At 63.2% G+C, this 55,469-nt stretch carries 50 protein-coding genes and 1 tRNA gene (1 of these 51 only partly in view); 9 read left to right on the plus strand and 42 right to left on the minus strand.

Going from position 1 to position 55,469, the window contains the following annotated elements; all coding sequences use genetic code 11:
* From BAUR9175_RS13220 to BAUR9175_RS13240, 5 genes are all read right to left on the minus strand, one after another.
* Positions 1-166 carry the 5' end (the start) of a hypothetical protein gene (locus BAUR9175_RS13220; RefSeq protein WP_101584008.1) on the minus strand. The gene continues 458 nt to the left of window position 1, outside the view, so the window shows 166 of its 624 coding nt (coding positions 1-166); it begins with the start codon at positions 164-166; its stop codon lies off the left edge, out of view.
* A gap of 110 nt (positions 167-276) precedes the next feature.
* Positions 277-1,839 (minus strand): sensor histidine kinase, encoded by a 1,563-nt coding sequence (locus tag BAUR9175_RS13225; protein ID WP_101584009.1) that lies wholly within the window; start codon positions 1,837-1,839, stop codon positions 277-279.
* Positions 1,836-2,564: a response regulator transcription factor gene (locus BAUR9175_RS13230; protein ID WP_009883578.1), complete on the minus strand. Its 729-nt coding sequence runs from the start codon at positions 2,562-2,564 to the stop codon at positions 1,836-1,838. Before BAUR9175_RS13230 ends, BAUR9175_RS13225 begins: the two co-directional genes overlap by 4 nt.
* A gap of 7 nt (positions 2,565-2,571) precedes the next feature.
* A complete protein-coding gene (locus tag BAUR9175_RS13235; RefSeq protein ID WP_009883579.1) occupies positions 2,572-4,677 on the minus strand; it encodes an ArnT family glycosyltransferase in 2,106 nt (701 codons plus the stop codon).
* Positions 4,670-5,914 (minus strand): glycosyltransferase, encoded by a 1,245-nt coding sequence (locus BAUR9175_RS13240; RefSeq protein ID WP_101584011.1) that lies wholly within the window; start codon positions 5,912-5,914, stop codon positions 4,670-4,672. Before BAUR9175_RS13240 ends, BAUR9175_RS13235 begins: the two co-directional genes overlap by 8 nt.
* Positions 5,915-6,053: 139 nt before the next feature.
* On the opposite strand from BAUR9175_RS13240, the gene BAUR9175_RS13245 reads away from it, so the two are divergent.
* Both BAUR9175_RS13245 and BAUR9175_RS13250 read left to right on the plus strand, forming a co-directional pair.
* Entirely contained in the window at positions 6,054-6,740 is a 687-nt protein-coding gene (locus BAUR9175_RS13245) for a DUF1707 SHOCT-like domain-containing protein (protein WP_009883581.1), read from the plus strand.
* A complete protein-coding gene (locus BAUR9175_RS13250) occupies positions 6,737-7,762 on the plus strand; it encodes a 6-phosphofructokinase (protein WP_009883582.1) in 1,026 nt (341 codons plus the stop codon). The genes BAUR9175_RS13245 and BAUR9175_RS13250 overlap by 4 nt, the downstream gene beginning before the upstream one ends.
* Before the next feature lie 124 nt (positions 7,763-7,886).
* Here the strand turns inward: BAUR9175_RS13250 and BAUR9175_RS13255 are convergent, their stop codons facing one another.
* The 3 genes from BAUR9175_RS13255 to BAUR9175_RS13265 form a co-directional block, all read right to left on the minus strand.
* Entirely contained in the window at positions 7,887-11,759 is a 3,873-nt protein-coding gene (locus BAUR9175_RS13255) for a DNA-directed RNA polymerase subunit beta' (protein WP_009883583.1), read from the minus strand.
* Positions 11,760-11,827: 68 nt separating this feature from the next.
* A complete protein-coding gene (rpoB, locus tag BAUR9175_RS13260; protein WP_009883584.1) occupies positions 11,828-15,307 on the minus strand; it encodes a DNA-directed RNA polymerase subunit beta in 3,480 nt (1,159 codons plus the stop codon).
* A gap of 196 nt (positions 15,308-15,503) precedes the next feature.
* Positions 15,504-16,562, minus strand: a complete 1,059-nt coding sequence (locus BAUR9175_RS13265) for a GNAT family N-acetyltransferase (RefSeq protein ID WP_096146790.1) — start codon at positions 16,560-16,562, stop codon at positions 15,504-15,506.
* Positions 16,563-16,586: 24 nt separating this feature from the next.
* Between BAUR9175_RS13265 and BAUR9175_RS13270 the strand changes: the two genes are divergently transcribed.
* A complete protein-coding gene (locus tag BAUR9175_RS13270; RefSeq protein WP_009883586.1) occupies positions 16,587-17,399 on the plus strand; it encodes an MBL fold metallo-hydrolase in 813 nt (270 codons plus the stop codon).
* On the opposite strand, the gene BAUR9175_RS13275 is transcribed toward BAUR9175_RS13270, so the two are convergent.
* From BAUR9175_RS13275 to BAUR9175_RS13355, 17 genes are all read right to left on the minus strand, one after another.
* Entirely contained in the window at positions 17,371-18,528 is a 1,158-nt protein-coding gene (locus tag BAUR9175_RS13275) for a hypothetical protein (RefSeq protein WP_009883587.1), read from the minus strand. The genes BAUR9175_RS13270 and BAUR9175_RS13275 overlap by 29 nt on opposite strands.
* A complete protein-coding gene (locus BAUR9175_RS13280) occupies positions 18,525-19,313 on the minus strand; it encodes a hypothetical protein (RefSeq protein WP_125178032.1) in 789 nt (262 codons plus the stop codon). Before BAUR9175_RS13280 ends, BAUR9175_RS13275 begins: the two co-directional genes overlap by 4 nt.
* Positions 19,310-20,521, minus strand: a complete 1,212-nt coding sequence (locus BAUR9175_RS13285) for a hypothetical protein (RefSeq protein WP_009883589.1) — start codon at positions 20,519-20,521, stop codon at positions 19,310-19,312. The genes BAUR9175_RS13280 and BAUR9175_RS13285 overlap by 4 nt, the downstream gene beginning before the upstream one ends.
* A 190-nt stretch (positions 20,522-20,711) precedes the next feature.
* Positions 20,712-21,092, minus strand: a complete 381-nt coding sequence (rplL, locus tag BAUR9175_RS13290; protein ID WP_009883590.1) for a 50S ribosomal protein L7/L12 — start codon at positions 21,090-21,092, stop codon at positions 20,712-20,714.
* A 57-nt stretch (positions 21,093-21,149) separates the two neighbouring features.
* Positions 21,150-21,683, minus strand: coding sequence for a 50S ribosomal protein L10 (gene rplJ, locus BAUR9175_RS13295; protein ID WP_009883591.1), 534 nt, complete (start codon positions 21,681-21,683; stop codon positions 21,150-21,152).
* Positions 21,684-22,088: 405 nt separating this feature from the next.
* Complete coding sequence (gene adhP, locus BAUR9175_RS13300) at positions 22,089-23,108, minus strand: alcohol dehydrogenase AdhP (protein ID WP_009883592.1); 1,020 nt, start codon at positions 23,106-23,108, stop codon at positions 22,089-22,091.
* Positions 23,109-23,193: 85 nt separating this feature from the next.
* Complete coding sequence (exaC, locus tag BAUR9175_RS13305; protein ID WP_096158447.1) at positions 23,194-24,717, minus strand: acetaldehyde dehydrogenase ExaC; 1,524 nt, start codon at positions 24,715-24,717, stop codon at positions 23,194-23,196.
* Positions 24,718-24,889: 172 nt separating this feature from the next.
* Entirely contained in the window at positions 24,890-26,155 is a 1,266-nt protein-coding gene (locus tag BAUR9175_RS13310; protein WP_101557440.1) for a helix-turn-helix domain-containing protein, read from the minus strand.
* Positions 26,156-26,333: 178 nt separating this feature from the next.
* Entirely contained in the window at positions 26,334-27,032 is a 699-nt protein-coding gene (gene rplA, locus BAUR9175_RS13315; RefSeq protein ID WP_009883595.1) for a 50S ribosomal protein L1, read from the minus strand.
* A 64-nt stretch (positions 27,033-27,096) separates the two neighbouring features.
* On the minus strand, positions 27,097-27,534 hold the full coding sequence (gene rplK / locus BAUR9175_RS13320) for a 50S ribosomal protein L11 (protein ID WP_009883596.1): 438 nt from the start codon (positions 27,532-27,534) through the stop codon (positions 27,097-27,099).
* 205 nt (positions 27,535-27,739) lie between these two features.
* Positions 27,740-28,648, minus strand: coding sequence for a transcription termination/antitermination protein NusG (gene nusG, locus BAUR9175_RS13325; RefSeq protein WP_096158446.1), 909 nt, complete (start codon positions 28,646-28,648; stop codon positions 27,740-27,742).
* A gap of 94 nt (positions 28,649-28,742) precedes the next feature.
* On the minus strand, positions 28,743-29,018 hold the full coding sequence (gene secE, locus BAUR9175_RS13330; RefSeq protein WP_009883598.1) for a preprotein translocase subunit SecE: 276 nt from the start codon (positions 29,016-29,018) through the stop codon (positions 28,743-28,745).
* Between the two features lie 98 nt (positions 29,019-29,116).
* A tRNA-Trp gene (locus BAUR9175_RS13335) sits at positions 29,117-29,189 on the minus strand.
* A 126-nt stretch (positions 29,190-29,315) separates the two neighbouring features.
* A complete protein-coding gene (locus tag BAUR9175_RS13340; protein ID WP_257944334.1) occupies positions 29,316-31,010 on the minus strand; it encodes a metallophosphoesterase family protein in 1,695 nt (564 codons plus the stop codon).
* Positions 31,007-32,086, minus strand: coding sequence for a UDP-N-acetylmuramate dehydrogenase (locus BAUR9175_RS13345; protein WP_069599768.1), 1,080 nt, complete (start codon positions 32,084-32,086; stop codon positions 31,007-31,009). Before BAUR9175_RS13345 ends, BAUR9175_RS13340 begins: the two co-directional genes overlap by 4 nt.
* Positions 32,083-32,526 carry a MaoC family dehydratase gene (locus BAUR9175_RS13350; RefSeq protein ID WP_009883601.1) on the minus strand — a complete coding sequence of 148 codons (444 nt, stop codon included), beginning with the start codon at positions 32,524-32,526 and terminating at the stop codon, positions 32,083-32,085. Before BAUR9175_RS13350 ends, BAUR9175_RS13345 begins: the two co-directional genes overlap by 4 nt.
* Complete coding sequence (locus tag BAUR9175_RS13355; RefSeq protein WP_009883602.1) at positions 32,523-32,972, minus strand: FAS1-like dehydratase domain-containing protein; 450 nt, start codon at positions 32,970-32,972, stop codon at positions 32,523-32,525. Before BAUR9175_RS13355 ends, BAUR9175_RS13350 begins: the two co-directional genes overlap by 4 nt.
* A gap of 282 nt (positions 32,973-33,254) precedes the next feature.
* Between BAUR9175_RS13355 and BAUR9175_RS13360 the strand changes: the two genes are divergently transcribed.
* Both BAUR9175_RS13360 and BAUR9175_RS13365 read left to right on the plus strand, forming a co-directional pair.
* Positions 33,255-35,006, plus strand: a complete 1,752-nt coding sequence (locus tag BAUR9175_RS13360) for a biotin carboxylase (RefSeq protein ID WP_101584015.1) — start codon at positions 33,255-33,257, stop codon at positions 35,004-35,006.
* Positions 35,007-35,067: 61 nt separating this feature from the next.
* Positions 35,068-36,279, plus strand: coding sequence for a serine hydrolase domain-containing protein (locus tag BAUR9175_RS13365; protein ID WP_009883604.1), 1,212 nt, complete (start codon positions 35,068-35,070; stop codon positions 36,277-36,279).
* 60 nt (positions 36,280-36,339) lie between these two features.
* On the opposite strand, the gene BAUR9175_RS13370 is transcribed toward BAUR9175_RS13365, so the two are convergent.
* The 11 genes from BAUR9175_RS13370 to BAUR9175_RS13420 all read right to left on the minus strand — a co-directional run bounded on the left by BAUR9175_RS13370 (position 36,340) and on the right by BAUR9175_RS13420 (position 48,056).
* Positions 36,340-37,587, minus strand: a complete 1,248-nt coding sequence (locus BAUR9175_RS13370) for an MFS transporter (protein ID WP_069599763.1) — start codon at positions 37,585-37,587, stop codon at positions 36,340-36,342.
* Positions 37,588-37,608: 21 nt separating this feature from the next.
* The gene (locus tag BAUR9175_RS13375) at positions 37,609-38,745 is read right to left on the minus strand and encodes an NAD(P)/FAD-dependent oxidoreductase (protein WP_180959245.1); all 1,137 of its coding nucleotides are present in this window, start codon (positions 38,743-38,745) and stop codon (positions 37,609-37,611) included.
* 274 nt (positions 38,746-39,019) lie between these two features.
* Complete coding sequence (locus tag BAUR9175_RS13380; RefSeq protein WP_069599762.1) at positions 39,020-40,429, minus strand: FAD-dependent oxidoreductase; 1,410 nt, start codon at positions 40,427-40,429, stop codon at positions 39,020-39,022.
* Positions 40,430-40,446: 17 nt separating this feature from the next.
* Positions 40,447-40,773, minus strand: a complete 327-nt coding sequence (fdxA, locus tag BAUR9175_RS13385; RefSeq protein ID WP_069599761.1) for a ferredoxin — start codon at positions 40,771-40,773, stop codon at positions 40,447-40,449.
* Positions 40,770-41,570 (minus strand): uroporphyrinogen-III C-methyltransferase, encoded by an 801-nt coding sequence (cobA, locus tag BAUR9175_RS13390; RefSeq protein ID WP_069599760.1) that lies wholly within the window; start codon positions 41,568-41,570, stop codon positions 40,770-40,772. Before cobA ends, fdxA begins: the two co-directional genes overlap by 4 nt.
* Positions 41,567-42,913 carry a sulfate adenylyltransferase subunit 1 gene (locus BAUR9175_RS13395; protein ID WP_096163002.1) on the minus strand — a complete coding sequence of 449 codons (1,347 nt, stop codon included), beginning with the start codon at positions 42,911-42,913 and terminating at the stop codon, positions 41,567-41,569. Before BAUR9175_RS13395 ends, cobA begins: the two co-directional genes overlap by 4 nt.
* Positions 42,913-43,839, minus strand: coding sequence for a sulfate adenylyltransferase subunit CysD (cysD, locus tag BAUR9175_RS13400; RefSeq protein ID WP_180959246.1), 927 nt, complete (start codon positions 43,837-43,839; stop codon positions 42,913-42,915). The genes BAUR9175_RS13395 and cysD overlap by 1 nt, the downstream gene beginning before the upstream one ends.
* The gene (locus tag BAUR9175_RS13405; protein WP_009883612.1) at positions 43,836-44,609 is read right to left on the minus strand and encodes a phosphoadenylyl-sulfate reductase; all 774 of its coding nucleotides are present in this window, start codon (positions 44,607-44,609) and stop codon (positions 43,836-43,838) included. Before BAUR9175_RS13405 ends, cysD begins: the two co-directional genes overlap by 4 nt.
* A complete protein-coding gene (locus BAUR9175_RS13410) occupies positions 44,606-46,330 on the minus strand; it encodes a nitrite/sulfite reductase (protein ID WP_371860665.1) in 1,725 nt (574 codons plus the stop codon). Before BAUR9175_RS13410 ends, BAUR9175_RS13405 begins: the two co-directional genes overlap by 4 nt.
* A gap of 154 nt (positions 46,331-46,484) precedes the next feature.
* Positions 46,485-47,228: a sirohydrochlorin chelatase gene (locus BAUR9175_RS13415; protein WP_096160987.1), complete on the minus strand. Its 744-nt coding sequence runs from the start codon at positions 47,226-47,228 to the stop codon at positions 46,485-46,487.
* Positions 47,229-48,056: an aldo/keto reductase gene (locus BAUR9175_RS13420; protein ID WP_096179101.1), complete on the minus strand. Its 828-nt coding sequence runs from the start codon at positions 48,054-48,056 to the stop codon at positions 47,229-47,231.
* A 186-nt stretch (positions 48,057-48,242) separates the two neighbouring features.
* Between BAUR9175_RS13420 and BAUR9175_RS13425 the strand changes: the two genes are divergently transcribed.
* Positions 48,243-48,821, plus strand: coding sequence for a hypothetical protein (locus BAUR9175_RS13425; RefSeq protein WP_009883616.1), 579 nt, complete (start codon positions 48,243-48,245; stop codon positions 48,819-48,821).
* Here BAUR9175_RS13425 and BAUR9175_RS13430 read toward each other — a convergent pair.
* From BAUR9175_RS13430 to BAUR9175_RS13455, 6 genes are all read right to left on the minus strand, one after another.
* Positions 48,818-49,150, minus strand: coding sequence for a Sec-independent protein translocase subunit TatA/TatB (locus BAUR9175_RS13430; protein WP_009883617.1), 333 nt, complete (start codon positions 49,148-49,150; stop codon positions 48,818-48,820). The genes BAUR9175_RS13425 and BAUR9175_RS13430 overlap by 4 nt on opposite strands.
* Positions 49,131-49,910, minus strand: a complete 780-nt coding sequence (gene tatC / locus BAUR9175_RS13435; RefSeq protein WP_180959247.1) for a twin-arginine translocase subunit TatC — start codon at positions 49,908-49,910, stop codon at positions 49,131-49,133. Before tatC ends, BAUR9175_RS13430 begins: the two co-directional genes overlap by 20 nt.
* A complete protein-coding gene (locus BAUR9175_RS13440; RefSeq protein ID WP_009883619.1) occupies positions 49,907-50,158 on the minus strand; it encodes a twin-arginine translocase TatA/TatE family subunit in 252 nt (83 codons plus the stop codon). The genes tatC and BAUR9175_RS13440 overlap by 4 nt, the downstream gene beginning before the upstream one ends.
* 26 nt (positions 50,159-50,184) lie before the next feature.
* Complete coding sequence (locus BAUR9175_RS13445) at positions 50,185-51,159, minus strand: intradiol ring-cleavage dioxygenase (RefSeq protein WP_096160985.1); 975 nt, start codon at positions 51,157-51,159, stop codon at positions 50,185-50,187.
* A 112-nt stretch (positions 51,160-51,271) separates the two neighbouring features.
* A complete protein-coding gene (locus tag BAUR9175_RS13450; RefSeq protein ID WP_096160984.1) occupies positions 51,272-52,234 on the minus strand; it encodes a squalene cyclase in 963 nt (320 codons plus the stop codon).
* A gap of 116 nt (positions 52,235-52,350) precedes the next feature.
* On the minus strand, positions 52,351-53,136 hold the full coding sequence (locus BAUR9175_RS13455; protein ID WP_240518069.1) for an SGNH/GDSL hydrolase family protein: 786 nt from the start codon (positions 53,134-53,136) through the stop codon (positions 52,351-52,353).
* Between the two features lie 201 nt (positions 53,137-53,337).
* Here BAUR9175_RS13455 and BAUR9175_RS13460 point away from each other — a divergent pair, with 201 nt between their 5' ends.
* From BAUR9175_RS13460 to BAUR9175_RS13475, 3 genes are all read left to right on the plus strand, one after another.
* On the plus strand, positions 53,338-53,583 hold the full coding sequence (locus BAUR9175_RS13460; protein WP_096163009.1) for a hypothetical protein: 246 nt from the start codon (positions 53,338-53,340) through the stop codon (positions 53,581-53,583).
* Between the two features lie 607 nt (positions 53,584-54,190).
* On the plus strand, positions 54,191-54,412 hold the full coding sequence (locus BAUR9175_RS13470; RefSeq protein WP_069599753.1) for a hypothetical protein: 222 nt from the start codon (positions 54,191-54,193) through the stop codon (positions 54,410-54,412).
* Positions 54,413-54,474: 62 nt separating this feature from the next.
* Complete coding sequence (locus BAUR9175_RS13475; RefSeq protein WP_101584020.1) at positions 54,475-55,395, plus strand: tyrosine-type recombinase/integrase; 921 nt, start codon at positions 54,475-54,477, stop codon at positions 55,393-55,395.
* Positions 55,396-55,469: the final 74 nt, after the last annotated feature.

Raw genomic sequence — 55,469 nt, forward strand, 5'->3', positions numbered from 1 at the left:
CGTTCGAATCCATGGTGCCGGCAGTGCTGTTCGAAATCATCGTGCCGCTCGTGCCGTTCGAAATCATCGGACCCGTTGTGCTGTTCTGGCCGGCAGGCCTGGGCTGGGCGGCAGCGTCGGATCGGGCGGCAGAGTCGGCAGGGTTCTGATTCTGGTTCTCAGTCATGAAATCTCCTTGGTTGTCAGTGATTCCACTGTCGTGTGCCGTGCTGTCGCCAATCTCAGTCGAGGCTGTGTCCAGCCTGTGCAGTTGAGCGCGGGTGCGACCAGAGACCTTCAGGCAGCTCGGAAGCGGAGTTCGAACACGGTGCCGCCCTCCGAGGTCGTCATCGACACCTCGCCGTGCATAAGTTCGATGAGTCCGGCTGCGATGGAAAGTCCCAGGCCGGATGAGCCTCCGCGCACTCCCTCAGTTCTGGTTCGTGCCGCGTCACCGCGGACGAACCTGTCGAAGACTGTGTCGCGAATGTCTTCGGGGATGCCCGGCCCGTCATCGCTGATGCGAACGGCCACCATCTGCTGAGCCCCAGCCTCCTCAATGTGTTCGGCCTCAACGTGGACTCGCGTGCCCGTTGGCGTGTGCACGCACGCATTGGTGAGTATGACTGCGACCGCCTGGCGCACCTGATCGGCGGCGCCGCGGATCTCCAAGGCATCCGGGGGCAGATCCAGGTGGATCTCATGGTCCGGGCTGAGCACGTGCGCATCTTCGACGAGTTCCAAAAGCAGTGCAGACACATCCACGGTGTCTTTCTTGGTCGGCTGTCGGCCGGCTTCCAATCTGGCGAGGAGGAGCAGGTCATCGACGAGCGAGGACATCCTCATCGCCCCCGAGTCGATCCTGCCCAGCGATGTCTGCACCTGGACAGGAAGCTCGTCCCGATACGGCCGGGTGAGGTCTGCCCATCCTCTGATCGTGGCGATCGGGGTCCGCAGCTCGTGTGAGGCGTCAGCGACGAATCGTCTCATCTGCTCTGTCCCGCGATATCGTTCGTCAAGAGCGGAGCCGACGTGGTCGAGCATCCGATTCACCGACGCGCCGACGTCACCGACCTCGGTGCCGGGCACCGCGAGTTCTGAGGGCACTCGCAGCGCCAGCTCGAGGTCGGTCACTTCTCTGGCTGTGCGTGCAACATCTCTGAGATCGCGCAGCTGCCTGTGGATGATGACGGCCATGAGCAGTGCCGTGGCGAGCACGCCGATGAGCACCGCGAGTGCCGTCGTGTAAGCCGTTCTTTCAAGCGCCGAATCGACGCTGTTCTGCGGCACCCCGTAGACAGTCGTCGTTCCTTCGTTGTCAAAGGCCGCGACACGATAGGTGCCGAAGCCGGGAACGTCGACAGAACGATGCCCCGTGGATGCGCCGCCCTCCCCCGGACCAGCCGCTTCACCGCTGCGATCCCCGTCCGGCTCCTCACCACCGGTGGCTGCGTCGACGTTGAGGAGAGCATCCACCGCATCTGTGGGAAGCGTCTGCGGCTGCTCGCGCCCCGCCTCGGCGATCAGGCCTTCGGCAGAGTCATCGGTGCCGACGACCACGAGAGCACCGTCGCCGACTCCCGGTTGGAAGAGGTAGCGCAATGCCTGGTCAACAGAGGTGGAGGAATCAGTCTCATCCGAGGCTGGAGGGTTCCCCGGTTTCTGTCCGGGCCCGGGATCGACTCGGGCATGATGGGTCATCCCGGCCAACTGACTGTCGAGATCAGACATCAGGGAGGTCCGCACGCTCCACCATGAGGCGGCCCCGATCCCGGCTCCCACCAGGATCAGGACGAGGCTGGCGAGGACGATCAGCCGTGTCTGCAGCCGCCACCGGCGCACAGGAGGAATGGCCTTCACTGATCGGCCCGAAGGATGTAGCCCGCTCCGCGCTTGGTGTGGAAGAGGTTCGGCAGATCCTCGAACGGTGCGTCGATCTTCTTCCGCAGATACGACACGTACAACTCCACGATGTTGCCGTTGCCGCCGAAGTCGTAGTCCCACACGCGGTCGAGGATCTGCGCCTTCGACAGCACGGCCCGTGGGTTGCGCATGAACAGCAGCAGCACCTCGAACTCCCGTGCCGTGAGATCGATCGGGTGACCGGCTCTGCTCACCTCGTGTGAGCGGACATCGAGCTCCAGGTCGCCCACCCGCAGCAGATCTTCATCACCGCTGGGGATGACCGGTGCGCTGCGCCGGAGCCTGGCTTCGACCCGGGCGATGACCTCGTCGAGGTTGAATGGCTTCGTCACGTAGTCATCCCCGCCCAGGCGCAGCCCGGTGAGCCGGTCATCGACCTCGTCGCGAGCTGAGAGGAACACCACGGGAGTGTCGATGCCCTCGCCGCGCACCTTCTCGATGACGGCGAATCCGTCGAGATCGGGCAGCATGACGTCAAGGACGATCGCATCGAAATGCTCATTCCTGGCCCGCGCCACCGCATCCCTGCCGGTGCCCACGCTCGCCGCCTCCCAGCCTTTGACCTGGCAGGCCATGACCAGGAGCTCGGCCAGGTTGGCTTCGTCATCGACGATGAGCACACGTGCCGGTACTGTGTCGGCGCCTGTGAGAGTCGCGTTCATGATTCGATTATCCCCCTCGTCCGGCGCTCAGATCGTAGAGCGAAACGGAATCGACGGTCGTTGCCTCGAAATTCGCCTCAACCCATGCGGAGATCTCCGCCGAGGTGGATGACCCGCCTCCGCCTCCGCCGGGTCCTCCGCCCTGGCCATCCGATCCGGAGCCGATGTACCAATGGATCTGCCCCTCGGCGACAAGCTGCTTGAATTCTGCGAGAGTTGGGGAGGGATCGATGCCGTTGAATCCTCCGATGGCCATCACGGGTTCCTCCACAGCCAGCTGGAAGCCGGCGGCCTGGTTGGCGCCGGTCGCTGCCGCTGCCCACGTGAAGTCGGACGCGTCCTCGCCGAGGAGCTCGGTGAGTTCGGCTGAGGGGGTGGCTCCGCTGAGCAGACCGCCCATCCCGCCGCCTCCGGCGCCACCGTCCTCGCCGTCACGGCCACCGTCGTCGCCTGCGGGTCCGCCCCCACCTGCGGGGCCACCGCCTCCACCCGCAGGGCCTCCGCCTCCGCCACCCGGGCCGCCCATGCCCGAGTTCGTTCCGGCGATCGTAACGATCGACCCTTCGGTCGAGGCTGCGATCGTGCGCACGCTCAGCTGTGCCGGGATAACCAGGCTGGCGATGACAGCTACCGATGCCACTGCCGACATAAAAGCGCGGTTGCGCCTGAGGCCGTCTTGGCCCGCTCGGAACCTGAGGCCGGTGCCGATCAGTAACAGTGCGCCCAGGATGGAGACCATGAGCACGCCCCAGCGCAGCCAGCCGGGGATTCCACTCATCGAGGCCGTGAGGATGAACTGCCACGCCCCCGTCAGCGCCCAGGCCAGGGCCAGCAGGAGCACGGCGCCGTAGCTTGCCCGGGTGAGAAGCAGCGCGACTCCGAGGGCGAGGATCACAGCGATCGCCGGCACCAGAGCCACCGTGTAGTACTCGTGGACGATGCCGTTCATGTTGCTGAGCACCAGCCATGTCACCACCAGCCATGCGCCCCACATCATCACGGCAGCCTCCAGACTGCCCGATGTCCGCGCAACCGGCAGGTTTGTGCTGCGGTCACGGCGACGTCGGGCCACCTCGGCGCGGATGAGAAGAACGACGATCACGGCGAGCAGGAGCAGAGCGGTCGGCAGGAGCCAGGCGATCTGGGCACCGAAGCTGCCGGTGAGCAGTCGGGCGATGCCGGTCTCTCCCCAACCGCCACCGCCCTGGCCGCCTCCACCACCTCCGACGGAACCGGCCTCGTTGCCCGTCAGCCTTCCGAAGCCGTTGTAGCCGAAGGTCAGTTCGAGGAAGGAATTGTTCTGTGATCCACCCACATAGGGTCGATCGGCTGCGGGAGTGAGCTCGACGAGGGCGATCCACCAGCCGGCGCTGATGACCATTGATGCGATCGGAACCAGCAGCAGAAGGCACCGGTGCAGCCATGAACGGCGGGCGAAGAGCACCCAGGCCACGGCCAGTCCCGGCACGATGAGCAGCACTTGGAACTGTTTGGTGAGGAAGCCGAAGCCGAGGCAGATGCCGGCGAGGCCAAGCCACAGAATGGCATCACGCATCGCAGTCCTAGGTGTGCTGCCCACGGCTTTCAGCGCATGCTGCGTCGCCACGACAGCTGCCGCCATGAGGGTGACCAGCAGAGCGTCCGGGTTGTTGAACCGAAACATCAGCGCCACGATCGGTGAGAGCGCGAGCACGAGGCCTGCGCCCAGCGCGGCGAGCCGCTCGAGTGTGGCACTCGTGTGTCCGTGCAGGGCCAACCTCGTCGAATGGGCCACCAGCAGCACACTCGCTCCGGCCAGCAGCACCTGCGGCAGGAGCATCGAGAACGAGGAGAACCCGAAGACGCGCGCACTCAGCGCCATCACCCACAGGGACGCCGGAGGCTTGTCGACGGTGATGGCGTTCGCGGAGTCCAGGGAGCCGAAGAGGAAGGCCTCCCAGTTCTGTGATCCTGCCTGCACGGCAGCCGCATAGAAGGAATTCGCCCACCCGTTGGCGCTGAGATTAGTGAGGAACCCCGCAATCGTGACCAAGGTCAGCAGGGTCAGGGCCGCCGGGTACCAGAACCGGCGCAGCTGCCTGTCCCCGGTGTTCGCAGAAGGGTTCTCATCCATGGTGTGCACTCCTCGAGTTATGGTGTGCGCCGATGGCGAACACCCAGGTCCGCAGCAGCACGAAGCGCACGATCGTGGCCAACAGATTCGCCGACGTCAGCACCGCCAGAGTCCCGACCGACGCCAAGGGCCCGGTGAAGTTCGCAGAAATGGCCAGCCCCGCCGAGGTGAACCCGAGACACAGCGCGAACGACGCCAAACCCTTGATCTGAGCCGCGAGACCATGGTGGGGCGACCGGACTCCGAAGGTATGTCGCCGGTTGAGGCCGGTATTGGCCACAGTTGAGATGAGAAGCGCGCCGAGGTTGGCCACAGTGGGTGAGAACATCTGCACGCCGAAGAGGAAGAGGACCGCATACAACAGGGTGCTGACGATGCCGACATCGATGAAGTGCAGGATCTGGGCACCGGTGTTCGGAGCGGGAACGTCGTCGATGCCCAGCGTTTGTCCCCCGGAACGGAGGATCGTTCTCCGCAGTCGGTGGATGCCCTTCACATCGGCCCATGCGGTGGCGAGGACGTCGACTGAGGAATCGGGGTCATCGACCCAGTCTGTGCCGAATTCGTGGATGCGCAGCCCGGCCCATTCGGCTCGGGTGAGCAGTTCGGTGTCGAAGAACCATGCCGTGTCTTCGACCAGCGGCAGCAGCTTCTTCGCGGCCTCCGCGGACATCGCTTTGAACCCACACTGAGCGTCGCTGTAGCCGACTCCCAGGCTGAGTCTCAGGAGGCGGTTATAGCAGCGTGAGATGACCTCTCGCTTCACCCCGCGGCTGATGTCGAGGCCCGGCAGCAGCCGACTGGCGATGGCGACATCGGCGATACCGGACCGGATGACCTCGACCATCGGATCCAGCGCGCGGATGTCGGTGGCCAGATCCACATCGGTGTATGCGACGACGTCGGCGTCAGAGGCCGACCACACCTTCGACAGGGCGCGGCCGCGGCCCTTCTGCTCCAGGCGCACATACCGCACGTCGGGATGCTTCTCAGCGAGCGCCTCGGCGATGGTGGGGGTGGCGTCGGTGCTGGCATTGTCAGCGATGATGATCGTGACGTGGCTGTCCCCTTCGCTCGTGGCCCTCAGAAGCGTTGCGACGGATGTCGCCAGGCTGGCCTCCTCGTTGTAGACGGGAACGACGAGATCGACGTTCGTGGACGTTGGGGCGTCGTGAGTCGCGGTGAACGGGTGGGCGAGGGGACCTGCCTGGTCCCAAGGGATGCTGTGCTGTCTCATGAGGACAACAGTTCCGCTCGGTCTTAGGCCCAGCATTGGTCGAAGCTGTGGCCAGCCTGTGGGAGTCGGAGAGTCCCTATCGCTGTCGCATAGCCTTTATCGCTCCTGCCGAAGTGTGGTCCCCGCTACACTGGGCGTCATGGCCAAAGAAGATCCCCCGCACTCGCCCGCGCCCCGCATTCGAGCTTCTGACAAGGACCGCGACGCCGTTCTCGGAGTCATCACCGACGCTGTCAGCAACGGTCGGCTCGACCCGGAGGAGACCGCCGAACGTCAGGATGAGGCGATTTCTGCGAAGTACCTAGACGAGCTGCTGCCGCTCATCGTCGATCTGCCCGAAGGACACGAGCTCTACCGCACCCTGCAGCGCCAGACCGGTGGTGGAACGACAGCGGGGACATCACTGGCCCGCAGCGCCGGACCCGCCTCACTGGCTCCTATGGCCGAACCGGGCTCAGCGAAGCCGATGAACTCGGTGGCCATCATGTCGGGGCGCGAACTCGATGTGCCCGCCGGCACGGCCGAGGTGACGACCTACTCGCTCATGGGCGGCGACAACATCGACCTGTGCGACGTGATGGGACCGGGAGTCACAGTGTCACTGACCTCGTATTCGATGATGGCCGGCCACGACATCTACGTTCCCCCGGGTGTGCGTGTCCGCGACGACACGATCAACATCATGGCCGGCAATGAGATCCGCGGCTCCGCCAAAGGAGACGGTTCGAACGGGACCCTCGTCCTCAAGGGCGTGTCCTTCATGGCTGGTCATGACGTGCATTTGGCCAAAGGTTACCGAGCAAAGGATCAGGGGCAATTGGAATGAAGATAGGTGTACTGACCTCCGGCGGTGACTGCCCCGGACTCAACGCGGTCATCCGCGGAATCGTCCGCAAGGGCATTCGCTCCCACGAGGATACGTTCGTCGGAATCCGCGACGGGTGGCGCGGCCTGCTCGAAGACGATGTGTTCGACATGTCGATGCTCGACGTTCGTGGACTCTCCGGCCGCGGCGGCACCATCCTCGGCACTTCGCGCACCCACCCCTATGAGGGCGGCGGGCCGGAGCGGATGCGTGAGGTGATGAGCGCCCACGGCATCGACGCGATCGTTGCGATCGGCGGCGAGGGAACTCTGGCCGGTGCCGCCCGACTCGTGCACGAAGAGGGTCTGAACATCATCGGCGTCCCGAAGACCATCGACAACGATCTCAGCGGCACCGACTACACCTTCGGCTTCGACTCGGCCCATGCCATCGCGACCGAGTCCATCGACCGGCTCCGCACAACGGCGGAGTCCCACCACCGGTGCATGGTCATCGAGGTCATGGGCCGCAACGTCGGGTGGATCGCACTGCATGCGGGAATGGCCGGTGGCGCCCACGCGATCCTCATGCCCGAGTTTCCCGTCTCCTTCGACCAGATCGAAGAGTGGGTGACCTCGGCCAGGGACCGTGGTCGTGCCCCGATTGTCGTCGTGGCCGAAGGCTTCATTCCCGAGGGTCTCGACGAACAGGTCGCCGACCGCGGTGTCGACAACAAGGGCCGGACCCGCCTCGGCGGTATTGCGGACTTCCTGGCGCCAAAGATCGAGGAGATCACGGGAATCGAATCCCGTGCCACCATCCTCGGACACCTGCAGCGAGGCGGCTCCCCCACGGCCTATGACCGGGTCCTGTCCACGCGCCTGGGGATGGCTGCGGCAGATCTCGCGCACAACGGCGACTGGGGCAAGATGGCCAGTCTCAAGGGCACCGACATCGTCTCGGTCGACATGGCCTCGGCCGTCGATCGCCTCAAATCAGTTCCGCTCCAGCGCTGGGAAGAGGCTCAGGTCCTCTTCGGCTAGCGGACGCAGGCTCCGTGTGAATAAGCGAAGAGGGGCACCCACCAGTTGGTGGGTGCCCCTCTTGCTGTGCCTGTCGGCTCAGTCCGGAGACTCAGCGACAGGAACGCGACTCAGATGAGGCGCTTCAGCTGAAGGCGCCGTAGTCGTAGTCTTCCAGCGGGATGGCGGATCCGGAATCGGAGCCGATGCCTGCGTAGAAGTCGCCGTAGCTGTTCGTGAACATCTCGGCCTTCGCCTCTTCGGTCGGCTCCACCACGATGTCGCGGTGAGTCTGCAGGCCGGTGCCGGCAGGGATGAGCTTACCGAGGATGACGTTCTCCTTGAGACCCAGCAGCGTGTCCGACTTGCCTTCCATGGCGGCCTCGGTGAGGACGCGTGTCGTCTCCTGGAAGGACGCGGCGGACAGCCACGAATCGGTGGCCAAGGAGGCCTTCGTGATGCCCATGAGCTCGTCACGAGCCGATGCCGGCTGGCCGCCTTCGGCGACCACACGGCGGTTCTCGGCCTGGTAACGGCCACGGTCGACCAGCTCGCCGGGCAGCAGGTTCGTGTCGCCCGACTCGATCACGGTCACGCGACGCAGCATCTGCCGCACGATGACCTCGATGTGCTTGTCGTGGATGCCCACGCCCTGCGAGCGGTACACCTTCTGCACCTGCTCGACGAGGAAGCGCTCGGCCTCACGGCGACCGCGGATGCGCAGCACCTGCTTCGGATCGACAGCGCCGATGACCAGCTGCTCGCCGGCCTTGACGTTCTGTCCGTCCTCGACGAGGAGGCGGGCACGCTTGGAGACTGCGTGCTCGATCTCTTCGCCACCGTCATCGGGGGTGATGACGACGAAGCGAGTCTTGCGGCTGTCGTCGATCTTGGCACGTCCGGTCGCCTCGGCGATGGGAGCGAAGCCCTTCGGTGTGCGAGCTTCGAAGAGCTCGGTCACACGCGGCAGACCCTGGGTGATGTCACCCGTGGACGCCGCCGCACCACCCGTGTGAAAGGTACGCATGGTGAGCTGGGTTCCCGGCTCACCGATCGACTGGGCAGCGACGGTGCCGATTGCTTCGCCGATGTCGACGAGCTTTCCGGTGGCCATCGAACGACCGTAGTGCATGGCCGAGATCTGAGTGTCGGAATCGGCGGTGAGCACGGAGTGAACCTTGAGCTCTTCGATCCCGGCAGCGACCAGCGTATCGATCGTCTCTGCGGTCACGTCGGTCTTCGCCGGCACGATGACATTGCCATCGGCGTCGGAGACGTCTGAGACCGTGAGGCGGCCGTAGAGGCTCGTCTCTGCATACTCGTGCGGCACGAGGTTGCCCTCGTGGTCGCGCTCGGCTGCAGGCAGCGTGATGCCCTTGTTGGTATCGGCTTCAGCGGTGCGGATGATGACGTCCTGCGACACGTCGACGAGTCGACGGGTCAGGTAACCGGAGTCAGCGGTACGCAGAGCGGTATCGGCCAGACCCTTACGAGCACCGTGCGAGGCGATGAAGTACTCGAGGACCGACAGTCCCTCACGGTAGTTCGAGACGATCGGGCGAGGGATGATCTCACCCTTCGGGTTCGTCACCAGTCCACGCATACCGGCCAGCTGACGGACCTGCATCCAGTTACCGGATGCACCGGACTCCACCAGACGCAGAACCGAGTTCTCCTCCGGGAAGTTCGTCCGCATGACCTGGTCGACCTTCTCGGTCGTCTCGGTCCACAGCTTGACCAGTTCGTTGCGGCGTTCGTCGTCGGTGAGTGCACCGAGTTCGTACTGCTGCTGAACCTTCGTGTCGAACGCCTCGGCGTCGTCGATGATCTCGGTCTTGGCCTCGGGTGAGACCACATCGGACATCGAAATCGTGATTCCCGAACGAGTCGCCCAGTAGAAGCCGCCGGCCTTGAAGTTGTCCAGGGTCTGCGCGACCTCGACCTTGGGGTATTCCTCAGCCAGGTAGTTGATGATGCGGCTGAGTGCCTTCTTGTCGATCGTGGAGTTCATGAACGAGTAGTCGGCAGGCAGGTAATCGTTGAACTGTGCGCGGCCCAGTGTGGTCTGCACGTCCAGCGGATCGCCGGCTTCCCAACCTTCGGGAACCTCAAGATCGTCGCCGGGGACGACATTCTCAAGACGGATCGTGATGACCGAACCGAGGTCCAGTTCGCCACGATCGAAGGCCATGATGGCTTCGCCGAGACCGGTGAAGGAGCGTCCCTCGCCGGCCAGGCCCTTGCGCTCGGAGGTCAGGTGGTACAGACCGATGATCATGTCCTGCGAGGGCATGGTCACGGGCTTGCCGTCCGAAGGCTTGAGGATGTTGTTGGCCGAGAGCATCAGCACGCGTGCCTCTGCCTGAGCTTCGGGGCTCAGCGGCAGGTGGACTGCCATCTGGTCACCGTCGAAGTCAGCGTTGAAGGCCGAGCAGACGAGGGGGTGCAGCTGGATGGCCTTACCCTCGATGAGCTGCGGTTCGAACGCCTGGATGCCCAGACGGTGCAGGGTCGGTGCACGGTTGAGCAGCACCGGGTGTTCGGTGATGACCTCTTCGAGGACGTCCCACACCTGAGGGTGCTGACGCTCGACCATGCGCTTGGCCGACTTGATGTTCTGTGCATGGTTGAGATCGACCAGGCGCTTCATCACGAAGGGCTTGAACAACTCCAGAGCCATGGTCTTGGGCAGACCACACTGGTGCAGGTGCAGCTGCGGACCGACCACGATGACCGAACGGCCCGAGTAGTCCACACGCTTGCCCAGGAGGTTCTGACGGAAACGTCCCTGCTTGCCCTTGAGCATGTCCGACAGCGACTTGAGCGGGCGGTTGCCCGGTCCGGTCACCGGACGGCCGCGACGGCCGTTGTCGAACAGTGAGTCGACGGCTTCCTGCAGCATCCGCTTCTCGTTGTTGACGATGATCTCGGGAGCACCGAGGTCCAACAGACGCTTGAGACGGTTGTTGCGGTTGATCACGCGACGGTAGAGGTCGTTGAGGTCAGACGTGGCGAAACGTCCACCGTCGAGCTGCACCATCGGGCGCAGTTCCGGCGGCACCACGGGAACAACGTCGAGGACCATGCCCTCGGGGTTGTTATCAGTGGTCAGGAACGCGTTGACGACCTTGAGACGCTTCAGGGCGCGGGTCTTGCGCTGGCCCTTGCCGGTGGCGATGAGTTCGCGCAGCTTCTCGGATTCGGCTTCGAGGTCGAAGTCGAGCAGACGCTTCTGGATCGCCTCGGCGCCCATGGCACCCGTGAAGTAGAGACCGAAACGGTGGAACATCTCGCGGTACAGGCTCTCGTCGCCTTCGAGGTCGTTGACCTTGAGGCTCTTGAACCGGTCCCACACCTGCTCAAGGCGGTCGACCTCACGGTCGGCGTTCTTGCGCAGCTTCTCCATTTCCTTCTCGGCGACATCGCGCAGCTTCTTCTTGGCCGGGGCGGAGCCGCCGTCGGCCTCGAGAGCTGCGAGATCCTCTTCGAGCTTCTTGGCACGACGATCGATGTCAGCGTCACGGCGAGTGCCGATCTGCTGCTTTTCGACGTCGATCTTGTTCTGCAGGCTGGGCAGATCGCGGTGGCGAGAATCCTCGTCCACCGAGGTGATCATGTAGGCGGCGAAGTAGATGACCTTCTCGAGGTCCTTCGGTGCCAGGTCCAGCAGGTAGCCCAAGCGCGAGGGGACGCCCTTGAAGTACCAGATGTGAGTGACCGGTGCGGCCAGCTCGATGTGTCCCATGCGCTCACGGCGAACCTTGGCGCGGGTGACCTCGACGCCGCAGCGCTCACAGATGATGCCCTTGAAGCGGACACGCTTGTATTTGCCGCAGGCGCACTCCCAGTCGCGGGTCGGACCGAAGATCTTCTCGCAGAAGAGTCCGTCCTTTTCGGGCTTGAGTGTGCGGTAGTTGATGGTCTCAGGCTTTTTCACCTCACCGTGTGACCAGCCGCGGATGGATTCCGCAGTGGCAAGACCGATACGTAGCTCATCAAAGAAATTGACGTCAGGCACGTAAATCCTCTTTCCTGGCGATGAACATCCCGTTCATCGCGAAGTTGTGTCGGTTGAAGTGGAAGTCCTCAGACTTCTTCTACGGTCTGGGCTTCGCGGCGTGACAGGTCGATGCCGAGCTCTTCAGCTGCTCGGTAGACCTCGTCCTCGCCGTCACGCATCTCAACCTCGGCTCCGTCCGAAGACAGAACTTCGACGTTGAGGCACAGGGACTGCATCTCCTTGATGAGGACCTTGAACGACTCCGGGATTCCCGGGTCAGGCAGGTTCTCGCCCTTGACGATGGCTTCGTAGACCTTCACACGGCCTGGGATGTCATCGGACTTGATCGTCAGCAGTTCCTGCAGCGTGTAAGCCGCACCGTAGGCCTCGAGGGCCCACACTTCCATCTCACCGAAGCGCTGGCCGCCGAACTGTGCCTTACCGCCCAGCGGCTGCTGGGTGATCATCGAGTACGGACCGGTCGAACGCGCGTGGATCTTGTCGTCGACGAGGTGGTGGAGCTTGAGCATGTACATGTAGCCGACAGCGATCGGGTACGGGAATGGTTCACCGGAGCGACCGTCGAACAGCTGGGCCTTGCCCGAAGAGTCGATGAGGCGGTCCCCATCGCGGTTCGGGGTCGTTGAGTCCAGCAGTCCACGCAGTTCCTGCTCGTGAGCACCGTCGAAGACCGGGGTGGCCAGGTTCGTGCCGGCCTCGGCTTCGCGAGCGGCTTCCGGCAGCTCTGCAGCCCACTCGGGGTTGCCCTCGATCTTCCAACCCTGCTTCGAGATCCATCCGAGATGGACTTCGAATACCTGGCCGATGTTCATACGACGTGGAACACCGTGCGGGTTGAGGATGATGTCGACGGGGGTTCCGTCGGCCAGGAACGGCATGTCCTCAACAGGCAGGATGGTCGAGATGACACCCTTGTTGCCGTGACGACCGGCCATCTTGTCACCGATGGTGATCTTACGGCGCTGGGCGACGTAGACGCGGACCATCTGGTTGACGCCCGGCGAGAGCTCGTCGTCTTCCTCGCGGTCGAAGACGCGGACACCGATGACGGTGCCGATCTCGCCGTGAGGAACACGCAGAGAGGTGTCGCGGACTTCGCGGGACTTCTCACCGAAGATCGCGCGCAGCAGGCGCTCTTCCGGAGTCAGCTCGGTCTCACCCTTCGGGGTGACCTTGCCGACGAGGATGTCGCCGTCGGTGACCTCGGCGCCGATGCGGATGATTCCGCGATCGTCGAGGTCTGCCAGGGCGTCGGGCGAGATGTTCGGGATGTCGCGGGTGATCTCTTCGGCACCGAGCTTGGTGTCGCGAGCATCGACCTCGTGCTCCTCGATGTGGATCGAGGACAGGACGTCGTCCTGGACGAGACGCTGGGAGAGGATGATCGCATCCTCGAAGTTGTAGCCTTCCCAGGACATGAATGCCACGAGGAGGTTCTTGCCCAGTGCCATCTCACCGTTCTGAGTCGACGGTCCGTCAGCCAGGACGGTGCCTGCCTCGACGCGATCGCCTTCGTCGACGATGATGCGCTGGTTGTACGAGGTTCCGTGGTTGGAACGCTTGAACTTCGCGGCGCGGTAAGTCTGCATCGTGCCGTCGTCAGCCAGCACGGTGACGAAGTCAGCCGACACCTCGGTGATGACACCTGGGCGATCGGCGGTGATGACGTCACCGGCGTCGACAGCGGCACGGTATTCCATGCCGGTTCCGACGACTGGTGATTCCGACATCACCAGCGGCACAGCCTGACGCTGCATGTTCGCACCCATGAGGGCGCGGTTCGCATCGTCGTGCTCGAGGAACGGAATCAGCGCAGATGCGACCGACACCATCTGACGTGCGGAGACGTCCATGAAGTCAATCGTGTCGTACTGCACCAGCTCGGCTTCGCCGCCGCCGCCCTTAGGACGTGCGAGAACCTCGACCTCGGCGAAACGCTGCTCTTCGGTCAGCGGCGCGTTGGCCTGTGCGATGTTGAACTCAAGCTCATCATCGGCAGTCAGGTACTCGGTGTCATCCGTGACGACACCGTCGACGACCTTGCGGTACGGCGTTTCGATGAAGCCGAACGGGTTGATGCGGGCGTAGGAGGCCAGCGAACCGATCAGACCGATGTTCGGGCCTTCAGGGGTCTCGATGGGGCACATACGTCCGTAGTGCGAGGGGTGGACGTCACGGACTTCCATGGCGGCACGGTCACGCGAGAGACCACCAGGTCCCAGAGCCGAGAGGCGACGCTTGTGGGTCAGACCCGCGAGCGGGTTGTTCTGGTCCATGAACTGCGAGAGCTGCGAGGTGCCGAAGAACTCCTTGATCGCAGCCACCACAGGGCGGATGTTGATCAGGGTCTGAGGCGTGATCGCTTCGACGTCCTGGGTCGTCATGCGCTCACGAACGACGCGCTCCATGCGAGACAGACCCGTGCGGACCTGGTTCTCGATGAGCTCGCCGACCGCGCGGATGCGACGGTTGCCGAAGTGGTCGATGTCATCGAGCTTGACGCTGAGTTCGATGTCCTCGCCGTCACGCACACCCTTGGAGGTGTCCACGCCTGCGTGCAGAGACACCAGGTAGCGGATGGTGGCGACAACGTCGTCGGTCGAGAGGACCGAGTCGCTCAGCGGCGCATCGACACCCAGCTTGCGGTTGACCTTGTAGCGGCCGACCTTGGCCAGGTCATAGCGCTTGGGGTTGAAGTACAGGTTGTTGAGCAGGTTGCGTGCCGCTTCAGCGGTCGCGGGCTCTGCCGGGCGCAGCTTCTTGTAGATGTCGAGCAGCGCTTCGTCCTGCGTGTTGACCGTGTCCTTGGCCATGGTCTCGCGGATCGATTCGAACTCGCCGAACTCCTCGAGGATCTTCGCTTCGGACCAGCCGAGGGCCTTGAGCAGAACGGTCACCGACTGCTTGCGCTTGCGGTCGAGGCGAACGCCGACCTGGTCGCGCTTGTCGACCTCGAACTCCAGCCAAGCACCACGGGAAGGGATGATCTTCGCGGTGAAGATGTCCTTGTCAGTGGTCTTGTCGACGCTGGACTCGAAGTAGGCACCGGGCGAACGCACGAGCTGCGAGACGACGACACGCTCGGTGCCGTTGACGATGAACGTGCCCTTGTCGGTCATGAGGGGGAAGTCACCCATGAAGACGGTCTGGCTCTTGATCTCGCCGGTGTTGTTGTTCATGAATTCGGCGGTCACATACAGTGGCGCCGAGTAGGTCATGTCGCGTTCTTTGCACTCATCGATGGAGTACTTAGCGGCTTCGAACCTGTGCTCCCGGAACGACAGTGACATCGATCCACCGAAGTCCTCGATCGGTGAGATCTCTTCGAAGATGTCTTCGAGTCCCGAGGTGGTTGCTACGGAATCGTCTCCGATTTCAATGGCTTCGGCGACGCGGTCCTGCCACGCTTCCGAGCCGATGAGCCAATCGAAGCTGTCTGTCTGCAGACCGAGCAGATCGGGAACCTCGAGCGGTTCGCGAATCTTCGCGAAGGAGATTCTCTTGGGGGCGTTAGCGGTCCTGGTGTTATCGTTGGCGGCGGCCAATGGGATCCTTCCGAGTGCTTCACCAATTGATAGGTTGACCCTCCACCCGAAGTCACGCAGACGACCGCTGGTGTGTCAGATTTCGACACCGGGCGACAACGTGGTTCACTTGAGTGGAAATGAGGTGCCCCCCGCTATATGAAGGCACGCCACAGGCAGATCAACGCAAATATCAAGCTTATAGCAATCGGTCAAGTCATGCAAGACGCTTCTTCCACAGACCGACCCAGGCCCAGGTTTCGAATCCACCTCGATCGTTGATGGCCAGCATCCAGGAGTTCTCCACCGCATTCCACGTGTAGATTCGCTCCACTCTGCTCGACTCCCCCAGCGCCACATGATTGGCGATCTTCAGGGCTGCGCCGAGTCCGTGCCCTCGATGTTCACGCGCGACCAGCGTCGACCCCTGCCATCCCACTGCGGGGCGTTCGTCGAAGTGGGCGACCTCGGTGAATCCGGCGGCGCTGTCCCCTTTGAGTGCCAGCGCTGTGCCCAGCAGCTCCCGATTCTTCCTGCGCTTCTCATCGAGGGCGCGGACCCGCTCAGCATCCCAGCTCTCCTCTTCGCCGAATTCCTCGGCTCCCGGAGTGTCCGTGGACATCTTCTGGTGCAGCCAGGCGATCTGTTCGAGGCGATGTTCAGGAGTCGGACCGCTCCAGGTCTCGATCGTATAGCCGGGATCGAGTTCGACATGAGGCAAGCTCGCTGCGACTGCGGTCTTCGCCACCGAGCACCTCTCCAGCTGCTTGAAGGCGAATCCATGATGGCTCAGGAACGCGACATCCGGCTGCCCGGCGGGCAGGCTTCCCGCACCGGTTTCCGCTGCCAGGTGGGCACTGCGCACTTCGGACGCACGGACCGACTCGGGATTTTCGCAGTAGCTGGTCAGTTGGGTGCGCCCCTGTGCGACGAGGCTCGTCTCCATCGCAGTCAGCATTTCGGCGCCGAAGCCCTGTCGTCGTTTGTCCGGGTGAACCGCGCACCACACATCGGCGACATCGAGGTTGTCCTGCAAGGTCAGGTAGGCGATGCCTTTGGCCACAATCGCTCCGCCGAGGCGACCGATCCAGGTCTGATGACTCGTGTACTCGTTCGGAGAGAGCAGCTCCTGGCGCACCTCGTCCGCGCGCGGATCGAAATCATCGCCGAGACCCGATGCCCGGTTGATGAGCGCATCGAAGGCGACCACCTCGGCGAGGATCTCCTCGATCTCGTTCGCAGGGCGAGATCCGGCGGGGATGTGAGTGATCTCCATGAACGGACATTCTAGACTTCGAACATGGTCAATGTCAGTGTTCTCTCCCAGAATCCGGCCGCAGTCAACTGCGGAATCATCACCGGCTCGAACGCCAGCCTCATCGTCGACTCGGGCCCCGGGCCCAGCGCCGCGAAGCAGCTGGCGGCCAGGGCACAGCAGCTGAGCCTCGAGGCCACCGGCCGTGTCAATCCTCTTGCGGCCGTCATCACTCACGACCATTGGGATCATTTCTTCGGCAACGCCACCCTGGCCGCAGCAGGGGTTGAGACCTTCCACGGTTCTCAGTCCTTCGCAGGAGATCAGGAGGCGAGCGCGTGGATCGCCCTCGACGCCGTCCGCAATGCACCCGAGACCGCGGAGTTCGCCGCCGAGCTGCCCGAGGATCCCGGCGACCTCCTCGTCGACGTCTCCCCCGTCGATGCGCCCGGAGCAGATTCGGGGATCGATCTCGGTGAATGTCGGGTCGAGTTCCATGTGCTGGGCGGGCATTCCACAGCGGATCTCGTCGTGCGCCTGATCGATCAGGGGATCGTGTTCGCCGGTGACCTGATCGAGGAGGGCGATCCCCCGCAGGCTGGCAATGATGCCTCACTGAGTGAGTGGGTGACCAGCTTGCACACGCTGCTGTCGTTTTCCGAGGCCACCGTCTTCGTGCCCGGTCACGGGGTGCCTGTTGACCGGGAATTCGTCGAACGTCAGCTCGCGGACCTCGAGGGGCTGCGGGTGAATCAGGCCGACGCCGAGGTGGCTCTGCCTGCCCGTGTCATGCCCGGTGACCATGACCGCACACTCCCCCGCGAACGGGTCATCTTCCCTGTCGGTGCAGAGCGGTGACGAGGTCTGAGCCGATGGCACCGAACAGCGTCTGAGCCCACACGCTGTCGCCTTCGACATAGGGACGGTCACCGTCGAAGATCCACTGCAGCTGGTTGGCGGCCTGCCGATCGTTCTGACAGCTGCGGCACACGGGAACCCGGACCCCTGTGCCATCGGCATCGAGGCGGGTCGTCGACTGTGCCTCTCCGTGCAGCGGATTGATCGTGCACAGACTCTGCGGGAGCTTGCTGCGTCCCCGTGTCCCAGCCTTCTTCGTCCTGCCCGCTCCCACCTCGGCGATCTCTCGTCCTGCCTGCCGGAGCAGAACCATCGCTCCGGCCAGGTCGATGCGTTCGGAGTCCTCGTCGTCGACGATCCGGCGTGCGATCTGATAGGCGTCGAGGGATCTCTCCACCTTCTCGGAATCGGGTGCATCGAGGTTCTGCGTCTGCAGACGATCGATCTCGTCGGCGATCTGAGTGGTGTCGGCATTGATCGTCTCGCGCAGGGACCGACGCTGCAGAGAATCAACCCGTTCGAGCAGCCGGTCCGGCAGTTGGTACTTCTTCTGCAAACGCTTCTTCGTCGACCTCTGCCGCCATGATCGTGTGAACCAGATTCCTGCGATCACGATCGCCAACACCAGCACGGCGATTCCGAGGAACATCGGAGCGAACGATCCCGAATCGTCGACAGTCTGGACTTCGCTGCCCGAAGCCTCCTGTGCGGTGCCGGCTTCCTCCTCGGTCTTCGTCTGCGGATCCGCATAGAGGTCGAGGAGGGTGTTGAGCTTGGTCGTCGACGGCGTGCCCACATTCCATTCGTCGCGGGCAATCGAGAGCTGTTCCATGACCTGCATCTGCAGCTCGTGCTGGTCCTCGAAATGCTGATCGACGGTGAGAGCGCTGCCCCCGTTGATCATGACGTAGACGCCTTCACCGCCGTTGAAGACCTTGATCTGCTCAAGGAGGTCACTGTCGAGAAAATCCTGGTCGACGGCGATGACGTAGACGTCGTAGTCGACATTGCCCATCGTGGCCTCGGCTTTGTCCATGAGGGCGGGATTGAGGGACCCCGCCAAGGACTCCTCGATGTAGACGGGATCGGTCTGCAGCGCCTTCGCGACCTGCTCTGCGTCGACTGTCACTGTCCTAGTAGCCTCTTTCCGATAGATCGCCAGATCAGAACTCCGATGATGCCGACTCCGCCTCCGACGATGAGTCCCAGGACCATGCCTGCCACGGCTCCTCCGCCCGTGGGGTAGGTCAGGTCGCGCGGATCGCTTGAGTTGTCCACGTCCACGACGATGGGATCGCCGTTGTCATCGATCATCCTTGCATAGGAACCCTCGGCATCCTCTGCTTCGGTGGACTTCAGCGCCCGAACATAGTCGAGGGCTCGCCGTGAGACCGTGGCATCATGGTCGAGCTCCAGAGGATCGTCGAGCTGGCGGACGATTCCTTTGTGGCCGAGGTCCTCGTGGACCTCATTGGCGACGAGCACCGTGGCACGATCATCGGAGAGCTCTGTCGCGATCCGGGCGGCGGTGAGCTCGCCATCACCGTCTGCGGCGTCGAGCTGCGAGGTGGTCAGAATCGCCACGTAAATCGGCTCTGTGAGATCACCGACCTCCTTGCGAATTGCTGCCAGCTCGGAGTCCTCGACACCGACCACCTGGTATTCGTCGATGAAGACCGGGTCCGTCTCGAGTGCCTTCGCAATCTGCTGGTAGCGGCTTCTGTCGTAGTCGGGATCGTATCGGCTCGCGACGCGATCCGAGTAGATCGAGTCGACGGAGATCTGATCGCCACTCTCCGCCTCGATCCGCGCAGACTTCGCTTCGTCGAACTTCGCTGAGCTGTACATCGTCGTTCCGACGACCACTGCGGCGAAGACCAGCAGCGCCAGCGTCCATCTCATCCACGTTCTCATCGCTGCCGTCCTCTCGCAGAGACAGCTCCGTGTGCGTCGAGCACGGCATCCTCGAGAGGTTGAAAGCTGCCGAAGCCGGCGACTGCGTACACGTCACTGCGCTGAAAGTACGGCACGGGCTTCGACCGCTTGGCTCCGGGCCGCTGAGGAACCATGAGACATTCGGGATCATGTCCGTCGTTGATCTCGCTGCGGCACTTCGCACACAGATCGACCGTGACCGCGGTTCCGCGCTGCCGCAGGGCGAATCTCTCGATCCCGTGCCGATGGTGGGGAAAGAGGAAGCAGAACCGCGGTGCCTCGGACTTTTTCGAGGCGGTCCCCCGCAGCCGCTTACGCACCCATTCGAGGGTCGTCAGCAGGTTCTGCACACCGAAGCGGTGGGAGAAATCACTGTCGTCCGCCCAGTCCGGATGCTCATCCATGATTGCTGTCAACGCGTCCTGGACTCGTCTGCCGCGGTCGTAGATCCGCCACAGCTCGTCGTCGGACTCAGACGGCTCGGGCAGCGGTTCGAGTGCGCCGTCCACACGTTGGGGCAATCGCTCGTCCTTCACCGGATCGGGGCTCGTAGTCAGGCTCGTCCGCCACGAATATTTGGCGCGGCGCCTCATCAGCCACACACTCAGGCCGAGTGCCGTTACGGCAGCCGCCCCGAATACGAGCGCATCAGGGTTGCCGTTGTCCAGGCCCGTGGCTTCGATGTAGTCCTCATCGCGTTCGCCGACGTCTCGAGTGTCGAAGTCCGGCGGAGGCGGCAGCTCCTCCCCCTGCGCTGTCGCAACGAGGGTACGGAGATGATGGGGAACGGACAGTTCGAGGGGCAGGAAGTCGTCGCTGGCCGATCGAGCAAACATCGCTGAGTCGGGAGGCATCGCGGGTCCGTTGTCGTCAACGACGTAGGCGAACGTCTTCGCTGAGGACTCCGCCATGGTGAACAGGACGATGCTCTGCTCGGCACGACCGGCTTCGTGGACGCGGAAGGCGAGGTCGGCCGTGAATCTGTCCCAGACATCACGACTACGGACGGTATCGCGCATCTTCGGCACGATGGCGATGAAATAGGGAATGCCGGACTTCTCGGTTTCGTCTGCGGCACGTCGCAGTGCGCTCAGCTGGTTCGCTGTCAGTCCCGGTTCGACGATCGGGTCGATGAACAGCGGATCGTCATCCCAAGCTGAGCGGATGCGCGATCGCAGCTTTTCCAACAGTCGACTTTCGGTCACCTGACAAGACCAATATGAGCCACTTGCCGAACCCGCCCTCATTGGTTCCGAGTCTGCAACATTGTCGGCCCAGCACCCATGCCTCGGGCACTGCAGCACAGATAGAAAGAACCCCACAGCATCAGCTGTGGGGTTCTTTCAAGCGGCAGCAGTCAGACTGCTGCCAGCGAAATCACTTGACGGTGACGGTTGCGCCCGCGCCCTCGAGTGTTTCCTTGGCTTTCTCGGCTGCGTCCTTGGACACGCCTTCGAGGACAGCCTTAGGAGCGCCGTCGACGAGGTCCTTGGCTTCCTTCAGTCCGAGGGAGGTGAGCCCACGAACTTCCTTGATGACAGGAACCTTCTTCTCGCCGGCCGATTCGAGGATGACGTCGAATTCGGTCTGCTCTTCGGCAGCCTCAGCAGCGGCAGCAGGTGCAGCGGCAACAGCAGCGGCAGGTGCAGCAGCTTCAACTTCGAAGACCTCTTCGAACTTCTTGACGAAGTCGGAGAGTTCGATCAGTGTGAGCTCTTTGAAGCCTTCGATGAGCTCTTCGGGGGTGAGCTTAGCCATGGTGGCCAGTCCTTCCTTTGGTGGTCACGGTGAGTGACCGGGTTTATGGGGTGTTGCTCAGGCGTCTGAGGCAGGAGCGTTGTCCTGCTTCTCGCGCAGAGCGTCGACAGTGCGCACGGCCTTGACCATCGGAGCGGTGAAGAGGTAAGCCGCCTGGTGGAGGCTTGCCTTCATTGCGCCAGCTGCCTTTGCAAGCAGCACTTCGCGTGGTTCGAGGTCGGCGAGTTTGTTGACATTCTCAGCACTGAGGACGGCACCATCCCAGTAGCCGCCCTTCAATACGAGCTGAGAATTCGCCTTGGCAAAGTTACGCAATGCCTTTGCAGCCTCTGGTGGTTCACCGTTGACGAATGCGATCGCGGTGGGTCCGTTGAGGAACTCATCGAGGTCGTTGATTCCGGCTTCTTTGGCTGCAATAGCAGTGAGCGTATTCTTTACCACGGCGTAGCTGACGTTCTCACCGAGTGAAACGCGCAGATCTTTCATCTGCGCAACGGTGAGACCGCGGTACTCGGTCAGCAACACAGCATCGGAGTTCTCAAACTGCTGTTTGAGCTCCTCTACTGCGGCTGCCTTGTCTGGCCTCGCCATGGTAGTTCCTTTCGTACAGTCGCCGATCGTGTCCCGACAACAAAAAAGCGCTCCACGCAGGTATGCGTGAAACGCTTCAGATGATGAGTTCATAGGAACTCACCGGAAGAATCTCGTGCTCACCTGCGCGGGTCACTCCATTGGAGTCTTCGTTTCCGGGCAACAGGATCCGATTGCGAATTCTGCAGATTCCGGAAAGACCGACGGTCTTGGGTAGTTGAAGTCTATCGAAGGTGCTCGCGCCAAGTCCAATCGACCGCAGAGATGCTGAACACATCGCTCGCTCAGCCGATCTCGACCTCTACCGATCTCGACCTCTACGACAAGCCTGGCAACATTCCGGGCGCTGAGCAACCTGCAGACAGGTTGCGCAGCGCCCGGAAGGTGGCTGAGCCGGCGAGCGGGTCAGTATTCGATGACGACTCGGCCGTCGATCTTGCCGTGGATCATCTCATCGAGGATCGCGTTGATGTCCTCGAGCGGACGCTTGCTGTAGGTCGGATGGATCTTGCCGGCTGCGTAGAATTCCAAGGCCTCCACCATGTCCTGACGGGTGCCGACGATCGAACCGCGGATCGTCAGTCCTTTGAGGACGATGTCGAAGATGGGAGCCGGGAACTCACCTGGAGGCAACCCGTTGAAGACGATCGTGCCGCCTCGGCGGGTCATCGAGATCGCCTGCCCGAATGCCTTCGGATGCACCGCTGTGACAAGCACTCCGTGTGAGCCTCCGACCTTCTCCTGGATGATGTCGGCCGGCTCCTCAGCAAAGGCATTGACCGTGATCTCCGCTCCGTGCTTCTTCGCCAGCGCCAGCTTGTCATCGGCGACGTCGACGGCGATGACGCGCATCCCCATCGCCACCGCATACTGCACGGCGATGTGGCCGAGCCCGCCGATGCCGGAGATGACGACCCATTGCCCAGGCTTCACCTCGGTGCGCTTGAGTCCCTTGTAGACGGTGACGCCGGCACACAGCACGGGTGCGATCTCGTATGGGTCGGACCCCTCCGGGATGATGGCGGCGAACTTCGTGTCGACGAGCATGTACTCACCGAACGATCCGTCGATTCCGTAACCGCCGTTGACCTGCTGCTCGCAGAGCGTCTCCCACCCTTGACGGCAGTGCTCGCATGTTCCGCAGGCGCTCCACAGCCAGGCGTTTCCGATCATCTGCCCGACCTTGACATCTGTGACGTCGGGCCCCACCTTCTCGACGGTTCCGACACCTTCGTGGCCGGGGATGAGAGGAACCTTCGGTTTGACCGGCCAGTCGCCGTGTGCCGCGTGCAGGTCGGTATGGCAGACCCCCGAGGCGATGAGTTTGACCAATGCCTGGCCGGGTCCGGGCTCGGGGATCTCGTTGTCTCCGACGACGAGATCCTGTCCGAATCCCTCAACTACTGCTGCTTTCATTTCTGACATCATTCGCTCCTTTGTGACGATGTTCTCTATCTCTGTGGTGGTCTCTCTTATCGCAGCACTTCTGGTGCGGTGCAGCGGTTTCTGCTCAGAAGAAGCCCTGGGCGTTCTCCGAGTAGCTGACCAACAGGTTCTTAGTCTGCTGGTAGTGGTCGAGCATCATCAGGTGGTTCTCACGTCCGATGCCAGATGCCTTGTACCCGCCGAAGGCCGCATGCGCCGGGTAGGCGTGGTAGTTGTTGACCCACACACGACCTGCCTGGATGTCGCGGCCCGCGCGGTAGGCGGTGTTGCCATTGCGCGACCAGACTCCGGCACCCAATCCGTAGAGAGTGTCGTTCGCGGTGGAGATGGCGTCGTCGTAGTCACTGAAGGTGGCTACCGAGACGACAGGGCCGAAGATCTCCTCCTGGAAGATTCGCATCTTGTTGTTGCCCCTGAAGATGGTCGGCTGCACGTAATAGCCGCCGGACAAGTCCCCGCCGAGGTCCGCCCGGGCTCCACCGGTGAGCACCTCGGCGCCCTCCTGCCTTCCGATGTCGAGGTAGGACATGATCTTCTCGAACTGGTCGTTCGAGGCTTGCGCACCCATCATCGTGTCGGTGTCGAGAGGGTTGCCCTGCACGATCCTCTTCGCCCGTTCCGCAACCGCCTCGAGGAAGGGATCGGCGATCGATTCCTGGACCAGTGCACGGGACGGGCAGGTGCAGACCTCGCCCTGGTTGAGGGCGAACATGGTGAAGCCTTCCTGGGCTTTGTCCCAGTAGGCGTCATCCTTGGCATTGACGTCATCGAAGAAGATGTTCGGGGACTTACCACCGAGTTCCAGGGTGACCGGGATGATGTTCTGCGAGGCGTACTGCATGATGAGGCGGCCCGTGGTCGTCTCACCGGTGAACGCGATCTTCGAGATCCGCTTGTTCGATGCCAGGGGCTTGCCCGCTTCGAGGCCGAAGCCGTTGACGACGTTGAGGACTCCATCGGGAAGCAGGTCCGAGATGAGTTCCATGAGGACGAGGATCGAGGCCGGAGTCTGTTCGGCAGGCTTGAGGACAATGGCATTGCCTGCTGCCAACGCTGGGGCGATCTTCCACACGCCCATGAGTATCGGGAAGTTCCAGGGAATGATCTGGCCGACCACGCCGAGCGGCTCATGGAAGTGATAGGCCACCGTGTCGTCATCGATCTGCGAGAGGCCGCCCTCTTGCGCCCGGATCGCCCCGGCGAAGTAGCGGAAATGATCGATGGCCAGAGGAATGTCGGCGTTGAGGCATTCGCGGACTGCCTTGCCGTTGTCCCAAGTCTCCGCCACCGCGATCATCTCGAGGTTCTCCTCGATCCGGTCAGCGATCTTGTTCAAGATCACGGCGCGCTCCGCGGGCGAGGTCTTGCCCCAGGCGGGAGCCGCCTTGTGGGCGGCGTCGAGTGCGAGTTCGATGTCCTCTGCGGTGCTGGCGGGCACTTCGCAGAACGCTTTGCCCGTAATCGGTGTCGGGTTCTCGAAATAGTTCCCGTTGACGGGAGCGACCCACTGTCCGCCGATGAAGTTCTCATACCGTGATTTGAAGGTGACGAGCGATCCGTCTTGACCAGGCTGAGCGTAAACAGTCATTGCAACTCCTTTGATGCGTATGCGGCGATCGGATGTCTGTCTCCGATTGCTCCACACGCTACGCAAGGCAACGTTGCAAGTGGGTTGCATCACACATACAGGCCTGTCTGTCTGAGCCCCTATCGCGATGCGTCCGCGGCCCTTCCGAAAGCCTTGTCGAGCACCATCAGCGTCAGTATCCGAGAGCTTCGAGTCGCACGACGGCCGCATTGCGTTCGGGTGCTTCGGGTGGGGCCAGGCGCAGCACCGACATCAGCACTTCCGAATCCTCGCGAGCTTCGGCCAATCCCGCATAGCGCCACAGCTGCTGCCAGGTCCCGTTCTGCAGCAGGCTCTCCCGAATCAGCGCCTGCAGCTCAGCACCGATCTCCCGGATTCCAGGGGCGTTGGAATCGGGCAGCACCTGCCCCTGATAGAAGTTGAGCGCCGTCTCCACGTCGCCTTGAGCCAGGCCCCGATGCGTGCGTTCGACGTCGCTGTCGATGTCTCCTCGCAGCCGGTAGGGGCGGGCATCGAGCCGCAGGTCGCCGAGGTCGTCAATCGTTCTGCGCAGCCGCGCAATCTCCGCCCGGACCGTGACTTCACTTCCGCCGAGCGCCCATAGCCGATCGGCGAGCCCGGCGCTGCTGATGCCGCCGGGGTTGCGCGCCAGGAGCAACAGGATCTCAGCATGTCGTCCCGACAGCGTGATTCGGGTGCCGTCAGGGCTCGAGAGCTGAGGACGGGACCTGGTGACTTCGAGATAGGCACCAGCACCGGCAGGAGACTGCCCGCCGGAGCCCGGGGCGTAGAGCTTCGACAAACCGACTCCCGCGGCCTGTGCCGTGGAATTCAGCAACGGCAGGACAATGGACGATACCGCGTCATCACCGCCGGTGACGTCGATGATCCCCAGGACCTGACCGGTCAGCGGATGGCTCACCGGCACTGCGCTGCAGCTCCACGAGTGCACCTCTGCGGAGAAGTGCTCGGCCTGACTGATCTGCACGGCACTGCCCGAGCGCAGAGCGAGTCCGGGGGCCGAGGTCCCCATAACGTCTTCCGACCAGTCGGTGCCCGGCACGAAGCCCATCGACTCGGCACGATTCCGGACGGCTCGTTCACCCTCGACCCACAGCAGACGCCCTTGCTCATCACCGAGCGCCACGAGCAGCCCTGCCTCCTTGGCTGGTTCGATCAGATGCGACTGCAGCAGGCCCATGATGGAGTGGAACGGATGACGGCGCCTCACCTCGGCGAGCTGATCCGCCTCATAGGCCATGCGCACACGCACTCCGGCCGGATCGCGCAGACGACCGAGCGATCGGTTCCAGGACTCAAGGACGGCCGGGCGGACACCGGGACCCGAGGTCTCCTGTGCGGTCAGTGACGCCAAATTGTCATGGGCGCGGCGAACAATGCGCTGATAGTCATCGCGAAGCAACGGAGTCGAATGCATGGCGGAGCTGTCCACCCCCATCGGCAGTTGTCACACAGTGGTCGTCGGTGATCATAATCTATCCGCGATACCTCATCCGGGCAAGACCGCTCCGGCTCTTCGACAACAGAAAGGGCGGGAAGTGAGAGTCTCACTTCCCGCCCAGTCTCGCTGTGTGCGGTTCAATCCCTTACAGGGATCAGACCACGCGCATCGACGAACCGTCGATCGGAACGGCAGGACCGTTCGATGTGGTCACGGTTGCCTTCGAGATGTAGCGGCCCTTCGAGGAGCTCGGCTTCAGACGCACGATCTCTTCGATGGCAGCATCGAAGTTCGCCTGCAGGGCTTCCTCGGAGAAGGAGACCTTTCCGATGATGAAATGCAGGTTCGAGTGCTTGTCGACGCGGAATTCGATCTTTCCGCCCTTGATCTCGGTCACGGCCTTGGCGACATCCATGGTCACGGTGCCGGTCTTGGGGTTCGGCATCAGGCCGCGAGGACCCAGCACCTTGCCCAGACGGCCGACCTTGCCCATCATGTCAGGGGTCGCAACAGCCGAGTCGAAGTCGGTGAAGCCATTGGCCACCTTCTCCAGCAGGTCATCGGAGCCAACGTAGTCGGCACCTGCTTCACGGGCAGCTTCAGCACGGTCGCCGGCAGCGAACACCAGGACCCGAGCGGTCTTACCGGTACCATGCGGAAGGTTGACGGTGCCGCGCACCATCTGGTCCGCCTTGCGTGGGTCGACACCCAGGCGGAGAGCGACCTCGACGGTGGCATCATACTTGGCCACCGTGGTCTCTTTGGCCAGGGCGATTGCCTGGGCCGGTTCGTATGTCACATCTGCGGCGATCTTCTCTGCCGCGGCCTGATAGGCCTTTGAACGCTTTGCCATCTGCTTCTCTCCTTGCAGTCGTGGTCCGGGCTGCGCGAGCCCTACCACAGTGAAATGTCTGGTCTCAGCCCTTGATGTCGGTGGTCACGCCCATGGAGCGAGCGGTGCCGGCGACGATGCGGTCAGCCTGATCCAGGTCATTGGCGTTGAGGTCGGGCATCTTCACATTCGCGATGTCGCGAACCTGGTCGGCGCTCAGGTGAGCAACCTTGTCGGTGTGAGGAGTAGCCGATCCGGACTTCACGCCTGCAGCCTTCTTGATGAGCTCTGCAGCCGGTGGGGTCTTGAGAACGAAGGTGAACGAACGGTCTTCGAACACAGTGATCTCAACGGGAATGACGTTCCCGCGCTGGGATTCCGTTGCGGCGTTGTAGGCCTTGCAGAATTCCATGATGTTGACGCCGTGCTGGGCAAGCGCCGGACCAATCGGAGGTGCCGGGTTAGCGGCACCTGCCTGAATCTGGAGCTTGACGAGGCCGGCTACCTTTTTCTTGGGAGGCATATTCGGTCCTTAATCTTGAAGTGTCGATGCGCCAGAGAAATACGGCGCATCGTTCGATAGCGGCCTCCGATAAGAGCCGCGATCAAACCACACCAGTATTCCATGCCCGCAGACCTGGGAGCAAATGCCGGTGAGCCAGATCACTGGTGGTGAATGGCGCAAGGGCCCGGTATCCACCGGGCCCTTGCTGATGTTGAGAATCGACTCAGAGCTTGGAGACCTGATCGAAGCTGAGCTCGACGGGAACGTCGCGTTCGAAGATCGACAGCAGCACGGTGAGCTTCTGCGATTCCGGACGAATCTCCTGGATTGTTGCGGGGTGGCCTTCGAAGGAACCTTCCTTGACGAGCACGGACTCGCCGACTTCGTACTCCACCTCGGTGATGGGTGCGGACTTCGCTGCCTGCTCCGCCTGCACACCTTCAGCGGCGGCGGCCTCGGCCTGGCGCTCTTCGAAGATCGGAGCGAGCATCGTGAAGACCTCGTCGATGGACAGAGGAGTCGGGTCATAGGCGTTGCCCACGAATCCGGTCACACCGGGAGTGTGACGGACCGCGCCCCAGGACTCATCGGTGAGTTCCATGCGCACGAGCACGTAGCCCGGGATGCGCACACGGCGGACCTGCTTGCGCTGGCCGTTCTTGATCTCGACGACGTCTTCCATCGGCACCTGGGACTCGAAGATGAACTCTTCGAGGTTGAGGCTGATGGAACGGTTCTCAAGGTTCTGCTTGACGCGGTTCTCGTAGCCTGCGTAGGAGTGGATGACGTACCAGTCACCTTCCTGCATGCGCAGCTCCGACTTGAACTCCTCGGCCGGGTCGACCTCGTCGGCTGCGGCACCGTCTTCGTCGGACTCGGACTCTTCGTCGGAATCCGACTCTGAATCGGTCTCGGCATCGTCTGCGACGACCTCGTCGACTGCGTCCTCAGTGGAGGCAGCCTCGGCGACCGGGGCTTCCTCAGCAGAAGCGTCTTCGACCTGTGCGTCGTCGGCGCTCACAGCGGAGGTTTCGTTGTCCACGTCTTCCACCACTGGTGCAACGCTCGACTCCTCTGGAGTGGCGTTCTGTGTCTCAGGGGTTTCCTGCTCAGGTGAACTGGTATCCGACACCGATCAATTCCTCGCTTCGCGTGTAGTGATTCCCATATGGGAGTGAAGGGTCTGCAACGTGTTTGAAATCCTAGTGATCACCGTTGTTGGTGATTCACCACAATGGCCACAGGGGTGTTCCGCCGAAGACGAATCCGACGAGCTTGCCGAACACGAGGTCGAGGACCACCACGAGAAGCATCATGAAGAGGATGAAGCCCAGCACAACCAGGGTGTAATTGACCAGTTGCTTACGTGTCGGGGTGACGACCTTCTTCAGCTCCGCGATGACTTCGCGGAAGAACTGCAGGATTCGTCCGAAGAACCCGAGCTGCTTACGACTGGCGCCCTTGGGCGTATCTCCAGTCTTCTTTGCCGGTGTGTCGCTCACACATCCTCACTCGGTCGGTTTCCATTGGGACAGCACAATTGTTCAAGCCCGTCGAGGACGGCGTTACGCCGATATGACTCAAGCAGATATCAACTGCGCAGGGGTGACAGGACTCGAACCTGCAACCTACGGTTTTGGAGACCGTTGCGCTACCAATTGCGCCACACCCCTTCGATTCGACACCCTCGATTCGTGTTCCCCGAGTCGTGTCCAACCACGAGAAACGAGCATACCGTCTGTGACCGCCGTTAGTCGAACCGGCCACCGAGAGCTGCCGAAATTCGATCGTCACTGCCCCTATTCCTCGGTTGCGGCGGGCTGTTCCTGCGGCGGCCGAGCGATGAGCGGCACCGGTTCCGGGAAGGTCTTCCAAGGTTCGATCGTGACCGACTGGTCGGGGCTGACCGTGACGATCTGGACGTCGATGGGCCGTTTGGTCTTGTTGTCCACGCGCACGATGCTCAGCTCCGCGACCATCTTCAGCGGCCCCGGGGTCAGTGCGTTCGCCAGTGCCCCTCCTGTCGTCGAACTCACATATCGGACTCCGCTGCCCAAGGTCTCAGGGCCGACCCGTCGGTGCCAGTGTCCGCTGAGGCTGTAGTGGGCACATCCGGAGCGCAGGGACGGCGCCCCGACCCGTGCATCGTGGATGAGCATGATGTCGAAGTCGCTGGCGCAGGCTTCGTCGTTGAGTTTCTGCGCGTACTGGTCGGCGGTGAGATCCGTCTCGAGCTGCGGGCCGGATCCGAACACGGTGCGTCTGGGGTCGGGGCCGCCGAAGAACGTCACCCCGCTCATCTCCGCGCTCGAATCCTCGAGGACCTTCCAGCCTTTGCTGCGCGCGTGGCTCGTGGTCTCGGTGGAGTCGTGGTTGCCTTTGACGATCATCCGCGGCAGCTTCTCGGGCAGTTCGTCATCGAGCACGTCGAGGCAGTAGTTCTCCGCCGAGGTGCCCGTCATCGTCGCATCTCCCCCGTCGATGTACGCGTCCGCGTGGCTCATTCGGGACACAGCGCCGACGACCCGGGCCATGCCGATGTTGCAGTGCAGATCAGAGCCGAACACGAACGTGGACACGTCGGCGTTCGTCTCCTGGGCTGTTCCCCGGGCAGGCGGGACCATTCCCTGATCCGACCAATTGCCTGTCAGAGGGCGCGTGCGCCACTGTTCGTTGAGGTTGGCCAGCACCTGATCGTAGAAGGCGTCGTTGTCCTCAGAGAAGTCTTTGACCGCGGTGAACGCGGTATCGATGACCCCGCCGAGGCGGCCCGTGACCTGGGCACCCGCCAGCGGAGTGCCGTCGAAAGCGGGGTCGGCGACGAGGGGCTTGGGTCTGGTGAGGACCGCTGTGCCCACGCTGGCCAGGACGAGGACCGTGACCAGTCCGATGCTGATGAGTTCCTTGCCGACGAAGGCTCTGCCGATTCCGGCCAGTCGAGCGGGGCCGAGAACGAACGCCGTGGCCACGACCACACCGCTGATGATGCACACGGCCAGGGCCCAGCGGGCCAGAATCGCGGTCGTGAGTCCGTTGACGATCTCGTCGACCTGCGCCTGCGGTGCCGAGAACAGGGAGGCGTAGGAGGCGATGTCGCCGCCCAGCGCATCGACTGCCCCTCCCCCGACGCCCGCATCCGGTCCGGCACCGTCTGATCCCTCGGAGGAGCCTCGATCGGATCGCCGCTCAGAGGCACCGGCGTGAGAGTCGTCGTCAGCGGCTCCAGGGACAGGGATCTGTCCGATGTCGACGGTGAGCCCGAGCCCCAGCGGTAGATACTCATCCGCGGGGATGAGCAGCTTGCCAAGGGGCCCGAAGTCTACGGTCAGCCGAGAGTCGGCGGTGATCTGATAACGGGCCTCGTGAGGACCGAAGCTGAGATCTGCTCGCGCAGAGAACAGCGCCCACGGCAGGGTCACGACTGCGACCACAGCCATGAGGATGAGCAGCGTTGCGGTTCTCCGACGAGACGACACGGGAGACAACCGGTTCAAAGAGAGCAGGCGATGAACGTCGGTTCGGGCTCGAGGACAATGCCGAACTTCTCATTGACTCCGTCGACGACGGTCCGCGCCAACTCGAGCACGTCGTTCGTCTCGGCAGCACCGCGGTTCGTCAGCGCCAGGGTGTGCTTGGTCGACAGGCTTGCCCGACCGGCCCCGACGCTGAAGCCCTTGGAGAATCCCGCATGCTCGATCAGCCAGGCGGCCGAGGTCTTCGTCTGCCCCTCGATCGTCGACCCGCTCAGCGGGTCCGTGACCGGGTACCGCGGTGCCTCGGCGGGCAGCGTGGCTGGGTCATCGACGATTGGGTTGGTGAAGAAGGATCCTGCTGACCAGGTGTCATGGTCGCCTGGATCCACGACCATGCCCTTGGACCTGCGCAGGGAGATCACACTGGAGCGGACCTGGGTGGCCGGCACCGTGTCCCCGATCTCGACGTCCAGCGCCGAGGCGAGCTGTGCGTATCGCACGGGCAGGGAGTCCGGGCTGCGGTGGAGGTCGAAGGTCACCGACAGCACCAGGTACTGGGCGCTGCCCGTTCTCTGCTGTGCACGTTTGAGTGCCGAGGTGCGGTAGCCGAACTCGAGTTCGACGGCGCTGAGGTGGCGGACTTGGCCGGCGAGGCGATCGAAGACCTCGACCGAGGTGATGAGCTCGGCGACCTCGGTCCCGTAGGCGCCCACGTTCTGGATCGGGGTTGCCCCGACGGAGCCGGGGATACCTGACAGGGCTTCGAGGCCGGCGAGACCGCGGTCGAGGGTGAAGGCGACGAATTCGTCCCAGTTCTCCCCCGCCTCGGCGGTCACACGGGTCTCCGTCTCCGAGGTCTCGGTCATCGTCACACCTTTGGTGGCGACCACGCACACGTCGGCTGCGAAGCCGTCGTCGGAGATGAGCAGGTTCGACCCGCCGCCGATGAAGAGGACATCGGCGTTCTCACGAGCCGAGAGGCTCAGGGGATGGTCACGAGAGAATTCGACGAGCTCGTCCCGGGTCTCCGCGATATGCAGATTCACTGCAGGGCCGCCGAGGTGGAACGTCGTGAAGTCTGCCAGCTCCGAGGTCACCGTGAGACTCGGATCTGGGTGCGGCTGAGCACATCCTGGTCTCCGGACTTCACCGTGACGTCGATGCGGGCGGTGCCCACTGCGCTGTCGACGGCTCCGACGACTGCGGTCATCGACAGTGTGGCCGTGGGTGTGGCCGGCGTGCCGGACTCGGCGTCGGGGACGAGCACCGGCGCGGAGAAGCGTGTCCGGTAGTCGACGATCGCGCCCGGGTCGCCGACCCATTCGACGATGGGGGCGATGACGACGGCCATCGAGAGCATGCCGTGGGCGATGACTCCGTCAAGGCCCACCTCGGTGGCGAAGCGTTCGGACCAGTGGATCGGGTTGTGATCGCCCGAGGCACCCGCGTAGTCGACGAGCGAGGCCCGCGACAGGGGGATCTCGGCTTCGACGACGGTGTCTCCGATGGTCAGTTGGGAGAGATCGTTGACGCTCATTCTCCGTCTCCTCTCACGACGATGGTCGAGGTCACGGTCACGACCGGCTGCTGCGCTGCGTCGGTGATCTCGGTGCGGGTGGTGATCATGGCGTTGCTGCCCGCGGCGCGCACGCCGTCGACATGGGTCGTGGCGGCCAGGGAGTCGCCGGCGACGATGGGCCGGGTGATGCTGAACTGCTCCGAACCGTGGACGACCTTGGAGAAGTCGATTCCGGAGTCGGGATCGCTGATGTAGGCCGCTTCGGACTTCTGCGCGATGATCACCGCGAACGTCGTCGGTGCCACGACGTCGTGATAGCCCAGGGCGGTCGCCGCCTCGGTCTCGAAGTGGTAGTCGGCCGTGGCATTGGTGGCCAACGCGAATTCCGCGACGGCCTCCCGCGACACCTCGTAGGGGCGGGGCAGGGAGTAGCTGGTCCCCTGCTTATCGGTATTCACCGGCATAGTGGCTCTCTTTCGATAAGACGTCGTGATCCCAGCCTAGCGGCCTGCCCTCATGGGAGGGGAATTCTCCCGGCCGGTGGTTCCCACCGCGGAATTGACCACGAATTCGCATCGGGTTCACTCATTTGGTGCACGATCGTCCTCAGCCCCCGAAAACTGGTATAAGTTGTTGTCCACATCACGTTTGACGTTCGGCTTCCGAATCATCACCGCGATGACGCGGACGGGCGGCTCAGGTGACTGCGAGCAGTGAGGCCAGATGTATTCACAAGGAGTAGTGCGATGACGAACAACCCTGCAGACTCAACCGCGTCGAAGACAGCTGGGAACAAGGACGTGCCGAGCCCGCAGACCGGTTCAGGAACCAGCACGAACAAGCGCGTGGTCAAGGACGCCGTCGCAGTTCCCAGCACAGGACGCGGTCTCAATACGGCCGAAGCTCGCCCTCAGGTCGCTGCCACGCCTGCCCCGGCTGTCACCTCGGCGCCGGATCCGGCTGATGTCGAGGTCCATGTCGGCACCGATGCCGCCTATGCGGGCAAAGAGGCAGAGCGGGTCCAGATCCGCCGCCCCCTGCGCAATATCTCCGAGGTCCGCCACTTCTTCCGCACCAACATCACACCGATCTACTTCATCGGCGCAACCCCGTTCAACCTCCTCGGTCTCGACCGGTGGGTTCGCAACTTCTCCTACATCACGTACTACGACGGCTGGGACGGCGGGCACCCGCGCGTCTTCTCCCCTCGGTACAAGCCGTTCGTCGAATTCGACAGCGGCGAGGCGATCAACAACTGGCTCCTCCTCAACGCCGAGGTGCGTGCCCATATGACGGCGAACGTGCCCCACGGAGAGAGGCCGAAGGTGGCCATGGTCTTCTTCGATGAGGAGACCGAACGCATCTGCCGTGAACTCGGCTACGACCTGATCCTGCCCTCCGCGGATCTGCGCAATCAGCTCGATTCGAAGATCGAGACGACGAAGCTCGGCAACGAAGCCGGTGCCTTCTCCGTGCCCAACGTGCTCACCACAGCCGATACCTATGCACAGCTGAACGCAGAGGCGAAGAAGGAGGATCTGGGCACCGACCTCGTCGTCCAGACCCCGTACGGCGATTCGGGGAAGACGACGTTCTTCATCGCCGCCGAGGCGGATTGGAACCGTCACAAGCACGACATCATCGGCCAGCAGCTGAAGATCATGAAGCGCATCAACAACACCCCGGTGGCGGTGGAAGCCGTGATCACCAGCAGCGGAGTTGTCGTCGGCCCGTTCCTCACCGAGCTGGCAGGCTTCGCCGAGCTCACGCCGTACAAGGGCGGTTGGTGCGGCAACGAGATGACCCCAGATGTGCTCACCGCAGACCAGCGCACACGGGCCAGGGAACTGGTCCGGCGCATGGGTGAGGGGCTGCGCAAGCGCGGCTACCGCGGCTTCTTCGAAGTCGATGTGCTCGTCGACCTCGATACCGACGATGTCTGGCTCGGCGAGCTCAATCCGCGGATCTCCGGCGCCTCGGCGATCACGAACGTCACGGCCGGCGCCTATGCCGACGTCCCGCTGTTCCTGTTCCACCTGCTTGAGTACCTCGACGTCGAATTCGATCTCGACGTCGATGAGATCAACGAGCGTTGGGAGGAGCTCTCCGGAGCTGACGAGTGGAGCCAGATGGTCATCAAGGAGACCGCTGACATCACCGAGTACATCACGCACTCGCCGCTGACCGGTCAGTACTATCTCGACCAGTTCGGGACCCTGACATACAAGCGTGCCGCGCTTGACTGGCACCCCCTGCAGAACGGCAACGAGGTGTTCTTCCTGCGCATCTACGGAGCCGGCGAATACCGGTGGAAGGGCGCCGACCTCGGCGTGCTCGTGACCAAGAACCCGCTGCACACGAAGGCCGGAGGGCCGAACGCCCTGAGCATCAGGGCCAAGCACTTCATCGACTCCGTTCGAGCGATGTACGCAGGTGTTCCCGTCGCGGCTGAGGATCCGTCTCCGGCGCTGGGTGGCCCGGGCGCCAAGGGCGATTGACATCTTCCTGTGGTGATAATCTCATCACGGACTTCCCGAAACGACTGCAAAGAGGTGAAGAGTGACTGAGACGTCGCCGGACCAGACTGTGCCCGACGCCCCTGTCATCGACAAGGACAACTGGCAGGATGCCGACAATGTCCGCTGGTCGTTCCAGCACGTCGATCAGGTGCTGCCCACGACGCCGATCTCGCGTGGGACCGGGCCAGTGGCTCAGCTGCCTGCGGATCTGCAGGATCTGGGCAGCGTCGAGGTCCCGAAGACTGAGTTCTCCGAGGCTCGCAGCGTGCGCAGCGTCATCGAGGCCAGCGACACGGATGCCTGGTTGGTCATGCACAACGGCACGGTCCTGACCGAGGAGTACTTCTCCACGATGGGTCCGGGCACCGAGCATCTGCTGATGTCTGTGAGCAAATCGCTCGTCGGCACCGTGGCCGGGGTGCTTGCCGGGGCCGGCGATCTCGATCCGAGCCGGCTGGTCACCGACTACGTACCCGAACTCGCCGCTTCGGGCTACGCCGGAGCCACCGTGCGTCACATCCTCGACATGCGCTCGGGAATCAAGTTCTCAGAGAACTACCTCGACCCCAAGTCCGAGGTCAGGCAGATCGAAGAGGCGATCGGCTGGTCGGAGACGAAGCCCGCGGGACAGCCCACGGGAATGTATGACTTCCTGACCACGCTCGAGGCGAAATCCGAGCACGGCGGCGTCTACGAATACCGTTCGTGTGAGACCGATGTGCTCGGTTGGGTGTGCGAGAAGATCGCAGGCGAGAGCATGCAGACTCTGATGTCTCGCGTGCTGTGGTCGCGGATCGGAGCCGAACACGATGCGCTCATCGCCACCGACCAGTACGGCGTGGGCATGTTCGACGGCGGCATCAACACCACGCTGCGTGATCTGGCCCGCTTCGGCTACCTGTATGCGAACCGCGGTGCCTCGCTCACGGGCGAACAGGTGGTGCCGACCTCGTGGATCGGCGATACGCTCACCGGCGATGCTGACATCAGAAAGGCCTTCGCCGACGGTCCTGACGACAATCGGATGCCCGGTGGGATGTACCACAACCAGTTCTGGTTCCCGTTCCCCGATTCGCATGGCTTCCTGGCCTTGGGCATCCACGGTCAGATGATCTACATGAACCCGGGAGCCAATTTCGTCGGCGTCAAGCTCTCCAGCTGGGGCCTGCCTCAGGACGCGCGCAAGCTGTTCCCCACGATCCGCGCCTTCGACGCCCTGGCGAAGTCGGTCAGCACACCAGTCGTCGACTGATCAGTCCAGCCCTGTGTGAACCTCAGGTCGGCACCGGACTGGCTCAGGTGCCTGACTGGCTCAGGTGCCGCTCCGGGCCGTCCGAAACGGAGAGAACCACAGGCCTATCGCACTCAGTGCGAAGATGATCGCGGCGCTGACCAGCAGGAGCTGCGTGTTCGTGACTGCGGCGAGCATTCCTGCCAGCGGTGAGACGACGACGATGACTGCCCGGTTCATCGCGCGCATCGTCGTGTTCGTCCGTGCTTGGAAGGCATCTGGCGTGATCGATTGTCGGTAGGCCATCTCGTGAGAGTTGCTCAGTCCGATGGCGAATCCGTGCAGCCCTACCCCGGCGAAGAGAACGACCACTGACCCAATGTCGCCGTGTAGTCGGCCCGCGAGCGGTGTGGCCGCAAACAGGATGAGCGCACCAGCGGCCGAGCACAGGTGAGCGAGGATGACGACTCGCCCGCTGCCATGCCACTCCCCCAACCGCGGCGAGAGCAGTGCGCCGACGATGCCGCCCAACCCGCCTCCGGCCATGACGATGCCGAACCAGAAGGCGTCGATGCCGATGACTCTGAGGAAGTAGTCCGCGCTGACTGCGGCGAGGATGGCTTGCGCAGTGAACCAGACGTGGGTCCAGATCGCTAGGTCACGCAGGCTCGGCGTCGAATACACCCACTTCAGTCCCGCCGCGATCTCCTTGCGCAGGTTCGGTTTGCCCACATTCTCTTTGTCGGGAAGTCTCGGCTCTTCAACTCGAATCCGGGAGACGACGAGGGCCGAGAACAGATAGGTCACCACATTGACCAGGACGGCGATCGGCGCCGCGATCACGGCAAGCAGTCCCCCGCCCAGAGCCGGCCCCGCTGTCTGGGCAACCGCGTCCGTGCCGTCGATTCGCGCGTGGGCCGCCTGCAGGCCGCCGCGCGGAACGAGGCGGGGCACGAATGCCTGCGAGGCGCTGTCGTTGACCAGCGTTGCTGTACCCAGCAGGGCCACGATGAGGAGCAGCGGCCCCAGGCTGAGCACTCCGAACGCCCAGAGCGCCGGGATGGCGCACAGCAGCAGAGCGCGGAAGAGGTCGCTGGCGATCATGACGGGTCGACGTCGGACGCGGTCGATGAGTGCACCGAGCACGAGTCCGAACAGCAGGTACGGAAGCCACCTCGCCGCGTTCATCCACCCCAGGCCCACGGTGCCCGCGTGCAGATGGTCGACGACGATGACCTGCAGGGCCAGGAAGGTGATCCAGGTGCCGAAACCGGAGACGGTTTCGCCCGCCCAGAACCACCGAAAGGCTCGGGGCAGCACCGCACTCATGGACTCAGGCTATCAAGATGGTCACAGCCCCAGGTGGGCGATCTGGGGTGCTTCCTGGCCGAGGATCGCTGCGGCCAGGCCCTCGCCGATCAACGGTCCCATGGTCAGTCCCCCGGCACCGAAGCCCGAGGCCAGCCACAGACCGGGTGCCCCTGGGACTGCTCCGGCATAGGGCAGACCGCCGGGTCGTGTGGACATGGGCCTGACGCCGACTCGTGTCTCGAGGATCGTGGCCTCGGCCAATCCGGGAGCGATTCTCAGTGCGTCGTCGAGGACCTGTTTCTGCCCGGCTGCCGTGGTTCGCACGTCGAAGCCGACGTCGTCCTCACGGGTGGCTCCGATGACGACTCTGCCGCCGTCGAAGGGCGTGACGTAGTGGTGGTCGAGCGGATGGACCGTCGGCCACGGCGAGGTGTTGGCTCCGTGCAGGCTCAGGTGGATGAGCTGCCCGCGCTGCGGGGTGATCGCCACCGTGTGCCCGAGGTGTTCGAGGATCTCCGAGCTGCGCGCTCCACCGGCGATGACCACGGCGTCGAAGTCCTCCACCGCCGAGGTGGTCCCCACCTTCCATGTGCCGCTTGGATTCGTGGACCCGCCGTGTTCGCTGGTGATGGTTCTCGCCGAATCGTGCACCAGCCTGGCCCCATAGGTCCTCGCTCCGGTGAGGATGGCATCGCGCAGGGTACGCCCATCGACTCGACCGCCCCCGGAGATGAACAGCCCTGTCATATCCGGGGCGATCGGCGGGAAGATCTCGCGCAGATTCGCCGAGTCCATGTCATGAACCTCGCCAGCGACAGCCCCGGCACCCGCGGCACGTTCACGGATGAGTCGGGCCGCCTCGGCGAGCGCTGTGGGGTCCTCGTTGACGACGAGTGCACCGGATCTGCGGTACCCCAGCTCGGGGATGCCGAGCGCACTGAGCCGGTCGAGGAATTCGGGATAGTAGCTGCCTCCGGCGGCATAGGTTGCGTAGTAGGCGCCGGTGCTCGTCGAGACCCAGGGTGCGATGATGCCGGCGCTGGCAGCGGTCGCCTGACCGGCCATGGCCTCGTCGAAGATGGTGACGTTGACGTCTCGTGAGGCCAATCCGAAGGCAACGCAGGCGCCTGCGATTCCACCGCCGATGACGGCAACCCGAGCTGATGTGTCGATCACGGCAGTGCGTCTCCTTTGACGAGTGCGAACCTTGGATTCTGACCAGTGCGACCCTTGCACAGTGGCTGTTGATCACCTCGAGCCTACGCCCTCCCGCCCGTGCCAATACCTCCCGCTAGAGCCGATACCTCCCGCCCGTGCCATACACAACCGTCAGAAACACATCACGCCCCGCCGGTGACTGTTCCTACACGTGCAACGGGAGGAATAGTGACTGACGGGGCGTAATGGCGGTTCGGCTCAGATGGCGATTCGGCTCAGCGGCTGATTCGGCTCAGGCGCCGGAGTGGGATTCGCTTCTGACATGATCACGGGCCTCACGCAGCATGGCCTCGCGGGTCGCGAGCTTCACGCGCTCTCGGCCTTCGGCTTCGCCCAATGCCTTCTCCGCGGCCTCCAGTCGGTGGTAGCCCTCCCAGTCCCCGAAGTCGACGCCCTTGGACTCAAGCAGCTCGACGATCGAGTCCTCGTCGGGGAACAGCGGTTCGGTGAGTACACCGGCGGCGCGGTCATCGAGGATGTGCCCGATCGTCTCCAGCGCATCACCCTTCGTGTGACCGATCAGGCCGACCGGTCCGCGTTTGATCCACCCGGTCGCGTACACGCCCTGGACCACATCGGCTTCGGCCGCCGAAGCCTGCTGCCCTGTGTCGACGACGCGTCCCTCGTGATTCGGGATCACGCGCTTGGTCTCGTCGAAGGGCAGCTGCGGCAGCGGAGTGCCTGCGTAGCCGACGGCGCGATAGACGGCTGTGACGTCCCAGTCGATGAACTCTCCCGTGCCCTTGACTCCCCCGGTGCCGTCCAATTCCTGGCGCTCCGTGCGCAGTCCTGTGACTGCATCCTCGCCGAGGATGGCGACCGGTGCGTGGAGGAAGTGCAGGTGCAGACGACGCTTGGCACCCACCGGCTCCCTCATCGTGAAGTCGGTCAGAGTCTTCGCGACCTGCTTGGTCTGGTTGCTCGCCTCGATCGCGGCCAGCGAACCCTCATCGAACTCGAAGTCCTCGGGATAGACGATGACATCGACGTCCTTGACCTGGCCGAGCTCACGCAGCTCCAAGGGCGTGAACTTCGCCTGTGCCGGACCACGCCGACCGAACACGTGCACGTCCGTGACCTTCGAGGATTTCAGACCCTCGTAGACATGATCGGGGATCTCGGTCGTGTGCATGTCATCGGCCTGCTTGGCCAGCACGCGTGCCACGTCGAGGGCCACGTTGCCGTTGCCGATGACGGCAACCTTCTCAGCGTCCAGGGGCCAGGTCTGGGCCACGTCAGGGTGCGAGTCGTACCAGTTGACGAAGTCAGCGGCACCGTAGGAGCCGGGGAGATCTACTCCGGGCAGATCCAAGGAGGCATCGATGAAGCAGCCGGTGGAGAAGATAACCGCATCGTAGCGATCTGTCAGCTCACCCAAGGCGATGTCGGCACCGTACTCGACGTTCGAGAACAGGCGGATGTCACCACGGTCGAGGACCTTGATGAGGGCATTGATGATGCCCTTGATGCGTGGGTGATCAGGTGCGACTCCGTAGCGGACCAGCCCGAACGGGGTCGGCAGCCGGTCGAAGAGATCGATGCTGATCTCGAAATCACGATCGGCTTTGGTCAGCAGGTCGGCAGCGTAGATGCCTGCGGGGCCCGCGCCCACGATGGCCACGCGGAAGGGATTCGTCGTCATGGTTCTCCTCAGGAGAGTCAGTCGTCAGTGTTCTGGGGCGGCAGTGCCGCGATGAAGGGGTGGTCGCCGTCGATGACTCCGTGCGCGGCGGCGCCTCCCGGGGATCCGATGGTGTCGAAGAAATCGACGTTCGCCGAGTAGTAGGCTTCCCATTCGTCCGGGACGTCGTCTTCGTAGAAGATCGCTTCGACGGGGCAGACTGGTTCGCAGGCCCCGCAGTCGACGCATTCCTCGGGATGGATGTAGAGCGAGCGGCTGCCCTCGTAGATGCAGTCGACGGGGCATTCGTCGATGCAGGCCCGGTCCTTCAAATCGACGCAGGGCTGGGCGATGATGTAGGTCATGGATTCCTCATGAGTTCTGGCTCGGACACCTGCGCTGCGGCGAAGGCTCCGACGGCGTACGGGCTCAGGGTCACGACGTCACCGGCGATGACGACGGCCGGTGAGCGGACACCTCGGCGGGCGGCCTGGAAGGCGATCGTATCGAGTGTGCCCACGGTGACCCGCTGGTTGTCTCCGAACCCGTCTTCGATGATCGCGACGGGGCAGTCTCCCCCGCGTCCACCGCGGGCCAGGATCATCGCCGAATGTGCCAGCGTGCCGATGCCCATGAGCACGACGACCGTGTGGTCGCGTCCTCCGCCGAGCTCGGAGAGCTGATCGTGGCCGGTGATGACCGTGTACGCGGTGGCCAGTCCCCTGTGCGTCAGCGGGATTCCGGCAACGGCGGGAACCGAGTTCGCACTCGTGACTCCCGGCACCACCTGCACGTCGACGCCGGCTTCGTGGCAGTGGGCGAGCTCTTCGCCGCCACGGCCGAAGACGAACGGGTCTCCGCCCTTGAGTCGGACCACACGTCGCCCGGCGCGAGCCTGTTCGACGAGGATCTCATTGATGCGCTGCTGCGGAACCGGGTGGTGTCCCGGGGTTTTGCCGACGTCGATGATCTCGGCGTCGAGTGACTCCCCGCGCTCGGTCTCGAGCTGGTCGATGACCGAACGCGCGCCGAGGCGGTCGGCAACGATGACCTCGGCAGATTCCAATGCGCGCAGACCTTTGACGGTCAGCAGGCCGAGATCACCGGGTCCGGCACCGATGAGCAGCACGCTGCCCGGTGCCTGAAGAGTGAAGAGGCTCATGACTGTTCGCCCTCAGGAGTGTGAGCGTCTTCGGGAGTGTGGATTCCCGCGGCCACGGTGGACCCAGTCTGCGGATCGATGATGAGGAATCCACCTGCGCGTCCGTGCTCACGGAAGTCCGCGAGCGGCAGAGCGGTCGCCAACTTCACCTCGGCGGTGCCGATGTCGTTGCCGGCGAGCACCTCGGCGGGTTCGGATCCGGCGGTCAGCAGGTTGTGCTTCGATTCGATCGTCACGATCGCCTTGACCGTCGAGGTGCCGGCCTTGACGAGCACCCGGTCACCGGAGCGCAGTCCCTGCGAGGTGAAGGGGAAGACCTCGGCCCGCAGAGCCTTGCGCGGTTCAGGCAGGCTTCCGGCCGCGGCAAGGACGCTGCCGCGCGCGGTGTCGATGTCATCGGCCAGGCGCAGCGCCACGGACAGCGGGGCACCCGCGGTCTCCAGCGGGCCATCTGCCGTGTCGATGCCGACCACAGTGGTCCGCAGACCGGCCGGATGCACGTCGATCTCATCGCCGAGGCGGATCCGCCCTGACGTGACCTGTCCGGTCACCGCCCGGTAGTCGCGGAACTCATCGGGGTCGAGTCCCGGTGCCAGTCCGCCCTGCGGGCGCAGCACCGACTGCACGTCGAGGCGGAAGGGCTCGAGGTCGGCCGTGTCCTCTTCCTTGCTGGGCAGGTTCTCGAGCAGCTCCAGCAGTGCGGGGCCCTGGTACCAGGGTGTGTTCGCCGAAGCCTCGGCCACATTGTCCCCGGCCAGTGCCGAGACGGGGATCAGATGGGCCGAGTCGAGGCCGATCTCTGCCGTCAGCGCTTCGATCTCGGCCTCCACCTTCGCATACGCTGCATGATCGTAGTCGAGGAGGTCGATCTTGTTGATCGCGAGGATGACGTGCCTGATGCCCAGACGGTGAACGACCGTGAGGTGGCGACGGGTCTGCTCGGTCGCACCGGTGCGTGCGTCGATGAGGACGACGACGGCATCGGCGGTCGTGGCTCCGGTAACCATGTTTCGCGTGTACTGCACGTGTCCGGGGCAGTCGGCGAGGATGAATGAGCGCTTGTCGGTGGCGAAGTAGCGGTAGGCGACGTCGATCGTGATGCCCTGTTCCCGTTCGGCCCGCAGACCGTCGGTGAGCAGTGCGAAGTCGAACTCGCCGCCGACGAAGCCGCGTTCCTCGCTGGTGCGCGTCACGGCCTCGAGCTGATCGGCGAGGATCGCCTTCGCATCGTGGAGGAGGCGGCCCACGAGCGTCGATTTGCCGTCGTCGACGGAACCGGCCGTGGCGAAGCGCAGAAGTGTCTTCGTCTGTGTGGCAGCGGTGGTGTCTGGTGTTGTGGTCATCAGAAGTATCCGTCCTTCTTGCGGTCTTCCATCGCCGCGGCCGAGATCCGGTCGTCGGCGCGGGTCGCTCCGCGTTCTGTCACAGTGGTCACAGCCACCTCGGCGAGGACCGAGGCGATGTCGTCGGCCTCGGATTCCACGGCACCTGTGCAGCTCATGTCGCCGACGGTGCGGTAGCGCACCGACTTGCGGATGACCGACTCCTCGGGCCGCGGGGCCGAGAACTCACCCGTCGACCACCACATGCCGTCGCGCTGGAAGACCTCGCGCTCATGGGCGTAGTAGAGGTGAGGCAGGGCGATGTTCTCCCGGGCGATGTAGCTCCACACGTCGAGTTCGGTGAAGTTCGAGATCGGGAATAAGCGCACGTGCTCGCCATTGACGTGGCGACCGTTGTAGAGGTTCCACAGTTCGGGGCGCTGGTTGCTCGGATCCCACTGGCCGAATTCATCGCGCAGGGAGAAGATGCGCTCCTTGGCTCGGGCCTTGTCCTCGTCACGGCGGGCGCCGCCGAAGACCGCGTCGTATCCTCCCTCGGCGATCGCGTCGATGAGGGGCTGGGTCTGCAGGGTGTTGCGGGTTCCATCGGCGCGCTCGCGCAGACGGCCGTCGTCGATGTAGTCCTGGACCTTCGCCACTTTCAGGTCGATGCCGTAGTGGGCGGCGGTCTCATCGCGGAACTTCAGGATCTCCGGGAAGTTGTGACCGGTGTCGACGTGGAGAAGACCGAACGGGATCTTCGCGGGCCAGAAGGCCTTGGCCGCGAGATGGAGGACGGTGACGGAGTCCTTGCCGCCGGAGAACAGCAGCACGGGCTTCTCGAATTCGGCGGCGACCTCGCGGATGATGTGGATCGCTTCGGATTCGAGGACGTCGAGGGTGGACAGTGGTTTCTGTGTGGACAGTGGTGTGTGATCGATGCTCATACGTGCAGCCCGCATTCTGTTTTCGAGGTTCCAGCCCAACGGCCGGCACGGGGGTCCTCCCCCTCGGCCACGGGGTTGGTGCAGGGCTGGCACCCGATGGACGGGTACCCCTGCGACAGCAGTGGATTGACCGGCACGTCGAAGGCACCGGCGTAGTCGAGAAGATCGTCGAAGGACCAGGCGGCCAGGGGGTTGACCTTGACCAGCCCGTTCTTCTCATCGAAGGTCACCAGCGGTGTGTTCGCCCGCGTCGGTGCTTCGTCCCGGCGGACTCCGGTGAACCAGAGTTCGTAGCCGGCCAGCGACTTCTTCAGAGGTGCGACCTTGCGCCGGGCACAGCAGAGGCCGGGGTCGCGGTTGAACAGTTCGGCACCGAATTCCGCATCCTGCTGTGCCACGGTCTGCTCCGGGAGGACGTCGACGATGTTGACGTCGACCTTGCTGGCCACCTCGTCGCGGGTCGAATAGGTCTCCTTGAAGTGGTAGCCGGTGTCGAGGAAGAGCACGTCGACGCCCGGCAGGTACTGGGCGACATAGTGCGGCAGGGCCGCATCGGCCATCGAGCAGGCCACCGCGCAGGTGGAGGTGTCGAAGTTTCGTGAGACCCAGCGGATGACGTCGGCCGGGTTGGCCTCGGCCACGCCGTTGTCGGGATCGCCCGCGAGCTGCTTAGCCCCCGCCTCGGCGAGGGACTTGAGCTCGTCAATGTCGCGACGCTGGCGGGTGGGCGTGGGCAGCGGTGCTGCGGTTCGGGATGGTGTCGTGCTCATACCAGCTCCTCGTCTTCGACTCGGTGTGCCCATTCGGAGAATGTCTCGGACTCGGACCGTCCGTCGAGGAATCGGCGGACCATCTTCTCGACGTACTCCTCGAGACCGTCGACAGTGACCTTGAGTCCACGCACCGTGCGGCCCAAGCCTGCTTCGTCACGGTCCTTCGATGCCAGACCTCCGCCGACGTGGACCTGGAACCCGGGGACCTGTTCGCCCTCGTCAGTGGTCACGATCTGACCTTTGAGTCCGATGTCAGCCGTCTGGATGCGCGCGCAGGAGTTCGGGCAGCCGTTGAGATGGAGACTGATCGGGTGGGGCAGGTCGATGTCAGCGAGGCGTTCTTCGAGTCGAGTGACGGCGTCGATGGCTGTCTGCTTCGTCTCGACGATAGCCAGCTTGCAGTATTCGATTCCCGTGCACGCCATCACCGAGCGCCGGAACAGGTCCTTGCGGCTGGACAGTCCCAGGGCGTCGAGGCGGGCGACGACATCATCAAGATCAGTCTCGTCGACATCGAGCACGAGGATCTTCTGCATCGGGGTCAATCGGATCCGATCGATCCCGTACTCTTCGATCAGGTCAGCCATCTGGTGGAACAGCGTGCCTGAGGCGCGCCCAGCCACGAGGCTGGTGCCGATGAAGTACTTTCCATCCTTCTGCCGGTGGACGCCGACGTGGTCTCCGGAGACCATGGGCTTCGGTGGGGGCGGACCGTCTGCGAGTCGGTAGCCGAGGTACTCGGTCTCGAGGACATCGCGCAGCTTCTCGGGGCCCCAGTCGGCCAGCAGGAACTTCATGCGGGCTTTGTTGCGCAGGCGGCGATAGCCGTAGTCACGGAAGATCTCCGTGACGCCGAGCCAGACATCGACGACCTGGTCCGGGGCGACCCAGGCACCGAGGCGTTCGGCGAAGCGGGGAACAACTGACAATGCCCCGCCGACCCACAGGTCGTAGCCGATGCCGTGTTCGGGGTGATCAACGGCGACGAACGAGCAGTCGTTGATCTCGTGGACGACGTCCTGACTGGGGTGGCCGGTGATCGCAGTCTTGTACTTGCGCGGCAGGTTCGACAGGCTCGGGTCGCCGATATAGCGGCGAGTGATCTCTTCGATCGCTGGGGTGGGATCGATGAGCTCATCCGCGGCGATTCCGGCTACCGGCGAACCGAGGAAGCCACGCGGAACATCTCCGCAGGCCTCCGTCGTCTGCATGCCCACGGCTTCGAGGCGGCGCCAGATCTCGGGCACGTTCTCGATCTCGATCCAGTGCAGCTGGATGTTCTGACGGTCTGTCAGGTCCGCACTGCCACGGGCAAACTCCTCGGCGATCTCTGCGATGGTGCGCAGCTGCTCGAGATTGAGCGCTCCACCGTCGGTGCGAATGCGCATCATGAAGTACTCGTCTTCGAGCTCGTGGGGTTCGAGCTTCGCGGTACGGCCGCCGTCGATACCGGGTTTGCGCTGGGTGTACAGCCCCCACCAGCGGAAACGACCATGCAGGTCATCCGGATCGATTGAGGCGAAACCGCCCTTGGAGTACACCTCTTCGATGCGCGTGCGCACGTTGAGACCGTTATCTGCGGCCTTGTCGATCTCGTTTTTGTTCAACGGTTCCTGACCGTCGACCTTCCACTGACCGTTGGACTTCTTCGGTCGGGCCGGACGCGTGGAAGCCCCGGACCTCGGAACTTGCTTGATTTCGTCTACATGTGCGGACACGATCGTCTCCAAACGCTGCGGTGAACCTTTGGTGAGTCACGCTACAAGAGAAATAGATTGCTCAACAAATTAGGGTGTCCAATCATGTCGTTTCATGACGCACGACGTCATAAGTCAGACGATGACGCTGCGAGTCGAGAAAATTGACGCCCGGTCAGAGTGCTGAGATTATGCGGTCGCGGACGACGTCGACCAGCAATGGCGGGGTTTTCGCGCCGTCATGGAGCAGCGGTGGAGCAAGGATGTCGCTGGAGTCAGAAATGAGAGCCGAGGCGAGATCCTGGAAGAAGCCCGGGGCCAAAAGGTAGCTCGAGAGCACTACCCGTCCACCTGCCCTTCGTTTCTGCTCAACAATATCGCTCAAGCGGTCTCCCCCACCGGCATGAAACCCTGCAACGACGGGCTTTGAGAGCTCATGAGCCAGAGATTCAGCCATGTCCCGACAGGCATCATTGGCCCGTTCGTCACTTGATCCGGCGGCCGCGAGCACCACGTGGTCCTCGTCTCCCAGATCCGGCAGACGCTCGGCCAGAATCTGGGCCAGACGAGGATCCGGTCCCAGCGTCGGCGTCAGTCGGATGTCACGAGTCTCTGTTCCCTGCGCTTTGCTTCCATCAGCACCTCCCGCGGCACGGACGGCTTCAGCCAGGTCGACATGCACGTGATAGCCCGGGGAGAGCAGCAGCGGCACAAGGACAACCGGGGAATCAGACGGAAGGGTCGAAAGCACCTCGGCGACATCGGGATGCTGAACATCGACGTGTCCCAGCATCACCTCGGCGGCCAGCCCACGTGAGACCAGGTCCTCGGTGACGGCGGCGGCGAGTGCCTCGATGACCCGGCGCCCTTCTGCCGACGAGGTGCCGTGGGAGATGAGACCGATCGATGGCAGGGGCATTCAGATCACTTCCAGTGGCATCGGCGATGTCGGGGCGGGGAATGCACGATCGATGTCGGCGAGGTCATCACTCGTCAGTGCGATGTCGACTGCCTCGGCATTGGCCTTCACGTGGTCGGGTGTCGAGGCCTTGGGTATCGCAATGACATCACCGGAGCGCATTGCCCAGGCCAACAGGATCTGGGCGGTGCTCACTTCGTGACGGCGGGCCACCTCGGCGAGGGTGGGGTCCTCAAGCAGTCGGCCCTGTTCGATCGGCGAGTAGGCCATCGTCGTGATGTGGGGGCGACGATCGCGGTGGGCGGGCAAGAGATCGTGCTCCGGACCGCGGCGCGACGGGTTGAGCAGAACCTGGTTGACCAGCGGCGCTACCGGAAGCTCCGCGATCTCGGCCGGGTCGAAGTTGCTCACGCCCCAGCCGCCGATGAGGCCCCGGGCACGGAGTGATTCGAAGGCCGCAATCGTCTCTTCGACGGGGTGCGGGCCGGGCCAGTGGAGGAGGTAGAGGTCGACGTGGTCGGTGCCGAGGACGGCCAGGGATCGTTCACAGGCCGCGATGGTCCCGGATTCCGAGGCATTCGTGGGTAGGACCTTGTCGACGAGGTACACCTCATCGCGCACCGGTGCGATCGCCTCTCCGACGAGGTCTTCGGAGCGGCCGGATCCGTACATCTCCGCGGTGTCGACGAGGGTCATTCCGGCTTCGATGCCGTGGCGCAATGCTGCGATCTCGGTTCGACGTCGCCCAGGATCATCACCGATGTGCCACGTGCCCTGTCCCAGAAGTGGAAGTTCCGTGCCATCGGCCAGTGTCGTCGTGGGGATCATTCGGTCATATTAGTCGAGGCTCTGTGACTCATGTGCCCGGATCGACACATGTGTCTCCGGATGTGCACACGCTCAGCGCCCGGATCGGGGCCCGGTGATGGCAGAATCGACTGTGTACGAACGACGCCCGTGATTGCCAGATGATCGCTCACCGGGCACCAGCGATGTTCCACGAGGAGTATGACGATGAAACCGATGACCAAGGCAGCATTCTCACCCCGGACGATCACCGCCGCGGTCGGTGTCGCTCTCGCCCTGGCGCTGACTGGCTGCGGCGGTGACAAGGACGAATCCCAGAAGAAGACCGATGAGGCGGCGCAGACCGAGAAGGCCGATGACGGCGGTGGCATGCAGGGCAAGGCGGCCCCAGGCGAGTCGGAGAGTGCATCGGCCCCGGACCCCAGCAAATCTGCCGAGCCTGAGCCGAGCAAGTCGAAAGATCTCTTCGCCGACGCTCCCCGAACCACCTCGTGGGCCAGCGATGACGGGATCAAGGTCAACAAAGAGGGTGACGGAACAGTCCCGAAGGCATCACTTCAGGCCGATATCGACGACCTGTTCAAGAACAAGTTCAAGATGGACGTCGATGCTGTCGAGTGCAGAGACGATATGAAGGTCATGGACTGGTGGGGACTGACCAGCTGTGAAGTTCAGACGAAGAAGAAGACCTACTTCGGAACGGTCAAACTCGTCGACCACAAAGACAACATGATCAAGTATGAGGTCAAGTTCCCCGGTCTCGACAAGAAGGAAGTCGACTTCTAAGCCTTCCTCCTGGGATGACCGGATGAGCCGGTGACGACGGCCCGATCCCCTGCCTCGGCGGGATCGGGCGCAGGCGCGGGATCGGGTGCGGGCTCGTGCAGCGCCTCCCGCACGATTCGCCGTGGGTCGTAGCGTCTGGGATCGAGTGACTCCCAGTCCTCGGCCCCCACCGACTGGGCCGCCCGAGTCTGCGCAGTTGTCAGTTGGGCCCGAAACATGCGGATCAGCTCGCCCAGTTTCTGGGCATAGTGGGGCAGGCGTCGGGGGCCGATGACGATGACGGCGATGAGGCCGGCGATCAGCATCTTCTCAAAGCTGAGACCGAGCATGATCTGTTCCTTTCCGATCGTGGATCCAGGTGATCGCGAGGGCGGTGAGAAAGAGCAGCACCATGGGCGCGGCGACGAAGACCATCGAGAGTACGTCAGCCGCCGGAGTCACTAAGGCAGCGAAGACCACGATGGCGACGACGCTGAGTCGCCAGCTCTTCGCGATGGCAGACGCCGAAAGTATGCCCATGAGGTTGAGGACGACGAGGAAGACCGGCAGGACGAAGGCTACTCCGCTGGCCAGAACGGTCTTCATGATGAAGTCGAAATAGTAGGCGGCCTGCAGGATGGTGCTGTCTTCGGCCGAGGCGAATGAGGTGAGCACCTCGACCATGCGCGGGAAGATGAGGAAGCCGGTCGCACACCCGGAGGCGAACAGGGGCAGAGCAGCCGCGAGAAAGCCGAGACCATAGCGCCTCTCCTTGGCTGTCAGTCCCGGTGTGAGGAAGCCGAAGAGCTCCGTCAGCCAGACCGGGCTGGAGAGGATGACTCCCGAATACAGGGCGATGCGCAGCCGCAGATCGAATGCGCTCGTGACGCTGTCATAGTTTAAGGATGCGCTGCGAGATTCGGCCAGTTCTGTGATCGGTGCCCGGAGCACGTCGAGGACAGATTCCGAGAGCACATAGCCGATGATGGTGCCCACCAGCAGTGCCACCGCCGCACGCATCGCCCGGGTGCGGGCCTCCTTCAGGTGCGCGGCCAGCGGCATCTTCTGCTCAGCAGGCGAGGGCGCGTGTGCGGCGGTGGCGGTGCTCATGAGTGCCGCTGCGCGATGGGGTCGGTCACCGCTTCATGCGGGTTGGCCGACTGGTCTGCCGTCTTGCTGTTGTCTTTCTTGTCATTGTCTTTCTTGTCGTCGCCTCTCGGATCGGATGCTTCGTCCTTGAGGATGCGCATCGATTGGCCGAGGCTCTTGGCCAGGGCCGGGAGTTTGGCGGCGCCGAAGACGAGGATGATGATGGCCAAAACGATGAGGGCGTGCCAGCCCGTGAGATTGTGCAGCATGATCTGAAGTCCTTTCGGTTGCTCGTCTATTTCTCCGCCGAGGCGGCTCCACCTTCCGCAGGCGTGCCGCCCTCGGGTGGTGCTCCGCCTTCCGGAGGTTCGCCGCCTTCCCCGCCGCCGCCTCCGGGTTCGGCTCCTCCGGTCGGCTCTGTGCCTGTGTCGACGGGCACGTCCAGCGAGGCTACGTAGCCCTTGTCAGTGTCGCCGCTGATCGTCGCCATCTGGTGCTCTCCCCCGTCATCGCCGAAGACATTGTCATCGTCGAGGCTGACGTTGGACAGATTCTCGGCCGATCCGTCGTAGACGGAGAGTTCGAAGACCGCGTTGCAGGCGTCCTCGGGCAGAGCCATCTGTGAGGTGGCAATGGCGTTGTCGGCATCGGTGATGGAGTCGACGTCCGGGTAGATCTCGAAGTGGATGTGAGTCCATCTTCCGGTGTAGCAGGCGGGGAAGACCGAGGTGAAGGTGACTTCCCCCTTCTCGTCGGCGACTTGGACACCGCGCAGCCAGGTCGCATCCTCGACGCCCTCGGAGTACATGGAGTAGCGGCCCTGTGCATCGCAGTGCCAGGCGTAGACGGCCACCCCTTCGAATGCCTTGTTGTCATTGGCCATGTCGGTGACCTTGAGGGTGAAGGTCAGTGCCACGCCCTCGACCGTTTCACTGCCGTCGATGTTCGACCGGATGTCGGAGCGCACGATTCCCGATTGTTCGAGGATGTCCGGACCGTTTGAGCCATCAGCCGGGTAGGGGCCGGCGGTCTCATCGGGGATCTCCGTCACTGAGCTGTCGCTGCCGGAGGCAGAGTTCATTCCGCAGGCGGCCAGCGCCACCGTTCCGATGCCGGCGCCGACGACCCCGAGGACGCTGCGACGGCTGAAGAGGGTGCGAATGTCGAACGCCGCGCCCTGGTCGACGACCTCCTCGTCGGGGTGATCGAGGAGCCGCCCTTCATAGGTCGGTCCGTCGGGGGTCTCCTCTGGTTCTGGTACTCGAGCCATGGTGTGTCCTTCGTTCGGTGGATGTTGATGACTCCATCGTGCGGACCGGCTCTGGCCACGAACTGTGGCATTCCTATGTCAGGCCTGTGGATCGCTCGGGCCTGTGGATCGATCAGACCTGCCGGTCGCGCGGCGCAGACTGCGCCGCGTCCCACCACTGCAGAACTCGGGTTGCCTGGAGGGTCACCCATTTCGACGGTTCACCGGTCGGCGCGTCGATGTGGAACCAGACATCACCGTCCAGTCGGTGTCCCTGCAGCCAGGTTCCGTCGCTCTGACCCTGAGACCTGATGACCTCGATCGCCTCGCCCATGCGCGGATCTGGGGTGGTGTTGTCGGCCTCCCGGAAGTAGTCGGCTGCGGCGAGGACGTTGTAATAGGCCCGCCGAGGATGGGCGAGGCTGAATACGCGGTCATAGAAGGGCTCCCCTGTCGACAGCCTGCGGAAGAGGTCGCGACGCAGCAGGTATTCCTCTCCGCGGGCGCGAGCGTCCGCAACCCGCTCCGTGTCGCCGGTGCGCACCTGATAATCGAGGAGGCCGATCAGTGCGTTGAGCGTGGAATGGAAGGAGGCCACCGTCGACCCTTCCACCCATTCGCAGTTCCAGCCCCCGTCGTCGAGCTGATGGTCGAGGAACCAGTCGACGATCGCGTCGACGTCGGCACCGAGCCACAGGCCGTTCGACAGCGTCATCGCGTTGATGCACACGTCGACTTCCCCACCCCAATAGGGCATGTCCTCGTATTCCCAGCGCACCGGGATCAGCTTCTCAGCGGTACCCTCCAGCGCCGAGGCGGGAGCTCCCCAGTCTCGAAGCTGGTTGAGCGCCCATGTGGTGGCCGTCCACGGCTGCGGACCTTCGCCCCTGAAGTCCGACGGAAAGTATGCGCCTCCAGCCCACTGCCCGTCCGCGTCCTGGAGACGCAGAAGCTCACGGCCGAACCCCTCGCTCGGCACCTTCGCCCGAGTCGCCTGCCAGATGTCTTCGTCACGGTCCAACAGGTCGCGTTCGACCTGCCAGCGCAGTGCCGGGTCGGAGTCGAGGAGCCAGTTGCTGAGCCGAGTGTCAATCATCGTTGATTCCCTACGGTGGGCACATGTGTGAAACCGAGTCTACGTCCGGAGCAACCGTCGTGGTGATGAGTCGAGATCCCGGCAGGCAGCCCCTTACTACTCGTCGGTGACGACTACTATTCGTCGACGATCGGGCCCAGTTCAGGGCGCTTGGCCACTCGTCCGTCCCCTGAGGACTTGCCCGTCAGCCGTCGATAGATCCACGGCCTGACGTGCTTCCACCACCATTGTGCCTCGATGCTGGCTGTGCGCACCGGCGCCGGACCCTCAGGAGGGCTGAGGAAATCGAAGTCGATCGGGACGCCGAAGCTCGCTGCCGCGGCACAGGCGAGCCGCTCGTGGCCCAGCGCGGCAAGGTGAAGGCGATCTTCGTCCCATGCACGGGGATCTTCGAACACCGAATTGGTGGTGTTGGTCAGCGGCAGGACTCCGTGGGAATCGACGAGGTGCTGATAGATCGCATTGAGACGCAGTCGACGGGTGTTGATCAGCGGCCCAGCTGGCGAGACTCCGGCGATATTGGGGATGGGGACGACGTAGACCTTGGTGCCAGCAGCCGTCAGTGGCTCGACGATCCCGATGAGGGCGGACTTCAGCGCGCCGAAGTCGACACGGGGTCGCATGATGTCATTCATCCCGGCGGTCAGCGTGACGAAATCGGGCCGCAGCGCGATGGCCGTCCGGATCTGCGTGTCGACGACCTGGGCCGTCTTGTAACCGCGCACGGCCAGATTCGCATAGTGGATGGCCCGGTGCTGTCCGTAGTGCGCAGTCAGCAGGGATGCCAGGCGATCGGTCCAGCCTCGCGGGCTGCCATCGGGCCAGGGCTCGTCACCCACCCCCTCGGAGAGACTGTCGCCGATCGCAATGTAGCGCAGCGGCAGGCTGGGATCGCCGCTCACAGCGTCACCGTCATCAGGACCCGACCGCACGAGGGCCGACAACCGAGTTCGTTCGCTTCGTGACGGCGGGGGAAGAGGTCTTTCATCATAGGCTCCATCGGTCAACTGGCTGAGCAACGATCATCCTAGTCCCGCACCTACCCCTGGTCCATCGAAAATAGACACACTGAAGTTTCAATTATTCAGGTAGCCTTGTTTTTTATGAAGGAGCCAACCTCCGACCGTCGGCGCAACCGGCGAGAAGCGCTCATCCTGATGGCCCTCGTTCTGTGCGTCCACTCCTGCTTCAAGCTCCTCGGCTGGGGCTCACAGGATCTGTCCTGGTGGCAGGTCATTCTGGTCGCCCCCGTGTCTGCGGCGATCTACTGGTTGCTCGCCACTGCATTTCGCAAGTTTGCGGACTGTAAGCCGGATGCGGAGGATGTCTCGCCGAGGCTGCGGAATTAAGCCGTACGGACGCTGAGTCGTGAGCATCCTGGGTCGTGAATCAGAAAGGACCCCCACCCGGACAGTGGAGGTCCTTTTCGTCGAAGTAGCGGGAGGGGGACTCGATCCCCCGACCTCACGATTAACAGATTCCAAGCAGACATGCTTCGACTCCGACGTGAACTCGCTTCGCAACCTAGTGGCACTGGGCAATTACTTGCCGCATCGTGGGTTGTCGCACTCCGTAACCTGGTGATCGAAGGCGCTGACGACCAATGAAAACGAATCACCTCACCATCCGGTCCGAGAAGGCAATCCTCACGCGTGCAGGGTTCGACTATTCAGAGCTCAGTTTCACGATCATCAACCGGTCTGGCTCTCATATGGGTGGCCGCTACACCGGGCATCGTGTCGAACAATTTGACGTTCGGATTGCCGGCCAACCAGACAGCCGCAGGACTGTGCGCGCGATTCTCGGTGAACGCGGCTTAGAAGTAGCACCCATGCCGGACCATGACGATTGGAGCCGCGGCTCCGTTGCGATACCTGCCCATGGATAACTCCGCGTCAGCACCGTGCAATAGCCTGCTGGATACAAACCGCAGCTCAAGTCTAAGGAGAAGTCACCATGGACTTCGGAGTCATCGTTGCGCTAGTAATCGGAGGCTTCATACTGGTCGGCGTCCTCGGCATAACTGTCAGGCTTGCCTTCTTCGCCTGTGCCGCATTAGCAGCAGCATCTTTCCTCCAAATTTTCCTGGTCGAATCATCGGGTCCACTTTGGCTAGCTGCCATCGGCGGAACGATCGGATTCTTCCTCTTCGGAGCACTCCTTGGCAGGCCTCAGTAAAGCCGAACAAGTTAGGGCATGCTAAAAACAATCTCACTTCCCCTATTCGAAAGTGAGATCCCATGTCAGACCTCCAGCTGTCGAAACCACACCAGGCGATCCACGACGCGTTCACGACCGCCCTATCGACCTACCGCTCTCCATACACAGTCGAGCTACGCGGCTACTATCTCCAACGGCTCATGACATGGGCTCAGGACACCACCGAGCACGGTTCTGTCCTCAGACTCACCCTCGAAGATTTCCACACTTGGCTTTCCAAAGACGTTGGCCCAGCAATCTCCACAAAACGATCTGCCCGCTCTACCCTCAGTGTGTTTTACGAATGGGCCGAAACGATCGGCAAGATCAAGAAGAACCCTGCGCGCAAGCTTTCCAGCATGCGCAACAGCGTCGGAATCCCGAACCCGTGCCCGACTGATGACATTCAACGAGCCCTCGACCGAGCAACACGCCCCATCGACGTACTGATGATCCTCTTCGGCGAACTCCAAGGAATGCGAGCCGGTGAGATCTCTCGAGCCCACTCCGACGACGTCATGCTTCCCACCAAGGAACTCCGCATACTCGGCAAGGGCAACAAACAACGCCTCGTCCCCCTCCACCCCCTCATGCAGGAACTGTTGCCACAATTCCCAACCGGATACTTCTTCCCTTCGGACCGGAACCCCTCGGGACACATGTTGCCCCGTTCAATCGGTCGACGTGTTCGGCATCTTCTTGGTTTCCAACCCGGAAGAAATGCACACTCGCTGCGCCACAAGTTCGGCGTCGACGCCCTCGAGCTCAACCCCGACCTTATGGGCTTGCGAGACCTTCTTGGCCACGCGTCCGTTGCTACGACGCAGATCTACACAAAAGCGTCCAGCAGTCGGTTGCGCAAGCTCGTTGACGACATTCCAGAACCGCCCGGGCACCGCGACAGACTCCAAGCGCTTAACCTTGATCCACCGATGCGAGTAGCCGGATCAAGCCGCGCGTGAAATGGAAATGCCCCTTCTGAACTGGGAAAATGATGATGTTCGAAGTCAACATTCCCGTTCAAGAAAGGGGCACC

Source organism: Brevibacterium aurantiacum (assembly GCF_900169065.1).
GTDB lineage: Bacteria > Actinomycetota > Actinomycetes > Actinomycetales > Brevibacteriaceae > Brevibacterium > Brevibacterium aurantiacum.

Bases quoted from the DNA above. Each gene is read 5' to 3' on its own strand.
- cobA (WP_069599760.1), bottom strand. From the start codon at position 41,570: ATGAGCCTCTTCACTCTTCAGGCACCGGGCAGCGTGCTGCTCATCGGT.
- exaC (WP_096158447.1), bottom strand. From the start codon at position 24,717: ATGACTGTTTACGCTCAGCCTGGTCAAGACGGATCGCTCGTCACCTTC.
- BAUR9175_RS13355 (WP_009883602.1), bottom strand. From the start codon at position 32,972: ATGCCGGTGAATACCGATAAGCAGGGGACCAGCTACTCCCTGCCCCGC.
- BAUR9175_RS13445 (WP_096160985.1), bottom strand. From the start codon at position 51,159: ATGGCTCGAGTACCAGAACCAGAGGAGACCCCCGACGGACCGACCTAT.
- BAUR9175_RS13265 (WP_096146790.1), bottom strand. From the start codon at position 16,562: ATGGAGATCACTCACATCCCCGCCGGATCTCGCCCTGCGAACGAGATC.
- BAUR9175_RS13245 (WP_009883581.1), top strand. From the start codon at position 6,054: ATGGCCAAAGAAGATCCCCCGCACTCGCCCGCGCCCCGCATTCGAGCT.
- BAUR9175_RS13230 (WP_009883578.1), bottom strand. From the start codon at position 2,564: ATGAACGCGACTCTCACAGGCGCCGACACAGTACCGGCACGTGTGCTC.
- BAUR9175_RS13405 (WP_009883612.1), bottom strand. From the start codon at position 44,609: ATGAGCACGACACCATCCCGAACCGCAGCACCGCTGCCCACGCCCACC.
- BAUR9175_RS13380 (WP_069599762.1), bottom strand. From the start codon at position 40,429: ATGACGACGAATCCCTTCCGCGTGGCCATCGTGGGCGCGGGCCCCGCA.
- tatC (WP_180959247.1), bottom strand. From the start codon at position 49,910: ATGAGCACCGCCACCGCCGCACACGCGCCCTCGCCTGCTGAGCAGAAG.
- BAUR9175_RS13360 (WP_101584015.1), top strand. From the start codon at position 33,255: ATGACGAACAACCCTGCAGACTCAACCGCGTCGAAGACAGCTGGGAAC.
- BAUR9175_RS13280 (WP_125178032.1), bottom strand. From the start codon at position 19,313: ATGAGAACGTGGATGAGATGGACGCTGGCGCTGCTGGTCTTCGCCGCA.
- rplK (WP_009883596.1), bottom strand. From the start codon at position 27,534: ATGCCTCCCAAGAAAAAGGTAGCCGGCCTCGTCAAGCTCCAGATTCAG.
- rplJ (WP_009883591.1), bottom strand. From the start codon at position 21,683: ATGGCGAGGCCAGACAAGGCAGCCGCAGTAGAGGAGCTCAAACAGCAG.
- BAUR9175_RS13370 (WP_069599763.1), bottom strand. From the start codon at position 37,587: ATGAGTGCGGTGCTGCCCCGAGCCTTTCGGTGGTTCTGGGCGGGCGAA.
- cysD (WP_180959246.1), bottom strand. From the start codon at position 43,839: ATGAGCATCGATCACACACCACTGTCCACACAGAAACCACTGTCCACC.
- rplA (WP_009883595.1), bottom strand. From the start codon at position 27,032: ATGGCAAAGCGTTCAAAGGCCTATCAGGCCGCGGCAGAGAAGATCGCC.
- BAUR9175_RS13270 (WP_009883586.1), top strand. From the start codon at position 16,587: ATGGTCAATGTCAGTGTTCTCTCCCAGAATCCGGCCGCAGTCAACTGC.
- fdxA (WP_069599761.1), bottom strand. From the start codon at position 40,773: ATGACCTACATCATCGCCCAGCCCTGCGTCGATTTGAAGGACCGGGCC.
- BAUR9175_RS13450 (WP_096160984.1), bottom strand. From the start codon at position 52,234: ATGATTGACACTCGGCTCAGCAACTGGCTCCTCGACTCCGACCCGGCA.
- BAUR9175_RS13310 (WP_101557440.1), bottom strand. From the start codon at position 26,155: ATGCATTCGACTCCGTTGCTTCGCGATGACTATCAGCGCATTGTTCGC.
- BAUR9175_RS13420 (WP_096179101.1), bottom strand. From the start codon at position 48,056: ATGATCCCCACGACGACACTGGCCGATGGCACGGAACTTCCACTTCTG.
- BAUR9175_RS13350 (WP_009883601.1), bottom strand. From the start codon at position 32,526: ATGAGCGTCAACGATCTCTCCCAACTGACCATCGGAGACACCGTCGTC.
- BAUR9175_RS13250 (WP_009883582.1), top strand. From the start codon at position 6,737: ATGAAGATAGGTGTACTGACCTCCGGCGGTGACTGCCCCGGACTCAAC.
- BAUR9175_RS13395 (WP_096163002.1), bottom strand. From the start codon at position 42,913: ATGACCACAACACCAGACACCACCGCTGCCACACAGACGAAGACACTT.
- adhP (WP_009883592.1), bottom strand. From the start codon at position 23,108: ATGTCAGAAATGAAAGCAGCAGTAGTTGAGGGATTCGGACAGGATCTC.
- BAUR9175_RS13425 (WP_009883616.1), top strand. From the start codon at position 48,243: ATGAAACCGATGACCAAGGCAGCATTCTCACCCCGGACGATCACCGCC.
- BAUR9175_RS13415 (WP_096160987.1), bottom strand. From the start codon at position 47,228: ATGCCCCTGCCATCGATCGGTCTCATCTCCCACGGCACCTCGTCGGCA.
- BAUR9175_RS13475 (WP_101584020.1), top strand. From the start codon at position 54,475: ATGTCAGACCTCCAGCTGTCGAAACCACACCAGGCGATCCACGACGCG.
- rplL (WP_009883590.1), bottom strand. From the start codon at position 21,092: ATGGCTAAGCTCACCCCCGAAGAGCTCATCGAAGGCTTCAAAGAGCTC.
- BAUR9175_RS13460 (WP_096163009.1), top strand. From the start codon at position 53,338: ATGAAGGAGCCAACCTCCGACCGTCGGCGCAACCGGCGAGAAGCGCTC.
- BAUR9175_RS13240 (WP_101584011.1), bottom strand. From the start codon at position 5,914: ATGAGACAGCACAGCATCCCTTGGGACCAGGCAGGTCCCCTCGCCCAC.
- BAUR9175_RS13470 (WP_069599753.1), top strand. From the start codon at position 54,191: ATGGACTTCGGAGTCATCGTTGCGCTAGTAATCGGAGGCTTCATACTG.
- BAUR9175_RS13235 (WP_009883579.1), bottom strand. From the start codon at position 4,677: ATGGATGAGAACCCTTCTGCGAACACCGGGGACAGGCAGCTGCGCCGG.
- BAUR9175_RS13430 (WP_009883617.1), bottom strand. From the start codon at position 49,150: ATGCTCGGTCTCAGCTTTGAGAAGATGCTGATCGCCGGCCTCATCGCC.
- BAUR9175_RS13440 (WP_009883619.1), bottom strand. From the start codon at position 50,158: ATGCTGCACAATCTCACGGGCTGGCACGCCCTCATCGTTTTGGCCATC.